Annotated in this window: 56 protein-coding genes (2 of these 56 cut by a window edge); 33 read left to right on the top strand and 23 right to left on the bottom strand. The window is 66.5% G+C overall.

Translation table 11 applies throughout. The features are described from left to right. From panC to AB0E56_RS01565, 4 genes are all read left to right on the top strand, one after another. On the top strand, positions 1–655 hold the 3' portion of the coding sequence (gene panC, locus AB0E56_RS01580) for a pantoate--beta-alanine ligase (protein WP_359796321.1). 242 nt of this gene lie to the left of the window's left edge; only the last 655 of its 897 coding nucleotides appear in the window; its start codon lies beyond the left edge, outside the window; it ends in the stop codon at positions 653–655. Then, entirely contained in the window at positions 655–1,047 is a 393-nt protein-coding gene (gene panD, locus AB0E56_RS01575; protein WP_359796320.1) for an aspartate 1-decarboxylase, read from the top strand. Before panC ends, panD begins: the two co-directional genes overlap by 1 nt. Then, positions 1,044–1,931, top strand: a complete 888-nt coding sequence (panB, locus tag AB0E56_RS01570; protein ID WP_359796319.1) for a 3-methyl-2-oxobutanoate hydroxymethyltransferase — start codon at positions 1,044–1,046, stop codon at positions 1,929–1,931. Before panD ends, panB begins: the two co-directional genes overlap by 4 nt. Before the next feature lie 123 nt (positions 1,932–2,054). Then, the gene (locus AB0E56_RS01565; protein ID WP_359796318.1) at positions 2,055–3,383 is read left to right on the top strand and encodes a DUF222 domain-containing protein; all 1,329 of its coding nucleotides are present in this window, start codon (positions 2,055–2,057) and stop codon (positions 3,381–3,383) included. Positions 3,384–3,510: 127 nt separating this feature from the next. Here AB0E56_RS01565 and AB0E56_RS01560 read toward each other — a convergent pair whose 3' ends face one another. From AB0E56_RS01560 to AB0E56_RS01550, 3 genes are all read right to left on the bottom strand, one after another. Further along, on the bottom strand, positions 3,511–3,744 hold the full coding sequence (locus AB0E56_RS01560; protein ID WP_359796317.1) for a helix-turn-helix transcriptional regulator: 234 nt from the start codon (positions 3,742–3,744) through the stop codon (positions 3,511–3,513). Continuing rightward, positions 3,744–4,232 (bottom strand): DUF2975 domain-containing protein, encoded by a 489-nt coding sequence (locus AB0E56_RS01555; RefSeq protein ID WP_359796316.1) that lies wholly within the window; start codon positions 4,230–4,232, stop codon positions 3,744–3,746. The genes AB0E56_RS01560 and AB0E56_RS01555 overlap by 1 nt, the downstream gene beginning before the upstream one ends. A 128-nt stretch (positions 4,233–4,360) precedes the next feature. Continuing rightward, positions 4,361–6,001, bottom strand: coding sequence for a glycosyltransferase (locus AB0E56_RS01550; RefSeq protein ID WP_359796315.1), 1,641 nt, complete (start codon positions 5,999–6,001; stop codon positions 4,361–4,363). A 129-nt stretch (positions 6,002–6,130) separates the two neighbouring features. Between AB0E56_RS01550 and AB0E56_RS01545 the strand changes: the two genes are divergently transcribed. The 3 genes from AB0E56_RS01545 to AB0E56_RS01535 are packed head-to-tail and all read left to right on the top strand — an operon-like array spanning position 6,131 to position 10,528. Further along, positions 6,131–6,763, top strand: a complete 633-nt coding sequence (locus AB0E56_RS01545; protein WP_359796314.1) for a PadR family transcriptional regulator — start codon at positions 6,131–6,133, stop codon at positions 6,761–6,763. 45 nt (positions 6,764–6,808) lie between these two features. Next, the gene (locus tag AB0E56_RS01540) at positions 6,809–8,509 is read left to right on the top strand and encodes an AarF/UbiB family protein (RefSeq protein WP_359796313.1); all 1,701 of its coding nucleotides are present in this window, start codon (positions 6,809–6,811) and stop codon (positions 8,507–8,509) included. A gap of 42 nt (positions 8,510–8,551) precedes the next feature. Then, positions 8,552–10,528, top strand: coding sequence for a BCCT family transporter (locus AB0E56_RS01535; protein WP_359796312.1), 1,977 nt, complete (start codon positions 8,552–8,554; stop codon positions 10,526–10,528). Positions 10,529–10,560: 32 nt separating this feature from the next. Here AB0E56_RS01535 and AB0E56_RS01530 read toward each other — a convergent pair whose 3' ends face one another. Beyond that, a complete protein-coding gene (locus AB0E56_RS01530; RefSeq protein ID WP_359796311.1) occupies positions 10,561–12,105 on the bottom strand; it encodes an SDR family oxidoreductase in 1,545 nt (514 codons plus the stop codon). 115 nt (positions 12,106–12,220) lie between these two features. Between AB0E56_RS01530 and AB0E56_RS01525 the strand changes: the two genes are divergently transcribed. The 3 genes from AB0E56_RS01525 (at position 12,221) to AB0E56_RS01515 (ending at position 14,476) form a co-directional block, all read left to right on the top strand. Beyond that, positions 12,221–13,441, top strand: a complete 1,221-nt coding sequence (locus tag AB0E56_RS01525; protein WP_359796310.1) for an MFS transporter — start codon at positions 12,221–12,223, stop codon at positions 13,439–13,441. A gap of 238 nt (positions 13,442–13,679) precedes the next feature. Continuing rightward, positions 13,680–14,162: an SRPBCC domain-containing protein gene (locus tag AB0E56_RS01520; protein ID WP_359796309.1), complete on the top strand. Its 483-nt coding sequence runs from the start codon at positions 13,680–13,682 to the stop codon at positions 14,160–14,162. Further along, positions 14,159–14,476: a metalloregulator ArsR/SmtB family transcription factor gene (locus AB0E56_RS01515; RefSeq protein ID WP_183151589.1), complete on the top strand. Its 318-nt coding sequence runs from the start codon at positions 14,159–14,161 to the stop codon at positions 14,474–14,476. The genes AB0E56_RS01520 and AB0E56_RS01515 overlap by 4 nt, the downstream gene beginning before the upstream one ends. Positions 14,477–14,487: 11 nt before the next feature. Here AB0E56_RS01515 and AB0E56_RS01510 read toward each other — a convergent pair whose 3' ends face one another. Both AB0E56_RS01510 and AB0E56_RS01505 read right to left on the bottom strand, forming a co-directional pair. Then, complete coding sequence (locus AB0E56_RS01510; RefSeq protein ID WP_359798249.1) at positions 14,488–15,042, bottom strand: MarR family transcriptional regulator; 555 nt, start codon at positions 15,040–15,042, stop codon at positions 14,488–14,490. Continuing rightward, entirely contained in the window at positions 15,042–15,281 is a 240-nt protein-coding gene (locus AB0E56_RS01505; protein ID WP_359796308.1) for a hypothetical protein, read from the bottom strand. Before AB0E56_RS01505 ends, AB0E56_RS01510 begins: the two co-directional genes overlap by 1 nt. A 129-nt stretch (positions 15,282–15,410) precedes the next feature. On the opposite strand from AB0E56_RS01505, the gene AB0E56_RS01500 reads away from it, so the two are divergent. After that, positions 15,411–15,872, top strand: coding sequence for a MarR family transcriptional regulator (locus AB0E56_RS01500; protein WP_359796307.1), 462 nt, complete (start codon positions 15,411–15,413; stop codon positions 15,870–15,872). A 53-nt stretch (positions 15,873–15,925) separates the two neighbouring features. After that, positions 15,926–16,249, top strand: coding sequence for a hypothetical protein (locus AB0E56_RS01495; RefSeq protein WP_359796306.1), 324 nt, complete (start codon positions 15,926–15,928; stop codon positions 16,247–16,249). A gap of 193 nt (positions 16,250–16,442) precedes the next feature. On the opposite strand, the gene AB0E56_RS01490 is transcribed toward AB0E56_RS01495, so the two are convergent. After that, positions 16,443–17,195, bottom strand: coding sequence for an SDR family NAD(P)-dependent oxidoreductase (locus AB0E56_RS01490; protein WP_183151594.1), 753 nt, complete (start codon positions 17,193–17,195; stop codon positions 16,443–16,445). Positions 17,196–17,502: 307 nt separating this feature from the next. Here AB0E56_RS01490 and AB0E56_RS01485 point away from each other — a divergent pair, with 307 nt between their 5' ends. The 7 genes from AB0E56_RS01485 to AB0E56_RS01455 are packed head-to-tail and all read left to right on the top strand — an operon-like array spanning position 17,503 to position 23,041. Further along, entirely contained in the window at positions 17,503–18,636 is a 1,134-nt protein-coding gene (locus AB0E56_RS01485; protein WP_359796305.1) for an NAD(P)/FAD-dependent oxidoreductase, read from the top strand. Next, a complete protein-coding gene (locus AB0E56_RS01480; protein ID WP_359796304.1) occupies positions 18,633–19,214 on the top strand; it encodes an amino acid synthesis family protein in 582 nt (193 codons plus the stop codon). Before AB0E56_RS01485 ends, AB0E56_RS01480 begins: the two co-directional genes overlap by 4 nt. Positions 19,215–19,255: 41 nt before the next feature. Beyond that, entirely contained in the window at positions 19,256–20,035 is a 780-nt protein-coding gene (locus AB0E56_RS01475) for a class II aldolase/adducin family protein (RefSeq protein WP_359796303.1), read from the top strand. A 29-nt stretch (positions 20,036–20,064) separates the two neighbouring features. Beyond that, positions 20,065–21,000, top strand: coding sequence for a 3-hydroxyacyl-CoA dehydrogenase NAD-binding domain-containing protein (locus tag AB0E56_RS01470; RefSeq protein ID WP_359796302.1), 936 nt, complete (start codon positions 20,065–20,067; stop codon positions 20,998–21,000). After that, entirely contained in the window at positions 21,000–21,839 is an 840-nt protein-coding gene (locus AB0E56_RS01465) for an alpha/beta hydrolase (RefSeq protein ID WP_359796301.1), read from the top strand. The genes AB0E56_RS01470 and AB0E56_RS01465 overlap by 1 nt, the downstream gene beginning before the upstream one ends. A gap of 13 nt (positions 21,840–21,852) precedes the next feature. Continuing rightward, positions 21,853–22,311, top strand: coding sequence for a YbhB/YbcL family Raf kinase inhibitor-like protein (locus AB0E56_RS01460; RefSeq protein ID WP_359796300.1), 459 nt, complete (start codon positions 21,853–21,855; stop codon positions 22,309–22,311). A gap of 10 nt (positions 22,312–22,321) precedes the next feature. Beyond that, complete coding sequence (locus AB0E56_RS01455) at positions 22,322–23,041, top strand: amidohydrolase family protein (RefSeq protein WP_359796299.1); 720 nt, start codon at positions 22,322–22,324, stop codon at positions 23,039–23,041. A gap of 69 nt (positions 23,042–23,110) precedes the next feature. Here AB0E56_RS01455 and AB0E56_RS01450 read toward each other — a convergent pair whose 3' ends face one another. The 4 genes from AB0E56_RS01450 to AB0E56_RS01435 form a co-directional block, all read right to left on the bottom strand. Then, a complete protein-coding gene (locus AB0E56_RS01450; protein ID WP_359796298.1) occupies positions 23,111–24,655 on the bottom strand; it encodes a GMC family oxidoreductase N-terminal domain-containing protein in 1,545 nt (514 codons plus the stop codon). Between the two features lie 4 nt (positions 24,656–24,659). Continuing rightward, entirely contained in the window at positions 24,660–25,394 is a 735-nt protein-coding gene (locus tag AB0E56_RS01445) for an SDR family oxidoreductase (RefSeq protein WP_359796297.1), read from the bottom strand. Positions 25,395–25,461: 67 nt separating this feature from the next. Further along, positions 25,462–26,220: an N-acyl homoserine lactonase family protein gene (locus tag AB0E56_RS01440; RefSeq protein ID WP_359796296.1), complete on the bottom strand. Its 759-nt coding sequence runs from the start codon at positions 26,218–26,220 to the stop codon at positions 25,462–25,464. Between the two features lie 128 nt (positions 26,221–26,348). Next, positions 26,349–26,744, bottom strand: a complete 396-nt coding sequence (locus AB0E56_RS01435) for a hypothetical protein (RefSeq protein ID WP_359796295.1) — start codon at positions 26,742–26,744, stop codon at positions 26,349–26,351. A gap of 179 nt (positions 26,745–26,923) precedes the next feature. Here AB0E56_RS01435 and AB0E56_RS01430 point away from each other — a divergent pair, with 179 nt between their 5' ends. The 6 genes from AB0E56_RS01430 to AB0E56_RS01405 all read left to right on the top strand — a co-directional run bounded on the left by AB0E56_RS01430 (position 26,924) and on the right by AB0E56_RS01405 (position 33,837). Beyond that, a complete protein-coding gene (locus AB0E56_RS01430; RefSeq protein WP_183151605.1) occupies positions 26,924–28,015 on the top strand; it encodes a BMP family ABC transporter substrate-binding protein in 1,092 nt (363 codons plus the stop codon). Positions 28,016–28,097: 82 nt separating this feature from the next. Continuing rightward, a complete protein-coding gene (locus tag AB0E56_RS01425; protein ID WP_359796294.1) occupies positions 28,098–29,693 on the top strand; it encodes an ABC transporter ATP-binding protein in 1,596 nt (531 codons plus the stop codon). Then, positions 29,690–30,844 carry an ABC transporter permease gene (locus AB0E56_RS01420; RefSeq protein ID WP_359796293.1) on the top strand — a complete coding sequence of 385 codons (1,155 nt, stop codon included), beginning with the start codon at positions 29,690–29,692 and terminating at the stop codon, positions 30,842–30,844. Before AB0E56_RS01425 ends, AB0E56_RS01420 begins: the two co-directional genes overlap by 4 nt. Continuing rightward, positions 30,841–31,776 (top strand): ABC transporter permease, encoded by a 936-nt coding sequence (locus tag AB0E56_RS01415; protein WP_359796292.1) that lies wholly within the window; start codon positions 30,841–30,843, stop codon positions 31,774–31,776. Before AB0E56_RS01420 ends, AB0E56_RS01415 begins: the two co-directional genes overlap by 4 nt. A gap of 32 nt (positions 31,777–31,808) precedes the next feature. After that, complete coding sequence (locus AB0E56_RS01410) at positions 31,809–32,969, top strand: alanine--glyoxylate aminotransferase family protein (RefSeq protein ID WP_183151609.1); 1,161 nt, start codon at positions 31,809–31,811, stop codon at positions 32,967–32,969. 52 nt (positions 32,970–33,021) lie between these two features. After that, a complete protein-coding gene (locus tag AB0E56_RS01405) occupies positions 33,022–33,837 on the top strand; it encodes an IclR family transcriptional regulator (protein WP_359796291.1) in 816 nt (271 codons plus the stop codon). A gap of 49 nt (positions 33,838–33,886) precedes the next feature. Here the strand turns inward: AB0E56_RS01405 and AB0E56_RS01400 are convergent, their stop codons facing one another. Beyond that, complete coding sequence (locus AB0E56_RS01400) at positions 33,887–34,684, bottom strand: NAD(P)H-dependent oxidoreductase (protein WP_359796290.1); 798 nt, start codon at positions 34,682–34,684, stop codon at positions 33,887–33,889. A 102-nt stretch (positions 34,685–34,786) separates the two neighbouring features. On the opposite strand from AB0E56_RS01400, the gene AB0E56_RS01395 reads away from it, so the two are divergent. Continuing rightward, positions 34,787–35,377 (top strand): helix-turn-helix domain-containing protein, encoded by a 591-nt coding sequence (locus AB0E56_RS01395; protein WP_359796289.1) that lies wholly within the window; start codon positions 34,787–34,789, stop codon positions 35,375–35,377. Positions 35,378–35,596: 219 nt separating this feature from the next. Here the strand turns inward: AB0E56_RS01395 and AB0E56_RS01390 are convergent, their stop codons facing one another. Together AB0E56_RS01390 and AB0E56_RS01385 are read right to left on the bottom strand one after the other, a co-directional pair. Then, a complete protein-coding gene (locus AB0E56_RS01390; RefSeq protein ID WP_359796288.1) occupies positions 35,597–36,316 on the bottom strand; it encodes an RES domain-containing protein in 720 nt (239 codons plus the stop codon). Further along, positions 36,232–37,077, bottom strand: coding sequence for a hypothetical protein (locus AB0E56_RS01385; protein WP_359796287.1), 846 nt, complete (start codon positions 37,075–37,077; stop codon positions 36,232–36,234). Before AB0E56_RS01385 ends, AB0E56_RS01390 begins: the two co-directional genes overlap by 85 nt. 245 nt (positions 37,078–37,322) lie before the next feature. Between AB0E56_RS01385 and AB0E56_RS01380 the strand changes: the two genes are divergently transcribed. Next, positions 37,323–41,024, top strand: coding sequence for a hypothetical protein (locus AB0E56_RS01380; protein WP_183151615.1), 3,702 nt, complete (start codon positions 37,323–37,325; stop codon positions 41,022–41,024). Between the two features lie 51 nt (positions 41,025–41,075). Here AB0E56_RS01380 and AB0E56_RS01375 read toward each other — a convergent pair whose 3' ends face one another. Beyond that, on the bottom strand, positions 41,076–41,726 hold the full coding sequence (locus AB0E56_RS01375; RefSeq protein ID WP_183151616.1) for a hypothetical protein: 651 nt from the start codon (positions 41,724–41,726) through the stop codon (positions 41,076–41,078). A 280-nt stretch (positions 41,727–42,006) separates the two neighbouring features. On the opposite strand from AB0E56_RS01375, the gene AB0E56_RS01370 reads away from it, so the two are divergent. The 3 genes from AB0E56_RS01370 (at position 42,007) to AB0E56_RS01360 (ending at position 46,086) form a co-directional block, all read left to right on the top strand. Beyond that, positions 42,007–44,739: a hypothetical protein gene (locus AB0E56_RS01370; RefSeq protein ID WP_183151617.1), complete on the top strand. Its 2,733-nt coding sequence runs from the start codon at positions 42,007–42,009 to the stop codon at positions 44,737–44,739. 76 nt (positions 44,740–44,815) lie between these two features. Next, positions 44,816–45,133, top strand: a complete 318-nt coding sequence (locus tag AB0E56_RS01365; protein WP_183151618.1) for a metalloregulator ArsR/SmtB family transcription factor — start codon at positions 44,816–44,818, stop codon at positions 45,131–45,133. Continuing rightward, positions 45,130–46,086: an arsenate reductase ArsC gene (locus AB0E56_RS01360; RefSeq protein ID WP_183151619.1), complete on the top strand. Its 957-nt coding sequence runs from the start codon at positions 45,130–45,132 to the stop codon at positions 46,084–46,086. Before AB0E56_RS01365 ends, AB0E56_RS01360 begins: the two co-directional genes overlap by 4 nt. Here AB0E56_RS01360 and AB0E56_RS01355 read toward each other — a convergent pair. The 7 genes from AB0E56_RS01355 to AB0E56_RS01325 form a co-directional block, all read right to left on the bottom strand. After that, a complete protein-coding gene (locus tag AB0E56_RS01355) occupies positions 46,068–46,646 on the bottom strand; it encodes a winged helix-turn-helix domain-containing protein (protein WP_017201971.1) in 579 nt (192 codons plus the stop codon). The two genes, AB0E56_RS01360 and AB0E56_RS01355, sit on opposite strands and share 19 nt — an antisense overlap. Positions 46,647–46,750: 104 nt before the next feature. Further along, on the bottom strand, positions 46,751–47,629 hold the full coding sequence (pstB, locus tag AB0E56_RS01350; RefSeq protein ID WP_345941141.1) for a phosphate ABC transporter ATP-binding protein PstB: 879 nt from the start codon (positions 47,627–47,629) through the stop codon (positions 46,751–46,753). Between the two features lie 4 nt (positions 47,630–47,633). After that, complete coding sequence (gene pstA, locus AB0E56_RS01345; protein WP_183151621.1) at positions 47,634–48,548, bottom strand: phosphate ABC transporter permease PstA; 915 nt, start codon at positions 48,546–48,548, stop codon at positions 47,634–47,636. Continuing rightward, positions 48,548–49,504 carry a phosphate ABC transporter permease subunit PstC gene (gene pstC, locus AB0E56_RS01340; protein WP_183151622.1) on the bottom strand — a complete coding sequence of 319 codons (957 nt, stop codon included), beginning with the start codon at positions 49,502–49,504 and terminating at the stop codon, positions 48,548–48,550. Before pstC ends, pstA begins: the two co-directional genes overlap by 1 nt. Positions 49,505–49,527: 23 nt before the next feature. Then, positions 49,528–50,490, bottom strand: coding sequence for a PstS family phosphate ABC transporter substrate-binding protein (locus AB0E56_RS01335; protein WP_359796286.1), 963 nt, complete (start codon positions 50,488–50,490; stop codon positions 49,528–49,530). Positions 50,491–50,651: 161 nt separating this feature from the next. Next, positions 50,652–51,827 (bottom strand): MFS transporter, encoded by a 1,176-nt coding sequence (locus tag AB0E56_RS01330; protein WP_244632318.1) that lies wholly within the window; start codon positions 51,825–51,827, stop codon positions 50,652–50,654. After that, positions 51,824–52,105 carry a metalloregulator ArsR/SmtB family transcription factor gene (locus AB0E56_RS01325; RefSeq protein WP_202045501.1) on the bottom strand — a complete coding sequence of 94 codons (282 nt, stop codon included), beginning with the start codon at positions 52,103–52,105 and terminating at the stop codon, positions 51,824–51,826. Before AB0E56_RS01325 ends, AB0E56_RS01330 begins: the two co-directional genes overlap by 4 nt. A gap of 143 nt (positions 52,106–52,248) precedes the next feature. Here AB0E56_RS01325 and AB0E56_RS01320 point away from each other — a divergent pair, with 143 nt between their 5' ends. Then, entirely contained in the window at positions 52,249–53,550 is a 1,302-nt protein-coding gene (locus AB0E56_RS01320) for an NAD(P)-binding domain-containing protein (protein ID WP_220173863.1), read from the top strand. Positions 53,551–53,601: 51 nt separating this feature from the next. Here the strand turns inward: AB0E56_RS01320 and AB0E56_RS01315 are convergent, their stop codons facing one another. Beyond that, positions 53,602–54,003: a low molecular weight phosphatase family protein gene (locus AB0E56_RS01315; protein ID WP_183151625.1), complete on the bottom strand. Its 402-nt coding sequence runs from the start codon at positions 54,001–54,003 to the stop codon at positions 53,602–53,604. Between the two features lie 126 nt (positions 54,004–54,129). On the opposite strand from AB0E56_RS01315, the gene trxB reads away from it, so the two are divergent. Together trxB and trxA are read left to right on the top strand one after the other, a co-directional pair. Then, a complete protein-coding gene (gene trxB / locus AB0E56_RS01310; RefSeq protein ID WP_359796285.1) occupies positions 54,130–55,107 on the top strand; it encodes a thioredoxin-disulfide reductase in 978 nt (325 codons plus the stop codon). Further along, positions 55,104–55,265, top strand: partial view of a thioredoxin gene (trxA, locus tag AB0E56_RS01305; protein WP_183151627.1) — the 5' portion only. The gene runs 165 nt beyond the window's last position; the window shows 162 of its 327 coding nt (coding positions 1–162); the start codon lies at positions 55,104–55,106; its stop codon lies beyond the right edge, outside the window. Before trxB ends, trxA begins: the two co-directional genes overlap by 4 nt.

Here is a 55,265-nt window from a genome sequence, read left to right as displayed (position 1 = left end):
CGCCGAGGCCGCGGGCGTCGACATCCTCTTCGCGCCCACGGCATCCGAGATCTACCCCGACGGGTTCGCCACCACGATCCACGTCGCGGGGCTCACCGACGTGCTCGACGGCGCGAGCCGCGGTGCGCACCACTTCGACGGGGTCGCCACGGTCGTCACGAAGCTGTTCGGGATCGTCCGGCCGGATGCGGCGTACTTCGGGCAGAAGGATGCGCAGCAGGTGCTCGTCGTCCGCCGCGTCGTGCGCGACCTCGACCTCGACGTGCGGATCGTCGCGTGTCCCATCGTGCGCGAGACCGACGGGCTCGCCATGAGTTCGCGGAACGTCTATCTCGACCAGGAGGCACGCGCACAGGCGACCGCCCTCAACCGCGCGCTCGACACCGCCGCGGACGTGTTCGCGGCAGGCGCGCGGGATGCCGGCAGCATCCTCTCGGCCGCTCGTCGGGCGCTCGGAGAGGCGGGGATCGACCCCGAGTACCTCGAGCTGCGGGATGCCGAGACGCTGCGGCCACTGGCCCGTGTCGACCGTGATGCCCTGCTCGCCGTCGCGGCGCACGTCGGCGCTGCGCGTCTGATCGACAACCACCTCCTCTCCCTGACCGACACAGCCACCGCCGGCCCGAGCGCCACCGACCCGAAGGGCGACGCCTGATGCGACGCACCATGCTCAAGTCGAAGATCCACCGCGCGACCATCACCGCGAGCGACCTGAACTACGTCGGCTCGATCACGATCGACCCCATCCTGCTCGAGGCCGCCGACATCCTCCCGCACGAGCAGGTGCACGTCGTCGACGTCGACAACGGTGCCCGCTTCGAGACCTACACTCTCGTCGGCGAGCGGGGCTCCGGTGTCATCCAGGTCAACGGCGCCGCCGCGCGCCTCGTCCACACCGGAGACACGATCATCGTCATCTCGTACGCCGACTATTCGCGCGACGACCTCGCGAGCTACGAGCCTGTCGTCGTGCACGTCGACCGCGGCAACGCGATCATCCAGGTCGACGACGCCGTCGATCTCCTGTTGACGGAGGCACGCGCATGAGTGCCCACGCCGCCCCGGCGAAGCGTGTGACGCTCGCCGCGCTCGCCGCGAAGAAGGACGCCGGCGAGCCCATCGTCATGGTCACCGCGTACGATCACCCCGGCGCGCAGATCGTCGAGGCGGCGGGCGTCGACGTCGTGCTGGTGGGCGACTCTGCCGCCATGACCGTCCTGGGCTACGACAGCACAGTCCCGGTCACGATCGACGAGATGCTCATGCTCACCAAGGCGGTGCGGCGCGGGCTGACGAGGCCGCTGCTCGTCGGCGACCTGCCGTTCGGATCATATGAGGCGTCGGACGAGCTGGCCATCGCGACGGCACAGCGCTTCGTCAAGGAGGCGGGCTGCGACCTCGTGAAGATCGAGCGTGGCGGAACGACCGTCGACCGGGCGCGCGCTCTGGTGCAGGCCGGCATCCCCGTGGTCGGACACGTGGGGCTCACGCCGCAGACGGCCACCGCGCTCGGCGGCTACCGTGCGCAGGGCCGCACCGCCGACGCCGCGCTCGCCGTGATCGACGACGCCGTCGCCCTGCAGGAGGCCGGGTGCTCGATGCTCGTCGTCGAGGCGATCCCCTCCGAAGTGACGGAGGTCCTGGTGTCGCGCCTCGACATCCCGGTGATCGGCATCGGCGCTGGAGCGGATGCCGACGGGCAGGTGCTCGTGTTCCACGACCTGCTCGGGCTCTACGACGGGGGAGCGGCCAAGTTCGTGAAGCGCTACGCCGAACTGCGCGTGGCAGCGGTCGCGGGCGTCGAAGCGTATGCGACCGAGGTCCGTGAAGGCGTGTACCCGGCGCCTGAGCACGGCTACGCGATGGCGGCAGGGGAGTCTGACCGGCTGCAGGAGCTGCTGTCCGCCGGTGATTCCATACATCGTGCATAACTTCGAATCTGAGTGAAAGTTGTGCAGGAAGTGTTCCCGGGTGGCGGGGCTGTTCGTGCGGAATCTCGGTATATGATTCGAACAAACCTTCTAGACTGAGGTGCTCCCGCGATACCATGAAGCATGTCCACATTGACCGGGTTGCACGAGGCGATGGCTCACCTCGACGCGGCCTGGGCCGGAGCCGATGAGGCGACCGATCTCTCTCGCGGGCAGCTGATCGCCGTCAACGACGCGATCGGCGCGCTGCAGCGCCGGCTCGATGCCGTGCACGTCGATGTGGCCGCTGGCATCACCCGCGAATCGCGCCCCGAGCTCGGGCCGGAGAGTCTGGCCAAGCAGCAGGGGTTCCGCACTCCCGCCAAGCTCATCGCCGCGACGACCGGAGTGTCGACCGGCGACGCTCTCCGCCTGGTGAAGGTGGGCGAGGCCACGGCCCCGCGCACCGACCTGATTGGATCGCGCCTTCCTGCGCGCTACCCCGTGGTTCGAGAGGCCCTCGGCACGGGTGCGCTCAGCGCACAGGCGGCTGCCCTCATCATCGCTCTCCTCGAGAGGTGTCGAGTCGCGGCCGGTGCCGATCGCATCGCCGCGGGGGAACGGATGCTCACCGAGGCTGCGGAGGGGTTGGCGCTCGACGACGTCCGCAAGCTCATCGTCCGCGCCGAGGCGTGGCTCGACCCGGACGGTGTCGAGCCACGCTCGGAAGAGCAGCGCGCACGCCGTTCCCTCACGATCTTCGAACGCGACGGGATGGTGCACCTGAACGCGCAGCTCGACGCAGAGACCGCAGCGCCGATCGTGACCGCGATCCGCGGATACGTCACGGCGGCCTTCGCCGCGCGCCAGGACGCCCCCGCTGGGACGTCACCGGATGCCGACCGGCGCTCCGTGCCCATGATCCAGGCGGATGCGCTGGCCGTCTTCTGTGGGCATGTGCTCGGCTGCGAGCAGCGGGTGCCTCTGGCCGGCGCGACGGTGGTCGTGCGGATCGGGGTGGAGGAGCTGGAGTCCGGCAGCGGGTCGGCCACGGTCGACGGTCTCGACCAGCCGGTCAGCGTGGGAGCGGCACGACGGATGGCCGCGGGCGGCGGGGTGATCCCGTGCGTGTTGGGCGCCGGGAGTGAAGTGCTCGACTGGGGTCGGGAGAAACGGCTCTTCACTCGGGCGCAACGCCTCGCTCTGGTCGAGCGAGACGGCGGGTGCGCCATGTGCGGTCTGCCGCCCGAGATGTCGAAAGCGCACCACATCCGCTGGTGGAGACGAGATCACGGACCGACCGATCTCTCCAACGGAGTGCTTCTCTGCGAGACCTGTCATCACCGGATCCACGACAACGGGTGGGAGATCCGGATCGAAGGGCCGCGGGTATGGTTCGTGCCGCCGGGATATGTCGACCCCGCGCGGAAGCCGCGTCTTGGCGGGCGGGCTCGCTTCGACATCGCCGCCTGATAGCCGGGGCCAGGATCGGGTGTCGGGTGTTGGGGTCGGTGTCGGTGTCGGTGTCGGTGTCGGTGTCGGTGTCGGTGTCGGTGTCGGTGTCGGTGTCGGTGTCGGGTGTCGGGTGTCGGTCCGGCGATCAGGTATTCGGGGATCGGGTGGCGGCGGCGTCGGGTACCCAGCGCAACAGGTCACCCGGTTGGCACTCCAGCACGGTGCACAGCGCGTCGAGAGTCGTGAACCGCACCGCCTTCGCTCGGCCGTTCTTCAGCACGGCGAGGTTGGTCGGCGTGATGCCGATCCGGTCGGCCAGCTCGCCGACGCTCATCTTCCTCCGCGCCATCATCACGTCGATGTCGACCACGACCGGCATCAGATCACCTCGTCGTCGAGCTCGGAGCGAAGCGACCGTGCTTCGGCATCGCGGTCGATCGCCTGACGCAACAGTGCCTTCATCACGACGACGAGCAGCGCCACGCCGGCGAGCACGACCCCCGCGCCGCCGATCAATGCGATGAGGCCCGGCGCGACCGATCCCGGTGCGAGCAGCGCTGCGAGGATCCAGGTGAGCGCGGCCGCCACGAGGATCGCCCCGATGATCACATCGACGTAGCGGAACGACGACTCCGAGAAGATCGATCCCCGCCGCACCTTCGTAAGCAGCAGCCACACGCAGACCCCGAACACCTGCAGCGTGCCGACCCCGAGCACGACGATCGACACCAGCAAGATCCGGCCCCACAGCTCCTCCTGTGCAAGGTCCAGCCACAGCAGCGGCACGATGACCGTCTGCACCACCAGCGACCCCAGCAGCGCGACCGCGATCACGACCCGCAGCACCACGATCGTCACTCTGCTCATGAGCCTGCCTCTCGTCGAAGAACAGCAGGAATCTATCGTTAATCGTTCGATCAGGCAAGCGGAGCGAGCACGTGCTCGACGCCGAGGAGGTGCCGGGAAACGCCGAGAGTGCCGAGAAGACGCCGCGCTCAGCCCCGGCGGACGGCCTTGCGCAGTCGACGGATGGCACGGCCGGCAGCATCCTTCATCCGACCACCGGGCCACTCTCGGCGCAGTTCCACGACGCCATCCCCCGTCGCCACGAGCGTGCACGGGCGCCCGGCCAGCATCGGAGAGCGACCGAGACGCGCGAGAGTCGCGGGCTCGGCATGGAGCGGAACCTCGAACGTCCAGCCCGCTCGACGCACTTTCACGATGAGGCGACCGCCGCGGGAGTCGTCCTGCGCGTCGAACACCTTTAGCGGGTCGATCGAAACGGCCACCGTGGCGAGGTCGCGAGGTCGACGGCCGGCGAGATGACGATCATCGCCGGTCTCCTCTCGGAGGAACACATCGACGCGGTCGTTGCGAAGCTCGCGATCGACGACCAGGAGGTCTGGGGGCAGGCCGTCGACCGACGACAGCGGCAGCGACGTGAGGCGGGTCGACTTCTTCTGCCCGCTCGCGCTCGAATCGGTATCCGACGCGTCCGTGGCAACCGTCTCGAACACCAGGGCGTCCCGACCGTCGTTCGTGATGTCGACCCGCAGCGTCAGATACAGGCCTCCGCCCCGCGACCAACGCGCCGCCGTCACCACGGCCCGACAGGTCAGCCCCGCCTCGAACCCCGCCAGGGACACGAGATCCGCTCGACGATCCGCACGGAGCAGCGCGGCACGGATCCGGTTCGGGAAACCGAGCCCGCTGTCGACCCCGGGCCCGAAGCGCTTCTGCACCAGCGGCGTGACCACGTCGAGCAGTCGTTCCCGATAGTCGTCGGGGTACTTCACCATCCGCCGACCCGCGACCCGCTTCAAGATCTTCCCGCGGAACCAGTGTCGGAGGAGGCGATCGCGCAGCCGCCCAGGCTCCGTGTGCGCCTCGACGACATCGAGCACCGTCTCGAGGTGCGGGAAGTACGTCTCGGGATCGATGCGCGCAGAGCTCGCGCTCCCCGGCTCCTTGACCCACGCGTAGCAGGGCACGCTCGCGAGAACCGAGATCGTCGACGCCGCGAAGTACGCCCGCATCACGAACAGGTGATCCTCGAGCCGTACCCGCCCCTCCGGGAAGCGGATCCCGTTCTCGCGGAGGAACGCTGTGCGGAACAGCTTGTGCGGCGTGAGCATCTCGAGAAGCGGATCGGTGCCGAGCTTCGCATCGGGGATGTCGCGGCGGAAGATGCGGCTCGGCAGGGGTCGGCCGATCCCGACCTCCTTGCCGACCACCACATCGGACACGTTCGCATCCGCGTAGTCGCACAGCTTCTCGAGCGCGGTGTCGAACAGGTAGTCGTCCTGATCGACGAATTGCACGTACGTGCCGCGAGCGGCGTCGACGCCGTGGTTGCGGGGCATCCCGGGCCACCCGGAATGCGGAAGCGACAGCACGCGCACGTGCGGACGGGTGCGGGCGACCTCGGCCAGACGCGCACCCGTCGGCTCGCCCGATCCGTCATCGCACAGCAGCACCTCGAACGCGGTCGGCGCCAGGCTCTGACGGTCGAGCGACGCGATGAGATCGTCGAATGACGGTCCTGGCCGGAAGACCGGGACGACGACACTCACTCGGATGCCGGACTGACCGCTGCCGCGCTCCGACTGCGCGCTGTTCTCCCCCGTGGCTGACACCCTCAGAGTGGAACACGACTTCCTGTGCGCGTCATCAGGCTTGCATTGCGCCCGGGCGTGTGAAACTCCCACCCCACCCTCAGGGTTAACGATATATCGTTGAGTATCGTTCACGACTGGGAGGTCATCATGAACAACGCATTCCCCTCCAACCCGTTCGGCGGCAACAGCGGCTCCGGGAGCAACGGCGGCTCCGGCGGCCTCTTCGGCGGATCCGGGTTCGGCAGCGGCCCCGGCGGTCCGGCATCCGCGATCTTCGAGGCCATGGACCAGCTGCGCAAGTCGTTCGAATCGCGCCCCTCCGGCGGATCGCGCATGGCCCGCGGCGACGTCCGCACGGCCGTGTTGTCGCTCCTCGCCGAGAAGCCGATGCACGGCTACCAGATCATCAACGAGATCGCCGAGCGCAGTGGCGGCACGTGGAAGCCGAGCGCCGGCTCCGTGTACCCGACGCTGCAGCTGCTCGCCGACGAAGGCCTCATCGAGGCCGAGGAGCAGAACGGCCGCAAGACCTACTCGCTCACCGAGGCCGGACGCGCGGTCGCTGACGAGACCACCGAGGCGCCCGCGCCCTGGGAGTCGTCCGGTAAAGACGGCAACCGCGACAACGCCCGCTTCAGCGCCCTCCCCAAGGCCGGCGTCGACCTCGCGGCCGCAGCGGCCCAGGTCGGACGGAGCGGTTCGCCCGAGCAGGTGCAGCAGACCATCGAGGTCCTCGACGAGGCCCGCCGTAGGCTGTACTCGATCCTCGCGCAGGACTGACCGCGCAGTGCGGCATCGGATGGGGGTCTGCGAGAGGACCACGCGATGACGGATGCCGCGGCACAGGGCGTGCACCGCGCCAGGTACCGCCGCATCCTGTCGTTCGCGGGGCGTGAGTTCGTCAAGATCTGGTGGTTCGAACTCGTCCTCCCGCGCTTCGGGATGAGCGGGATCTCCGAGCGCACGCGAGGGCCGCGGATGCAGAGGTTCGCGCGTCGATTCCACCTCCTCGCCGTCGAGCTCGGCGGTCTCATGATCAAGGTCGGACAGTTCATGTCGTCGCGCCTCGACGTGCTGCCGCCCGAGATCACGAAGGAACTCGAGGGGCTTCAGGACGAGGTCCCCGCCGTGCCGACCCCGGCGATCCGCGCGCTCGCCGAAGCCGAACTCGGCATCCCGCTCGAACGCGCGTACGCCTGGTTCGACGACACTCCGGTCGCGGCCGCGTCGCTCGGCCAGGTGCACCGGGCCAGGCTCTCCGAACTGGACGCCGCAGACACCGGCCTGGACGAGGTCGTGGTGAAGGTGCAGCGTCCGGGGATCGACGAGATCGTGGCGGTCGACCTCGCGGCGCTCCGCCGGGTCGCCCGGTGGCTGACGCGCGTGCGCATCGTCGCCGACCGCGTGGATGCTCCCGCGCTCGTCGAGGAGTTCGCCGCGACCAGCCTCGAGGAGATCGACTACCTGCATGAGGCCGCGAGCGCGGAGCGGTTCCGCGAGAACTTCGCCGACGACCCCCGCGTCGACACCCCGGAGATCGTGTGGGAGCGCTCGACCCGCCGGGTGCTCACGCTGTCGGACGTCACCGCCATCAAGATCAACGACACCGAGGCGCTGCGGGCGGCGGGCATCGATCCGTCCGAGGTCGCCGCGGTGTTCGCCGAGGTCATGTTCGACCAGGTGTTCACGCACAGCTTCGTGCACGCCGACCCGCACCCCGGGAACATCTTCGTGACGCCGGTGCCCTCGGTCGCGGGCGGGGGAGGACGGAACTTCCGCCTCACGTTCATCGACTTCGGCATGATGGCCGAGATCCCCGTCAGCCTGCGCGGCGGACTGCGCACCCTCCTGATCGCAGTGGCCGGCCGCGACAGCCGAGGCCTCGTCGCGGCCGCGCAGGAGATCGGGGTGCTGCTGCCCTCCGCCGACACGGCCGAGCTCGAACGCGCGCTGACGACGCTGTTCGCCCGGTTCGGCGGCATGGGCTTCGCCGAGCTCAGCAAGGTCGACCCCCGCGAGTTCCGCGACTTCGCGGAGGAGTTCGGCGACATGGTGCGCTCGCTCCCGCTGCAGCTGCCCGAGAACATGCTGCTGCTCATCCGGGCGGTGTCGCTGACGTCGGGCATGTGCAGCGGACTCGACCCCTCCTTCAACGTGTGGGATGCCGCCGAGCCGTACGCCGGCCGCCTGCTGCGTGACGAGAGCGGCAACGTGCTGCAGGCGTTCGCGAGCCAGGCCATGGGCACCATGAAAACGACCTGGCGCCTGCCCGGTCGCATCGACGACATCATCACGCGCATCGACGACGGGAACGTCTCGTTCGACACCTCGCGTCTGGAGCGCCGCCTCGACCGGCTCGAGGGCATCGCCCGCCGCATCGCCTCGGGGGTGCTGTTCGCCGCGATGCTCATCGGCGGAGCGCTGCTCGTCCCCTCGGTGCCGCCACTGGGCATCACCCTGATCTGCGTGTCGGTGCTCCCCCTGCTGCACTCCCTGTTCGCGGGGGTCGGCCGCCGCCCGCGCTAGTCACGGCACGCTGCGGCATATCGCGTGACAGGATGGTTTCCCATGGAGACCCCTGACGAGAAGCCCGACGCACGCTCCGCAGGAAAGACCCCCCAGCGCCCGCGGACGGATGCCGTCGGCACAGGCACCAACCGCGTTCCGACCAAAGCGGGCGAGACGGCCCGCAAGATCGTCCGTGAGATGGTCGCGGTCCCACCGCGCAGCGTGCATCCGGCGCTCGTGCCGGGCGTCTCGGTCGAAGAGACCGGCCGCACGTACCGCACCGACCCGCTCGTGTTCGGCATCGCGCTCACCCTCGTCGTGGCCTTCATCGCGTGGGGAGTCCTCGCCGGCGACAACCTGTCGGGCACCACGTCTGCCGTCCTCGGCTGGGTCGTCGAGTACTTCGGGTTCTTCTTCACGACGATCGCCACGATCGTGCTGGTGTTCATGCTCTTCGTCGGCTTCAGCCGGTACGGCCGCATCCCCCTCGGTCGCGACGATGAAGAGCCGCAGTTCTCGATGTTCTCCTGGATCTCGATGCTCTTCGCCGCCGGGATGGGGATCGGACTCGTGTTCTGGGGCGCTGCCGAACCGCTGACGTTCTTCGAGACCCCGCCGCCCGGCACGGTCGAGGCGAACACCCTCGAAGCCATGCACACGGCTCAGGCGCAGGTGCTCTATCACTGGGGCCCGCAGGCGTGGTCGTTCTACGCGCTGGTCGGCGGTGCGATCGCATACGGTGCCTTCCGCCGAGGACGCACCCCGTTGATCTCGTCGATCTTCGCGCCCCTGCTCGGCGAGGGTCGCACCGCCGGACCGCTCGGCCGCACGATCGACGTCTTCGCGATCATCGTCACCCTCTTCGGCACAGCCGCGTCGCTCGGGCTGGGTGCTCTGCAGATCGGGCATGGCGTCGAGCTCGTCAGCGGCATCGGCGAACTCGGCAACGGGGTCCTGATCGCGGTCATCGCCGTCCTCACCGCGTGCTTCATCGCCTCCGCGGTCTCCGGTGTCTCGAAGGGCATCCGCGCGCTGTCGAACATCAACGCCGTCATGGCTCTGGTGCTCGCCTTCTTCGTCTTCTTCGTCGGGCCGACGATGCTGATCCTCAACGTGATCCCGTCCGTCGCGGTGCAGTTCGTGGGCGATCTGCCGCAGATGGTCGCGCGCTCCGCCTCGCAGGGCGACGAGGCTCAGGCCTTCCTGTCCGGCTGGACGATCTTCTACTGGGCGTGGTGGATCTCGTGGTCGCCGTTCGTGGGGATGTTCATCGCGAAGATCTCGCGGGGCCGCACCCTCCGCCAGTTCGTGTCGGTCGTGATCCTCGTCCCGTCGGCCATCTCGCTCGTCTGGTTCGCGATCTTCGGATCCACTGCGATCCAGCAGCAGATGGACGGTGCCGGACTCATCGTCGACCCGCCGGAGGAGGTGCTGTTCGGGGTCCTCGACAACCTCCCGTTCCCGCTCGTCACCAGCATCCTGCTCATCCTGCTGATCTCGATCTTCTTCATCACCGGCGCCGACTCGTCATCGCTCGTGATGGGCACCCTGTCGCAGCAGGGGCGCCCCGAGCCCACCCGGTGGGTGACGATCGTCTGGGGGTCGCTCGTCGGCGTGATCGCCGCCGTGCTGCTCGTGAGCGGGGAAGAGGGGAGCGGGCTGAAATCGCTGCAGAACGTGACGATCATCGCCGCGCTGCCGTTCGCCGTGATCATGGCGTTCATGATGATCGCGTTCATGAAGGACCTGCGGCGCGACCCGATGATCCTGCGCGACCGCTACGCGCGAGCGGCCGTCCGGCACAGCGTCATGTCGGGGCTCGAGGAGTACGGCGACGACTTCGCGCTCGTGCCCGTCGAGTACGACCACTCGGAGGACGACCTGGCCTGGATCGACGAGTCGACCGTCGACGACAGTCTCGCCGAGGTGTACGAGGCTGCGACCGAGGCGATCGACATCATCCCTCCGGCCGAGGTGGACGCGGTGGTCGATGCGGCCCTCGACGATGGTCAGGCGGAGCGACCCCGGGCGGACTGAGTCCGCGTCGTTGCCTCCGCGAAATCAGGCAATCACGCCAAATCAGGATGCTCGGCAGCCGCGGTGATGCGGGCAGCCATGCCGGCGAAGATCGCGCCGTGGAACGGCAGCACGGCGAGCCAGTACAGGCGGCCGGTCAGTCCGCGAGGGAAGAAGATCGCGCGCTGCTCGTAGCGGGCGCCCTTGTCGTCTGGCACCGCGCGCAGCTCGAGCCAGGCCTCGCCGGGCACCTTCATCTCGGCGCGCAGGCGCAGCAACGATCCGGCATCCGTCGTCTCGACCGCCTCGACGCGCCAGAAGTCGATCGCGTCCCCCACGCGCGCGGCGGTGCGGCTGCGGCGTCCCCGGCTGAGGCCGACCCCGCCGACGATGCGGTCCATGAACCCGCGCACCGCCCACAGCAGCGGTGACGAGTACCAGCCGTTCTCGCCGCCGATGCCGAGGATCACCCGCCACAGCTCCGCCACCGAGGCGGTCGTGGCGACGGAGCGGGAGTCGGTGAACACGGTGCGTCCGGCCCAGTCGGGGTCGCTCGGCAGCGGGTCGCTCGGGGCACCGGAGACCTCGGCATCCTGCCAGCTGGTCTCGACGGTGTCGGCATCCACTCGCCCGAGCGCGAGATCGACGGCCCTGCGGTAGGAGGTGAGGCCGCCGTCAGGGCGGGGGATGAGCTCGTCGACCGCATGATCCTTCATGACGCACTCGTTCTGCAGCGACGCCACGAGCGGGCGGGCGATGGACCGCGGCACCGGCGTCACGAGGTTGACCCAGTGCGAGGCGAGCCCCGGCGTGAGCACGGGCAGTGCGGCGATCGCCCGCTGCGGCAGCCCCGCCTCGACCGCGTAGCCGTTCATCATCTGGCCGTAGCGGAGGACGTCGGGGCCGCCGACGTCGACCGCGCGGTTCACGTCGGCGTCGATCCGGGCAGCGCCGAGCAGGTAGTGCAGCACGTCGCGCACGGCGATCGCCTGGATGCGGTTGCGCACCCACTTCGGCGCCGGCATGTAGGGCAGCACGTCGGTGAGGTGGCGGATCATCTCGAACGACGCCGACCCCGATCCGATGACGACCCCCGCCTGCAGCACGAGCGTCGGCACCCCCGATTCCAGGAAGATCTGCCCCACCCGTACCCGTGAGCGCAGGTGCGGCGACAGCGTGACATCGTCGGGATGCAGGCCGCCGAGGTAGACGATGCGCCGCACCCCCGCCGCGGATGCGGCCTCCGCCACGGTGGTCGCCGCACGCTCGTCGCTCTCCTCGAACCCTTTCCCAGCGGACATGGAGTGGATCAGGTAGTAGACCACGTCGACGTCGTCCACGGCCGCGGCCACGGCATCCGCGTCGTCGGCCGAGCCCTCGACGATCTCGCAGTCGTCTCCCCACGGGAACGATTCCGCACGCGCCGCGTCCCGTGCGAGCACGCGCACCCGGTAGCCGGCGTTCAACAGGCGCGGGGTCAGGCGCCCGCCGATGTAGCCGGTCGCCCCGAGTACGAGCGCGCGAGGCTGCGAGCCGTCGTCGCGGGGGACCGCACGCAGGGCCTGTTCACGGCCGGTGGGCTGGGTGAGTTCGGGCATGCCCCGAGCGTAAGCCGCGCGGATGAGGCGAAGAACGGGGTTGCAGAGAGCCGCCTCGGTGAGTAGCGCCTGGCATGGTCGACGCATCGGCGCGCGGCCCGGTACGATCGAACGCATGCCCTCCATCGAATCGATTCGATCCCTGCCGGATCAGGCTTCGCGACGCGCCCGGATCGCTGTCTCCGCTCTCTTCCTGACCAACGGCGCCCTGTTCGCGAACATCCTGCCGCGGTACCCGGAGATCAAGGCGGGGCTCGGGCTCGACAACCTCGGCTACGGCATCGCGATCGCCGCCTTCCCCGCCGGCGCGATCGCCGCGGGACTCCTCGCCGCGGTGCTGATCCGCCGGTTCGGATCGGCGCGCATCGCCGTGATCGGCACCGTGCTCACGAGTCTCGGCCTGCTGTCGGCCGCGCTGGCGCCGACGGGCGTGCTCTTCGCGGTCGCGCTGTTCCTCGGCGGCGCGTCGGATGCCATCACCGATGTGGCGCAGAACGCGCACGGACTCCGCGTGCAGCGCCGGTTCGGTCGCTCGATCATCAATGGGTTCCACGCGATCTGGTCGATCGGCGCCGTGCTCGGCGGCGCGATGGCCGCGGTCGCGATCGCGCTGCAGCTGCCCCTCGGCGTTCACCTGGGCATCTCGACGGCCGTCTTCGCGACGGTCGCGCTCGTCGCCCTGCGGTTCTGCCTCCCCGGCCGCGACGACGAGACCGAGACGGAGGCCGCAGCCGAACCGGCCGACCTCGCCGACACCGTGCGCCGCGGAGTGACGCCCCGGACGGTGATCGCGATCATCGCCCTGACGCTCATCGCGATGGCGGGCGCCGTCGCCGAAGACGCCGGGAACTCCTGGGCGACCCTGTACCTCGCCGACTCGCTCGGGGCTGCGGCCGCCGTCGCACCGCTCGGCTTCATCGCCCTGGTCGGTGCGCAGTTCGTCGGCCGCATGATCGGCGACCCCCTCACCGATCGCTTCGGGCAGCGCTGGGTGGCGCGGGTCGGCGGCATCATCGCGGCCGTCGGCATGACGCTCGCTCTGGCGTTCCCCAGCGTTCCGGGGACGATCCTCGGGTTCGCGGCGGTCGGCTTCGGCATCGCGACGCTGATCCCCGCTGCCATGCACGCGGCAGACGAGCTGCCGGGTCTGCGGGCGGGGGTCGGACTCACGGTCGTGTCGTGGCTGCTGCGTCTCGGCTTCCTCCTCTCGCCGCCGTTCGTCGGGTACATCGCCGAGAACGAGAGCCTGCGAGCCGGACTCTTCGTCGCTCCGGTCGCTGCCCTCGTCGCGGTGCTCCTCGCCGGGTTCCTCGAGAAGCGCCGCACGCGCGCCTAGCCCGGCCCGTCCCCGTCCCCCACCGGTACGGATGTCGGACGGATGCGCGGATGCAGGAGCTCCTCGCGGCGTTTCGTCGTGCATCCGTGAATCCGCCCGACAAGTGAACCGCTGCCGGGGACCATCGGCGGTGATTCTGCAACTCGGAGGTTGCATCAGGGCCCAACATGTGCAACCCTGGAGTTGCAGTTGATCGATCGATCGACGAGAAGTGCACGAAACCCCGAAAGGACCCATCATGGTGAACATGACCCGCAACCAGGCATCCGTCGTCGACGAGGAGACGTTCTCGGTGCGGCGCAGCATCCAGATCGCGGCGCCCGTCGACAAGGTCTGGCGCGCCGTGGCCGAGCCGGAGCACGTCTCGCGCTGGTTCGGACACACAGTGCTCGACGGCGCGGGTGTCGGCGCCACCGGGACGATGACGTTCCCCGACTACGACGTGATCCCGCTCCGCGTCGAGGAGTATGACGAGCCGCGCCGCATCACGTACCGGTGGAACAACGACGACGCCCTCGGGAAGCTCCCCGACAGCATCGACGAGTCGACCTCGACCGTCTTCACCTTCACGCTCGAAGAGGCGGACGGCGGCACACGGCTCACGGTCGTGGAGAGCGGATTCGAGCGCACCTCCGACCCCCGAGCCAACCTCGAGTCGCACCGCACCGGCTGGGACCTGGAGCTCGACAAGATGGTCGCACTGGTGGAAGGCGAAGCATGACCGCAGGAACCCTGACGCCCATGTTCGCGGCACTCGCTGACGAGACGCGCTGGAGCATCCTGGCGGCTCTCGGCGAGGGGGATGCTTCGGCGTCCGCCCTCGCCGGGCGCCTTCCGGTGAGCAGGCAGGCGATCGCGAAGCACCTCGCCGTGCTGCAGGAGGTCGGACTCGTCGAGCCCGTCCGGGCCGGCCGCGAGCTGCGCTTCCGTGTCGTCGGTGCGGAGCTGTCGGCCACCGCGCAGAAGCTCGACGCGATCGGCCGCGAGTGGGACCGTCGTCTGGCTGCGATCAAGGAGATCGCCGAAGGACTCTGAGGTCCCGGGGGTCACTCCGACGTCTCGGGGCCTCCGTGGTCGCGGATCACGTCGCGCAGCTCCTGATCGAGGTCGGAGGCCTCTTCGATCGCCGCCGTCATCCCCGCGAGGAAGCGCGTCACGACGGCACGCTCCTGGTCGGAGAGCTCGTCGACGAGGGTGAGCATCCTGCGATGCATCGCCCCCAGGGTGGCGCGCACCTCCTCGTCGCTGCTGACGCTCGGCACGATCACTCCGGCGCGCCGGTCCGTCGGGTGCGCTTCGCGGCGTACATGGCCGCCCTTCTCGAGGCGGTCGATGAGCGTCGTCGTCGATGCCGTGGAGATGTCGAGCATCCGGGCGATGTCGATCGGGCGCACGATCCGTCCCGCTCGCTGCTCGCGGAGCAGGAAGCGCAGGGCCATGAGGTCGGTCTCGTTCATCCCCATGGAGGCGCGGGTGCGCGCCCGCATCGCGGTCTCGGCGGATCGATAGCGCCGCAGCATGTTGAGCACGTCGACCGTGCTGACGCTCTCGCCGTCGGGGTACCAATAGCCCGAGCGTGCGTAGTCCTGGGACTCGGACATCATGCCACCTCGCCGTCTTCGCTCGCGGCCATCGACTCGCGCTCCAGCATCTCGACCGCGCCGGTCGCGACCTCCGCCGGGACGATGCGGAGGAACCCGCCCGTGATCGCGTCGTTCTCCGCGACGATGATGCTCTCGATCCGATGCCGGGGAACCGCAGGGAACTGTTCCTGGAGATGGTCGAGCAGCTCGGAGTAGTCGATGTACCTCGCGTCTTCGAGGTTGACTCGCTCGAACATGGCTTCCTTTCGCCGCGGATTCCCATCCTCTCATCCCGCAGACGACCTGATCTCTCGGCATTTTGCTAGACGGCCCAGTAACCAGCTGAGCGAGGTACCATGGGGCCGGCGGGTATGGGGAGAGGTGACATGGGGAAGACCCTGGAGACCGCGACGTCGGAGCTCGTGCGGAGTGTGGATGAACTGCGTCGCATCGACGCGCAGCTGACGCGGCGTCTCGTGGCGCAGCGGCAGCCGAACGAGACCGATCGTGCAGCCATGCGCTGCATCGCGGCCGCACCGTCGGATCAGCCAGTGACTCCCGGCGACCTCGCGACGCACCTCGGCGTGAGCACGGCAGCCGTCACCTCCGTCATCCGCCGCCTGGCCGACCGCGGCATGATTGTCGTCGCCCCACATCCCGGCGATGCGCGATCCAAGGTCGTGCGACCGTCGCTGCGTGACCTGCACTCTCCGGCGGACGACATCTCCCGACGCATTGAACGACTCGAGAGCGAGTTCTCGCCGGAGCAGGTGCGGGTCATCTCCCGGTTCCTTCGGCGCCTGACCGAGGAGCTCTCCGACGCGCGGAATGAGCCGACTTCCATTTAGCTAGCTAAACTAGTAATCTATCTTCCATAACATCTCTTTCACGAGGAGGGGTCATGGGAAAGCTCAGCTACGCAGGTGAGGCGCAACGGTTCGAACTCGACGACGAAGTGCTCGCGCATCTCCGGTTGGTCACCGTCACGAAGCTGCGCCGAGGGGAGTCGTTCCCGCTCACCGTTCCGACGAACGGCGAGACATCCGAGACGCTGTGGATCCACGCCTCGATCCCGATCCGCTTCGAGGTCCGCGATGACATCGAGCTCAAGCGTCCGCTGCTGGTCAAGATGATGGCGGCGGCGAGCTCGTCGCACGGTCTTGATCTCACCGACATGGAGCTCGCTCCATCGATCATGGCGCCGCGGATACCCGCGGTCGCGTGAAGGCCCGCCTCCCCGTCGGTCGCGCTCTCGGGCAAAGCAGTGCGACCACGCGGCGAGGCGAACGGTGACGCACCCGGGGGGGGGGGGGGGGTGATCGCGTCACCGCACACGACATCCGGCCATCGGGATTCGGGTTCCCGCTGGCCGGATGTCTGTGAACACCGGATGCCTGTGAGCTCCGGGTGCTTCCGGGTCAGAGAGCCGTGTAGCCGCCGTCGACCAGGTGGTAGCTGCCGGTGATGAAGCTGGCCGCATCGCTGGCGAGGAACGCGACGAGGTTCGCGACCTCGTCGGCCTGACCCAGGCGTCCGATCGGGTGCTTCGACACGAGGAAGTCCTTGGCCGCGGCGTCCATGCTCGCCAGCAGCGGGGTGTCGATGAAGCCGGGGCCGACCGAGTTGACCCGCACGCCCTGTGCCGAATACTCGAGAGCGGCCGACTTCGTCATGCCGACGACGCCGTGCTTGGCGGTGACATACGCGGGGGAACCGGCGAAGCCGACGCTGCCCAGGATCGAGGCGATGTTGACGACCGACCCGCCCCCGTTCGCGAGGATCGAGGGGATCTGCGCCTTCATGTTGCGGAACACCGCGTTGAGGTTGATCGCGATGACCTTGTCCCACGCGTCGTCCTCGTACTCCGCCGTCGGAGCGGTGGCGCCGCCGATGCCGGCGTTGTTGACGCCGATGCGCAGCGGCGCGAGCGTGTTGGCGAGTTCGACCGACGACGCGATCCACGCCGCGTCCGTCGCATCGCCGACCGACGCTTCGGCGGTGCCGCCGGCCGCGCGGATCTCCTCGACGACAGCGTTCGCATGCTCGGCGTTCAGGTCGTTGACCACGACGGATGCGCCGTTCTTCGCCAGCAGGAGGGCGGTCGAGCGCCCGATCCCGCTGCCTGCTCCCGTCACGATCGCCGAGCGGTTCGAGACGTCGTACTGAGCCACGAGAGACTCCACTTCCGGGCGGGCGCGGTGCCGGGAGATCTTCTCGGACGGTCCGTCCTTCCTTCCACCCTACGCCCGATTCGAGGGGGTGGATTCACGTGAATGGATATCGCGCGTCGACGTTCCGGCCACCGCGTTACGGCTGCGTAAATCGTTCGGCTCCTCCCGAGGGTACTCTTGCGCGAAAGAGGATCCACAGGGCAGAATCTCTACCATTGCGAGAATCACCGTTCAGAATGTAATAATTCTACGACTGGTGATCCGCTGTCACGGCGCCGACGCGCGACCGACAGGAAGAGAGATCGACATGACCGAACGTCCACGCCACGCCGAGGTTTCGGGCGGCGGCTTCGCGGGTCTCACCGCAGCCACCGCCCTCGCACAGATGGGGTGGAGTGTGCGACTGCACGAGCGTCGCCCTGAGCTGAGCTCGGAGGGCGCGGGCATCGTGCTGTGGAACAACAGTCTTCAGGTGCTCGACAAGATCAAGGCCGGCCCCGACCTGATGTCGAACTCCATGACGCCGCCGGCGTACGAGACGCGCATGAACAACGTCATCCAGTCGCAGGAAGAACTCCCCGGCATCCGTTGGCGCACGCTGACCCGTCCGCACCTTCACCAGACGCTCCTGTTCGCCGCCCGTGAGGCCGGAGTGGAGATCCTGGCCGGATCCGAGGTGACCGGGGCCACCGCGGACGGCACGATCTCGTTCGCGAACGGCGAGACGGCCGAGGCCGACCTCATCGTCGGAGCCGATGGTGTGGGATCGGCCGTTCGCGACTCGCTCGGCATCCCTCTCAAGCGCGAACGGTCGCGCGACGGGATCACACGGTTCCTCGTCCCGCGCCGCAAAGAAGAACTGCAGGCACTCGAGCCCGATACGGAGTGGGACAACGTCATCGACTTCTGGAATCTCGAACCGCGGGTGCTGCGGGTCCTCTACACGCCTGCGAACGACCGGGAGCTCTACATTGCCCTCATGGCCCCCGCCGCGGACTCGCAGGGTTCGCGTGTGCCTATCGATCTCGAACTGTGGACGTCGGTGTTTCCGCAACTGGCGCCCGTGCTCGCGGACGCGGCGAAGATCCCCGGGCGCTACTACGGGTACCAGACCACACGCCTGGATCATTGGACCGAAGGAAAGGTCGCCCTGATCGGCGACGCCGCACACGCCATGTGCCCCGCGCTCGCACAGGGCGCCGGGTGCGCGATGCAGAACGCGTGGACACTCGCCGCCGCAGCGACCGACGGAGCATCGATCCCCGAGGCGCTGCAGGAGTGGGAGCGGCTCGAGCGTCCGCTGACGGACCTCGCCCAGGATCGCTCGCAGTGGTACGCCGACACCCGTGAGATGGCCAAGGGCAATCAGTTCCAGGGTGACTCCGTGACCACCGCCCTGTACAACCCCACCGATCCGCACCGACACGAGGTCCCCGCATGAGCATCGATCCGCACTACCAGGTCCGCGCCTTCCACTCCTTCGTGCAGGAGACGCTGCACGATGTCGGACCGGCACCCGCCCAGCCACTCGTCAAGGCCGCGGTCGCCGTCGTCATCAAGAACCCGTTTGCCGGACGGTGGGTCGAAGATCTCACCCCGCTCATCGATCACAGTGCGAGCCTCGGCACCGAGCTCGGGGCCCGTGCGCTCGCCCTCCTCGGCGGCCGACCAGCCGAGAGCTACGGCAAGGGCGGGATCGCCGGACTCGACGGGGAGCAGGAGCACGTCGTGGCGTGCGTCACCACCGTGTTCGGGAACGCATTCCGAGACGCGATCGGAGGGGGAGAGGCCTGGATCTCCTCCGCCACCAAGTCGGCTGCGGCAGGAAGCTCGATCGACATCCCCCTCGCGTACAAGGATGAGGTCTACGTGCGGTCGCACTACGACGCGATCACGCTGACGCTCCCCGATGCGCCCCGGCCCGATGAGCTCGTCATCATCGCAGCGGTCGCAACCGGGGGGCGCCCGAACGCCCGCGTCGGAGGCATCACCGTCGCCGAAGTCCTTGCCCGACACTGAGAACAGCGCCCGCACGGGCACCCCTATCCCGAGGAGACAGCGTGACGTACACGCATTCGCAGTATTACGAGGACCAGTCCATCGCCAGCGTGCTCGCGGATGTCGCGCGCGCCCACCGCATCCTCGAACTGGAGGGTCACGGCGACATGTCGATGGGACACCTCTCGTTCCGAGACCCGTTCGGGCGAGGATTGTGGCTCAAGCGCGGCAATCTCGCGTTGAGCGAAGTCGAGGGAGACGACTTCATCCTGATCGACTTCGACGGTGCGGTGCTCGAGGGGACCGGCCTCCGGCACCTGGAATGGCCGCTGCATGCGGAGATCATGAAGGCGCGACCCGACGTCAACTTCGTTGGCCACTCTCATGCCCACTTCTCCACGCTGCTCGGCGCCTCGCAGGAGCAGCTCAAGCCCTACAACAACCACGGCGTGTGGTTCGCGTACGAAGGCGTGCCCCGCTTCGCCGAGACGAGCCACATCATCACCACGGTCCCGCTCGGCGTGGCAGCCGCCGCGGCGCTCGGTGACGCCCAGGCGCTGCTCCTCGCCAACCACGGCATCGCGTTCGTCGGATCGACGGTCGCCGAGGTCACGCTCACGGGGATCTTCCTCGAGAAGGCGGCGCGCTTCCAGGTCGACCTCGGCGCAGCCGGCTTCACCCCGATCGAGCCCACTCCGGAAGAGACGAAGGAGAAGTTCGACCGGATCTACCCCGCGAAGGCCCAGCACAACTTCTGGACCTATTTCAATCGCCGCCTCGATCGGGTCGAAGCCGCCTACGGCATCGGAATCTCCCCCATCGCCCTCCCGCCCGCCATCTGACCCGCACCAACCGAAAGAGAGCAACGATCATGAGCAGCCTTCCCCGCATCGCCACCGTCGTGGGTTCCGGAACCATGGGTCCCGGCATCGCCGCCACTCTCGCCCGCGCGGGCGTGACCGTGCGCCTGTATGACATCTCCACTGAGGCCATCGAGCGGGCCGAAGCAGCCTACGGCGTCGTGCAGGGCGTTCTCGCGGCCGTCGACTCCCCATCCGCGCCCGGCGGGTCCGTCGCGTTCGGTACCGACCTCGACGTCGCGCTCGAAGGGACGGAGCTGATCATCGAGGCCGTGCCCGAGCGCCTCGATCTCAAGCAGAAGGTCCTCGCCGACCTCGAGGCGCGCATCGGCGACGACGTCATCATCGCCACCAACACCTCCGGCATCCCGATCACCACGATGGGCAAGACCATGACCCGTCCTGGTCGGCTGATCGGAATGCACTGGTCGAACCCGCCGCACCTGATCCCGATGATCGAGGTCATTCCCGGCGAGGACACCGACTCCGCACTCGTCGACGAACTCATCGGGATCGTCAAGGCGTTCGACTACGTGCCCGTCCTCGAGAAGGAGATCCCCGGATTCGTCGAGAACCGCGTCCTGTACGCGATCCTCCGCGAATGCATGGCGCTGTTGGACGAAGGCGTCGTGACCCCCGAGGGGCTGGACGCGTGCGTCAAGTGGGGTATCGGCTACAAGCTGTCGGTCGTCGGCCCCACCCGCCTGCTCGACATGGCAGGACTTGACATCTACCAGGCGGTCTCCGGCTACCTCAACAAGGAGCTCGATGCGAGCACCGAGACGCCGAAGCTGATCCTCGACAAGATCGCCGAAGGGAAGCTCGGCTTCAAGTCCGGCAGCGGGATGTACGAGTACGGCCCCGGCGACGTCGACGCCAAGCGCAAGGAGATCATCACGGGCCTCATCGCGGCGCGCAAGACGCTGTCGTCCATCCCTGAGGTGTGATGACAGCCACGGCAGCCGTCGAGCGCATCGAGGACGGACTCTTCCGCACGCGGGGCGCCGATGTCGACATCGCGTTCCGCGTGCGGGGGGAGGGGCCCGCCGTCGTGCTCCTGCACGGCACATCGGCGAACCATGCCGTGTGGGAACCGGTCGGCGACGCCCTCGCCGACCGGGCGACGGTGATCGCCCTCGATCAGCGCGGGCACGGACGCAGCGACAAGCCGGTCGCCGGCTACGCCGCCCTCGACTTCGCGGACGACGTGATCACGGTGCTCGACGCCCTGGGCGTCGCGGATGCCGTGATCGCCGGGCACTCCCTCGGCGGGCGCAACGCGTGGGTCGCCGCTGCCCGGCATCCGGATCGGGTGTCGGGAGCCGTCGTGGTCGACTACACGCCCTACGTCGAGGCCGCGGTCCTCGACGAGCTCGACATCCGGGTCGCGGCCGGCTTCCGTTCGTTCGACGGCGTCCTCGAGATCGAGGACTACCTCCGTGGGCGATACCCCGCGATACTGCCGGGCGCGATCGAACGTCGCGCGCGGTGGGGATACCTGCGAGCGGCCGATGGCCGCTGGATCCCCCGCGCGGACGAGCGGGCCATGAGGCAGCTCATCGAGGGCTTCCGCACCCCGTGGGACGCCGAATTCCGTGCGGTGCCGACGACCATGACGCACCTGCGCGGTGTCGACAGCAGCATCGTGAGCGAGGCCGCGTGGCGTCGCGCGATCGTCGACCGTCCGGATGACCGCTGGGTCGTCGTCGACGATGCAGACCACTACATCCCCGAGGAGCATCCGCTCCTCGTCGCCGCCGAGATCGCCCGCGTTCTCGGTTTCTGACCGAAAGGAAGCCATGCCTCTCTTCATCGACAAGCTCTCCATCTCCAGCTCGGACTTCGACGGCCTCGGTCGGATCCCCGACCGGCTCACCGCTGACGCAGGCAACGAACTGCCGACGCTGACGCTCTCCGGAGTGCCCGAGGGGACCGTCGAACTGGCTGTGATCGTGCACGACCCCGATGCACCGCTCGCACAGGGATTCACGCACTGGGTGGTCTACGGAATCCCCGCCGACGCCGAGACGCTCGACCTCGCTGCCGATGGCGTACGTGAAGCGCCCAACAGCACGACGCAGACCGCGTGGTCGGGGCCGCAGCCGCCCGTCGGCCACGGCGTGCATCACTACTACTTCTGGGTCTATGCGCTGAGCACGAAGGTCGAGGGCACGCCGACGCGCGAGGAGTTCCTCGACTCGTACGCCGACTCGATCATCGAGCAGGCCCGCTACGTCGGCACGTTCTCCCGCGACTGAGGATCCGGTCATGCCGATCACCGACGCCCACATGCACGTCGGGGACTTCCCGACGTTCGGCGTGAGGCTCGACGAGGACCACCTCGCCGAGTATCTGGAGAAGAACGACATCGACACGGGGCTGGTGTTCCACCAGGACAACGCGATGGTGCGCCGGGTCATCCAGGACATCCCCGGCGCGTACGGCCTCTACTGGGCCAACCCCAAGCTGGGGGACCCGATCCCCGAGCTCAAGGACTACCTCGACGATCCGAAGTTCCGCGGCGTGAAGCTGCACCCCTTGATGGACGGCTTCCATCCGGACGACCCCATGGTCTGGCCGATCATCGAACTGCTGATCGAGCGCGACCTGCCGGCGCTGATCCACTGCGGCCACCCGATCTTCTCGTTGCCCTGGAGCATCGAGGAACTCATCGCCCGTTACGAGGACGCGAAGATCATCCTCGGTCACATGGGTCACGGCAACATCATCTACATCGACGCGTCGATCGGCGTCGCCCAGAGGCATCCGAACGTCTGGCTCGAGACCAGTGGGATGCCGATGAGCGTCAAGATCCTCGAAGCCGTGCAGAAGGTCGGGTCCGACAGGGTCATGTACGGTTCCGACGGTCCGTGGCATGAGCCGAAGGTCGAGCAGCTGAAGGTGCAGCTCGCGGGTCTCGACGCCGACGACCTCGAAGACGTCATGCACCGGACGGCACAACGCCTGTTCCTCGGTGTCGACGTCTGAACGGCATCCGAGAGGAGAGAGCCCGGACGCGACCAGATGGTCGGGTCCGGGCTCTCTCGTCGCGTCCGGCTATGCCGGGTAGGCGTCGGCGAACGACTCTGCGATCGCCAGCACGGCCGCGTGCACAGGTCCGGCGGTGATCGAGGGGATCACGGAGGCATCGACGACGTGCACGCCTTCCAGTCCGCGCAGACGCAGGTCGGGAGTGACGGGAGCGTGGTCTTCCGAACCCATGCGGAGGGTGCCGACGGGGTGATGGTGGGTGATCGCCGCCCGTGCGATGAAGGCATCGGCCTCCGTGTCGCTCATCGCGTCGCCCCCCGGGAGCAATTCCTCGTCTCGCCATCCGCCGAGCTCGGCGGACGCGCCGACGAGCCGGGCGTGCGCGAGCGCTGCACGGAAAGCGGCTCTGTCATGCGCGGTGTCGAGGTACCGGGGGTCGATCACGGGGGCGTCGTCGATGTCCGGGCCGGAGATGCGCAGAGAACCGCGACTGGTGGGGTTCGTCACCCCGAACAGGAGCGTGTAGGCCTCGCCGGGCACGGCACGCGCGCGTTCCGATGGGGGGAACGCGTCCGAGATGCTCGGTCCGACCACGCACCCCACGACGATGTCAGCGGCACCCTCGGTCTGAGACAGCCCCGCCAGCGACAAGTAGGTCATCGATTCCGAGAGCTGCAGGCGCGTCGGCGGCACGGCACGTCGCGACCGGTAGACGTTGCCCGCCCCGAGCAGGTGATCGTGCAGGTTCGACCCCACTTCGCGGGACTCGATCTCGGTGGCGACTCCGGCCGCCGCGAGCACGTCGGGGTCGCCGACGCCGGAGCGCATGAGCAGCAGCGGGTCGCCGATGGAACCTCCGGCGAGTATGACCTCGTCGGCCTCGATCACGTCGTCGTGCCCGTCGCGGGTCACCTGTGCACCGGTGACCCGACCGTGATCGATCACGAGTCGGTGCACGGTCGTTCCCACGAGGACGTGCAGGTTCGAGCGCTCGAGGACCGGGTCGAGGTAGACATCCGAGACCGTGACGCGTTCGCCGTCGCGGACGGTGAGGGAGTTCGGGGTGGCGCCGAGCATCTCGCCGCGGTTGTGGTCGGCGATGCGCGGAACGTCGAGTGCCTCCCATGCCGAGAGGTAGTCCGTCACGAGAGGGCTGGAGAGGTCGGGCCCGGGGAGGAGGACGGGCAGGGGGCCGGTGTCGCCGTGCACATCGTCCGCGCCACCGGAGAAGGTCTCCATCCGGCGGAAGAAGGGAAGGAGCGAATCCCACGACCACCGGTCGTCGCCGGTCGCCTCGACCCATCTGTCGTAATCCGCGCGGCACCCTCGCATGTGGGCCATCGCGTGCACGAGGCTCGATCCGCCGAGACCCTTGCCCCGCGCCCAGTCGAGGCGGCGGCCGCCGAGACCCGGCTGGGGCGTCGTCCGGTAGTCCCAGTCGTACGAGCGTCCGTGGATGAACGGCCACAGCTCGGGACGGCGCATGTCGGGGTCGTCGACGCGCCCGCCGGCCTCGAGCACGACGACCTGGCGCGACGGGTCGGCGCTCAGACGGTTCGCCAGAACACTGCCCGCCGAGCCGGCTCCGATGATGAGGATGTCGGCGTGCATGGACTCAGTTGCGTGTGTGCCCGGCATCGACCACGAGCGTCTGGCCCGTGATCCAGCCCGCTTTCTCGGACGCCAGGAACGCGACAGCCGGTGCGACGTCCTGGGGAAGCCCTCGACGGTCGAACGCCTGCATCGGCACGACGAAGTCGAATCCGTTCACATGCGGTCCGGCGAGCACGCCCTCGCTCGCGATGATGCCGGGGGCCACCGCGTTGATGGTGATCCCGTTCTTGCCGAGTTCGCCGGCCAACCCGCGCACCAGGCCGATCGAGGCGCCCTTCGTGGCGACGTAGTGCGCGCAGTTCGGGGTGCCGGCGACGAAGGTGTTCGAGGCGATGTTGACGATGCGGCCGTAGCCTGCGCGTCCCATGACCTCGGTGACGGCATGGGTGATGAGGTACACGCCGTCGAGGTTCACCGACATGACGCGGCGCCATTCCTCGAACGTGATGTCCTCCCACGCGGTGAGCGGCACGAGTGCGGCGTTGTTGACGAGGATGTCGATGCGACCGAGCTCGTCGGCGACTTCCGCGACCACGGCGGCCACAGCCTCGGGGTCGCTCACATCGAGGGCTTTCACCAGCCCTCCGATCCGGTCGGCGACCGCTTCAGCGCCTGCCGCATTGATGTCGGTGACGACGACCTTCACGCCGTCCGCGGCGAGTTCTTCGGCGATCGCCGCGCCGATGCCCTGTGCGGCTCCGGTGACGATCGCGACGCGCTGCTCTTTCTCGGCCATGTCGTGTTGCTCCTTCTGTTCCTGCTGTCGGGTGAGTCGGGGCGGCCGGTCGGCCGCGGGGTCGAGGTCAGTTGCCGCCGTAGTACTCGGGCGCGAGCTTCCAGGTCGAGAACGGTTCGAGTTCATGCGACGGGTACACATCGGCGTTCTTCGTGCGTGCGAGATAGTTCAGGCGGCGGATCGCTTCGACGGACTTGGTCGGATCGAGGTGGAATCCGGCGATCCACTCCTTCTCGAGCGTCGTGCGCGTGTAGGCCGCGTCGCCGCAGAACAGCATGCTCTTCTCGTTCTGGAGTTCCACGAGCAGGGAGTAGTGCCCGATCGTGTGACCGGGGGTCTCGAACAGCCAGACTCCCGGCACCACCTCGTAGTCGCCCGAGATGGGCTTGTACGTCACGGTCTCGTGATCGAATGAGAGGTCGGAGTAGCCGAGGCGCTCGAACGGCTCGGGGACCTTGGCGTGGCGGAGCTCCTCCTTGTGCACGAGTGTCGTCGCCTCGGTCAGGAATCGGTTCCCGCCGACGTGGTCGAAGTGGAAATGGGAGTTGACGACGATGTCCACGTCTTCCGGCGCGTATCCGATCTTCGCGAGCTGTGCCGGGATGGTCTGCTCCGCGGTCTGCTCCGGCAGTTCGAAGGGGAGGACGCGGTTGACATGGTCGAGATCGAAGCCGGTGTCATAGAGGATGAGGGCGTCGGGGTGCTCGATGAGCACGCTGTAGACCGGAAAGCGCACGGGGTTGCCGGCATTGATGTGCCAGTGCACGTCCGACTCGTCGATGACGAGGGTTCCCCCGTCGAGGAGATAGACCTTCGGGTCCGTCATCGCTGACCTCACCTTCGATAGATTCTCATATTGCGGTAATTGACGTTCAAGCTATGAGAACAATGGAAAGGTGTCAAGAGGTTCAGGGCGAGATTCACACGGTCGAAACACCGGTGCGCTCTCGTCGTTCAGCCGGTGCTCACACCCGGGTGGTCTTCGAAGACCTCGGCGAAGTCGTAGTGGGTCCAGCGATAGCAATGGTCGAGCATGGGGTCGCTCGCGAAGTCCCCGATGCAGGTGGTGTCCTGGTAGCGATCGCCCGTCGGTGACGTGTAATGCACACGGCAGAGCACCCGCCAGGCGGTGTCGGAGTCGACGCCCTCCTCCAGGGCGTGCGCGGAAGGAAGCCAGCACTCGGTGCCTGTCGTCGCCTCGGCGGCCACGCCCGAAGTGGGTCCTGCGATCGCATCCAGTTGCGCGAGGGCGGCGGCGTCGCGCTCGGAGAGCGCGGGCTGTGCTGCACAACCGGACAACGCGAGAATGAAAGCCAGCGCGATGCACGCGCTCGGGGTCTTCCTGGTCATGGGGGTAACCTCCACCCTCATCATCGAGGGTTCGTGTTTCTGCGGTGTAAATCCTGGATCTCACCGTTGACGCGCCGCTGCGTTTCTCATACTGTATCGCTATCCCGACACATTGTGAGAAAGATTGCCCTGGCACGGTGACGAGGATCGGGACTTTCCGACTGAGAGGATCTTCGGCAATGCCTTATACCCTGAGCGGCCCACAGCGCCGCAGTGCACGTACAGCCACCGCCGCGACGATCGCGATCATCGCGCTCGGTCTCGCCGCCTGCTCGGGCGGCCGAGGAGGAGACGCATCCACGAGCGAACCGAGCGGCGAAGCGGGAGCGACCGTCGAGCAGTTCGCGCTCGTCGCCCCCGAGAACGAGTCGGACTTCGGATGGAACCAAGCGGGTCTCGACGGCGCGACCGCCGCCTCGGAGTCGCTCGGCATCGAGGTCACGCTCGTCCCCGACGCCGGCTGGGACAACACCGAGACCGTTCTCGGGCAGGTGGCCGACAGCGGAGCGCAGTTCATCATCGCCCATGCCTCCGGTTACGGAGTCGCAGCCACCAGCGTCGCCCAGGCCAAGGACGTGCCGATCCTGATCCAGGACGCCGGTGAGAACATCCCGGGCAAGATCGCCGTCACCAAGACCGAGGCCCAGGAAGGCGGCTACCTCGCGGGCATCGCCGCCGCCATGTCGACCACCAGCAAGACCGTCGGCATCGTCGTCTCGGCCGACGACCTCAACTGGTTCAAGATGTCATCCGGATTCGCCCAGGGGGTGTACAGCGTCGACCCGACGATCTCCGTGCTGTACACCTCCGTCGGCCCGGCGGCATACGCGGATGCCGCCGGAGGGAAGACCGCCGCCGAGCAGCTGATCGCCTCTGGGGCGGATGTCATCTTCGGAATGGGAGACGGGGCGACGCACGGCTACCTCCAGGCCGTCGAGGCGGCAGACGGCGTCAAGTACATCGCCGACATCGGCGACGTGACCGCCGGCCTGAGCAACACCGACGTTCTGCTCACCTCGGTGCTGTGGAACTACGCATCCACGTACGAGCAGGCCATCGAAGACGTCGAGGCCGGGACCTTCGGAGAGCAGGGATACGCGCTCACCGTCGACAACGGCGGACTCTCGCTGCAGGAGACCGACAACCTGACGGCGGAGATCCAGGCCGCCATCGAGACCGCGAAGGCGGGCATCGCCGACGGATCGATCGTTCCCACTGCGGCGGAGAACGCCGCTCAGGTGAACGAGGTCATCGCCGCCAAGGGGGACTGACCTCCCGTTGCAACCATCGGTGCCGGGGCGCGGGTTCCGGCACCGATGCCCCGGCGTACACACCCACCGCAAGGAGACGCACGTGACATCACCCACAGAGCCGAGCGTGATCTCGCTCCATGAGATCACCAAGGCTTTCCCCGGGGTCGTGGCGAACGACCGGATCTCGCTCGACATCGTGAGTGGTCAGGTCCATTGCCTTCTCGGCGAGAACGGCGCAGGCAAGTCCACGCTCATCAGCATCCTGGCAGGAATGCAGCAGCCGGACTCCGGAACGATCTCGATCGACGGCGTGCTCACGCCGATCAACTCGCCGCGGGCGGCGGTCGAACACGGGATCGGGGTCGTGCACCAGCACTCGACGTTGGTGCCGGCGTTCACGGTGCTGGAGAACCTGATGCTGGGCGAGAACGGCTTCCTCCTCGACCGGGCGTCCGCGCTCCAGCGCCTGGAGGAGCTGTCCGAACTGCTCGGCGCGCGCATCGAGCCGCACGCGCTCGCCGCCGATCTCGGACTCGGGCAGCAGCAGCAGGTCGAGATCGCGAAGGCGATGTGGAAGGGCAGCCGCCTGCTCATCCTCGACGAACCGACGTCGATGCTCACGCCGCAGGCGATCGATCACCTCGGGGAGAGCATCGAGCGGGTCAAGGCGCAGGGGCTGGCGGTCGTCTTCATCACTCACAAGCTGCGAGAGGCGTACGCGATGGGAGACTGCGTCACGGTTCTTCGCGGGGGACGCAACGTCGGACACATCTCGGTCGACGAACTCGCCGTCTTCTCCGAGACCCAGGCGCAGGACGCGATCCTGCATGCGATGTTCGGCGACGACCTCGCGAAGGTGGACGACGCGGCCGAGCTCGCCGGGGCGACCGAGACCACCAGGGAGACGGCTCGGATCGATCGGCGCGAGAGCCCGGTGCGCCTGTCGCTCGTCGGCGTGTCCAGCCACGGCATCGGCCGCGACGTCGAAGTCGAGGATGCCGCGCTTCAGGTGCATGAGGGCGAGATCCTCGGCATCGCGGGAATCGACGGGCACGGGCAGGGAGCGCTCGCCGAGGTCGTCGCCGGGCAGCGTCCGGCCTCGCAGGGCACCGTGGTCTTCGACGGCCAGGACGTCACGCGACTCGGCGTGCGAGGACGCCAGCAGCTGGGCCTTCGCTACGTGACGGACGATCGACTGCACGAGGGGACGGTCGGTTCGATGGCGGTCTCGCTCAACCTCGTGATCAAGCGCATCGGACAGCGTCCGTTCTGGAAGTGGGGGCAGATCCAGGACAAGGTCGTGGAAGCCGAGGCCGAGCGCCTGATCGAGGAGTACGGCATCCGCACCCCCTCGCCGTCCACGCGCGCCGGCACGCTCTCGGGCGGCAACATCCAGAAGATCCTGCTCGCCCGCGAACTCACGCACGGCGCGCGGCTCGTGATCGTGAACAAGCCCACGTACGGACTCGATCTCAAGACCGTGCGGCTCGTGCGCGAGCTCCTGATCGACTTCGCCGCGAACGGAGGATCGGTGCTGCTCCTCTCCACGGATCTCGACGAACTCGTCGAACTCTCCCACCGCATCGAAGTGATCTCGCGCGGCCGTCTCGTCGGCAGCGTCGTCAACGACGGACCAGGCACAGCCGAGAAAGTGGGTCAGTACATGACCGGTGCGATCGAGGGAGTGAGCGCATGACGACCACTGCTCCCGGACCGACGACCACAGCAACGATGGCGGTCGTGCCTCCGAGCCGTGCGCGACGCATCGGAGGAGACCTCGCCCGCTCCGTGCTGCCGGTGGTGCTCGCCCTCCTCACGTCGGGGTTGATCATGCTCGCCATGGGCACCAGCCCCGTCGACTTCTTCGTCGGGGTGTGGACCTATGGCATCACGGGCGACAACTGGCAACGCAGCCTCGTGCTGATGGCGCCGCTGCTCATCGTCGCGCTCGGTCTGATCGTCGCTTTCCGCGGGCAGCTGTGGAACCTCGGCTACAACGGGCAGTACCTCCTCGGAGCCCTGGTCGCCTCAGGCAGCGGCCCCGTGCTGTTCGCCGTCATGCCCGCATGGCTCGCGACGCTCATCATCTTCGTCGCCGCCGTCGCACTGGGAGCGGTGTGGTCGCTGATCCCCGCGATCCTGAAGGCGCGTTATGGGACGAACGAGATCATCACCTCGCTCGTGATGTCGTTCATCGCGATCGGCGTCGTCAACCTGGCGATCAAGGGCCCGCTCAAGGATCCGAATACGCCGATGCCGCAGACCCGGGTGATCCCGGACGATCAACTGCTTCCGTACATCCCGGGAACCGAGATACATGTCGGGTTCATCATCGCCCTGCTGCTGGCCGTGCTGGCTCAATTCGTCCTGAGTCGCACGTCGTTCGGGCTGCGCCTCGACGTCTTCGGCGCCAGCCCCAAGGCGGCCCGCCACGTGGGCATCAACTCCACGTGGATGGTCATCCTCATCTTCGCGCTCTCGAGCGGCATCATCGCCTTCGCCGGGGCCATCGACATCCTGGGGCAGTACAGCTATCAGCGCGCGAACTGGAACCCGGCCTACGGCGCCGCGATCCTCCCGTTCGTGTTCCTCGCTCGTCTGAGCCCGGTGGGGTCGATCCCGCTGGTGGCGTTCTATGCGGTCCTCGCGACGGGTGGCACGCTGGCGACCCAGCAGGCCGGACTCAACGTCGACTTCCTGCTCGTGATCGTCGGACTCATCCTGATCTTCATGACCATCACCGAGTACATCGGCGACCGACGCCGTCTCGGTCAGAGCTACCTGCCGGCCGGGTTGCGCCGCACCCTCACGCGCCCGTTCACCCGCGACGGAAGGACGACCTCATGACCGACCTGGTCTCTGCGACGTTCGTGACGGTGTTCCTCGTCACCGTCCTCGCCCAGGCGATGCCTCTGATCCTCGCCGCCACCGGTGAGACCATCGGCGAGCAGGCGGGCGTGCTCAACCTCGGCATCGAGGGCGTGATGCTGATCGGGGCATACTCCGGATTCGTGGCGACCCTCGTCACAGGCAACTTCTGGCTCGGTATGCTCGCCGGCGCAGTGGGCGGAGTCGTCGCGAACCTGGCGATGCTGATCCTGAACGTCTGGCTCGGGCTCAATCAGATCGTGATCGGCCTCGCGGTGACGCTGGTGGGCGAGGGCCTCACGAGCGTGCTGTATCTCCAGAACTACGCCAAGACCACGACGGGTCTGGGCAAGCCCCCGGCTCTCGCGATCCCGGGACTGTCGGAGATCCCGGTGATCGGTCCTGCGGTGTTCCGGCAGTCGGAGATCTTCTGGATCATGCTGCTCCTGGTGATCGCGATGGGCTTCCTGCTCACGCGCACGAACTGGGGTCTGTCGACGCGGGCGGCGGGGCAGAAACCCTCCTCTCTCGACGCCGCGGGCGGCAGCGTCATGAAGACCAGGTCGCAGGCGGTGATCCTCAACGGGGTGTTCGTCGGCCTGGGCGGCGCCTATCTCGCGATCCTCACCACCTCGACCTTCACCCCCATGATCACGAACGGCCTGGGCTTCATCGCGATCGTGATCACGATGCTCTCGCGGGGCCGGATGTCGCTCGTGATCATCACCTCGTTGATCTACGGTCTCGCCGTCGCGATCGGTCCCGCCCTGCAGGTCATCGGGTTCAACGTCCCCGCGGACTTCATCAAGATGCTCCCGTTCGTGGTCGTCATGATCACGCTGATCGTCTTCGCCCGCAGCTCGGTCGTCCCCCCTGCGCTGGGCGCCGCCTACACACGCGGCGCGCGCTGACGCGCGTCGTCCACTCCGAGAGGAACCCTTCCATGGCACTTCCCGATTTCACGCTCTCCGCAGGGCCGGTCACGGTCACCCCGCGGACCCAGGCGGCGCTCGGCCGCCCGATCCTGTACCACTACGACCCCGAATTCCAGGCGGGCTTCCGCCGGACGGAGCAGAAGGTCGGCGAGATCTTCCGCACCCGCAACGACATCATCCTGATGCAGGGTGAGGCGATCGTCGCCCTCGAAGGGGCCCTGCGGTCGCTCATCACGCCGGGGATGCACGTGCTGAATCTGGTGCAGGGAGTGTTCGGCAAGGGGACGGGCTATTGGATCACCGGCTTCGGCGCCGTTCTCCACGAGATCCAGGTGGGCTATGACGACGCCGTCGACCCTGCCCGCGTCGAGGAGTACCTGGATGCGCATCCCGAGATCCAGATGGTCTGCCTCGTCGCCTCCGAGACGCCGTCGGGGACCGTCACCGACGTCGCGGCGATCGGACCGATGTGCCGGGACCGCGGCATCCTCACCTACATCGACACGGTCTCCGGTGTGCTGGGGATGCCATGGGAGACGGACGCGTGGGGATTGGACATCTGTGTGGCCGGCGGGCAGAAGTGCCTGGGCGGGCCCGCAGGAGTCGCCCTCGTCTCGGTGAGCGCGCGGGCGTGGGAGAGCATCTATGCCAACCCCGCGGCTCCGCGTGATTCCTACCTGTCGCTGATCGACTGGAAGGAGAAGTGGCTCGGAGACGGCCGGTTCCCCTATACACCTTCGGTGAGCGACATGTACGGACTCGAGTCCGCGCTCGACCAGGCGCTGGAGGAGGGGATCGACGCGGTGGTCGGCCGCCACGAAGCTGCAGCCCAGGTCACGCGCGCGGGTGCGCGGGCGATGGGCCTCGAGTTCTGGGCCGTCCGCGAGGAGATCATGTCGGCGTGCGTCACGTCGATCCGACTGCCCGATTCGATCGACAACGCGGTCGTCCGCGACCACGCACGGGACGTGTATGGTGTGATGTTGTCGCACGGCCAGGGGGCGGGCAACCTCGTGCGTCTCTCCCACATGGGGCCCACGGCGGGAGGTCTCCACTCCCTCATCGGACTGGCCGCGCTGGGCCGGACGCTCGCGGATCTCGGGGTTCCGGTGGACATCGGAGACGGCATGGATGCCGCACTCGCCGTGTTGAGCGCACGCCGGGTCTGACATGCGGCGATGATGATCATCAGCCGTGACGAGAGCGACGGAAAGGCTTCCGATGGTGAATGAGGCACAGGGACCTGCGGAGCGAGCGGGCGGCGAGAAGCCCGCCGACGCGCACCCGCAGCGCACGAAGGGCGTCGACAGCGCCCGCCGTGCGCTGCAGATCCTGCTGCAGTTCACGGAGTCCGCGCCTGAGCTGACGCTCGAGAACCTGCTCGAGGATCACGACATCTCCGTGCCGAGCGCCTATCGCTACATCTCGCTCCTGCGCGAGATGGACTTGATCGAGGAACGCGAGAAAGGGCGGTTCGTGCTTTCGCCGCAGGTCCTGCGTCTCGCGCGCGCGGCTGAGGCGACCTTCGACTATCGGGCTCAGGCGCAGCCGATCCTGAACCGGCTGGCCGCGACCACCGGGGAGACGGCGTTGTACCTGCGGCGCGTCAACGACTCCGCGGTGTGCCTCGCGATCGCCGAGTCTGACCACCCGATCTCGATCTCATTCCAGCCCGGGCACCTCATGCCCCTGCACAGCGGTGCCGCCGCAAAGCTGCTGGTCAGTTCGCTCCCGCCCGCGAAGCTCAAGCAGTATCTGCAGCGTGTCGGCTCCACGCTGACCAAGCCGGTGCGGCAGCGACTGGAGCGCGAGCTCGACGAGATCCGCGCGTCCGGGTACGCCGAGAGCGCCGGCGAAGTCGATCAGGGTGTCTGGGCCAGTGCCGCCGGCATCCACTCCGAGGGCTCGGTGATCGGAGCGATCACGGTGGTCGCGCCCGCGTATCGACTGTCGGAGGAGCATCGGGCGGAGATCACCGAAGCGGTCCGTGCCGCAGCGACCGAGCTGGAGAGCTCGCTCGCCGCGCGATTCGGGTGAATCCCCCTGTCGAGACCCGGGAGGTGAGCGGCAGTACGTCCAACACCGACTAGCGGGAGCCGTTCACCACACCGATGCGGTGGATGTCGAGATCGGTTCGTCCGGGAAGGATGTCGGCACGCAGCGCCCGTGTGCCCCGGTACTCGCCGTCGCGCAGAGCGCGGTACGGCTGAGACGGCGCCTCCTCGTGAATGCCCGCGAGCCTCGTGGTGAGCCGGTCGCGCTCCGAAGCGACGGCTGCGGCATCGAGGGCGTCGGCATCGTGGATGACGTGGAGATCGAGGGATTCGATCCCCGTGTACCAGAGCGTGCCGTGCGTGATGGGGAACAGCAGTGAATCGAGGTCTCCGCTGACGCCCCGGGAACCGATGCTCCGCGCATCCTCGCCCGCCGTCACGATGATGAGTGCGCGCTTGCCCTTCAGGCCGCCCTCGCCGTAGCGGAGCGGCAGCCCTGTCTCGTCGTCGACGCCGCCGTATGCGAATCCGTTCGTGAACACCCGGTCGAACCACCCTTTGAGGATCGCCGGTGCGCCGTACCACCACAGCGGGAACTGGAAGACGAGCAGCTCGGCGGCCTCCAGTTTTCGCTGCTCGACGCGCACGTCGTCGGGAACGAGCCCGCTCTCGTGGACCTCGCCCATCAGGTCGACGATGTTCCCCTCGCGCCCGCCGATGTCGTGCTGCGCCAGCACCGGGTCGAAGCCCTGGGCATACAGATCCGAGGTCTGCACGTCGTAACGCGGCGTGAGTGCCTCGATCCCCGCGTGGAACAGTTGGCGGTTCAGGGAACCCGACTGCGGATGCGCGTAGATCCAGTGCGCGGTGGGCCGGAGGTCGGCGGTCATGTCTCTCCTCGGATCGTGGATGCAGCGGTAGTGCTCGGGATAGTATTGGAACCTACCAACCGTAACTTACTAACAGTAGCTTTGGGTCGCAAGGGGGGTGGGATGACGAAGGCGAGAGAGGGCGCGCGACCGCGACTGTCGAGGGCCGACCGTCGTGCGCAGCTGCTGAGCGTCGCGCGGGAGATGATCCGCGCGGAGGGGGCAGACGCACTGACCCTCGGCGCGCTCGCCGACCGGGCCGGGATCACGAAGCCCGTCGCCTACGAGCACTTCGGTGACCGACCGGGGCTCTTCGCCGCGTTGTACCGTCAGTTCGACGAGCGCCAGGATGCGTCCCTCGAGGCCGCACTGGCGAGCGCCCGGCCCGACGCCGAGGGGGTCATCGACGTCATCGCGGCGAGCTATATCGCCTGCGCCCGCGCGGAAGGCGTGGAGATGGCGGGAGTAGTCGCCGCTCTCCAGGGCACGCCGGTGCTCGCGCGGATGCGTCACGAGTCGGTGGCGTCATATGCGGAGCGCTGTCGCGCCGCGCTCGCCCGCGTCGTCGGCGCCGAGAACATCGATCCGATCGTCCTGGAGGCGGCGTTCGCATCGGCAGACGTGCTCGCCGGCGCAGTGCTCGCCTCGCGCATCGACGAGGCCGACGCGCACGACACGCTCGTGCGGATTCTTCTCGCCTCGATCGGGAAGTAGCCGAGGCGAGGCGGACTGGCTCATCGCCTGCGGGTCGCCTCAGCGTTGCCGGTCCCCAGCGGAAGATAGTCGTGTCAGAATCGCGATGAAATCGGACTAAGTCCGGTGTAAAGCGGGTTCGCGACTTCTCTGCATTCGAGAACTTCCGCTGAAGAGATCATACGGATAGGGTCCGACAGTCGCCGGGGACGGCGCCCCCTCGAGACCGACGGTTGGCGCCTACTTCTCGACGCGGTAGCCGAGTTTCTTCACGGCTTTCGCTAGGTAAACGTTCGCACTGGATGAGTCCAGGCGGGTGTGCACCGACGGCAGCTGCGGGAACGAGTCCTCGGCGGGCGAGAACAGTGTCACCATCGGGCCGAAGTCGATCGACGACACATGGTAGAGCCCGTCGATGCTCGACCCAAGCTGGTCATGAATCGCATTCGCCCAGTTCCGGGTGTATCGCTTGGGCCCCATCTGAATCGAAGAGGTCGTGCCGTTGATCACAGGCCAGTTGCTGGTGAGGTCCAGCAACTGAAGCTCCCGCGTCGGACGCCAGGCCGCGAGGGTGTTTCCGCGAGCGCGCCGATTGATTAGCCGGCCCTTCTGAAACACCTCGCCGAGAGCTGTTGCAGATCCAGCAGCTGCGTACATCACGCCACAGTCGGGATGATGCTGCTGCGGCTCGGGATGCGGGTCAAAGCGCATGGTTCTGATCGGCCCGAAGTGCCGCAACTCATTCCACGCCTGTGGGTGAGCACCCCTTGTAGCGAAGACCCGCCAGAGCAGCCCATCGTAGGGTCTCAGGTGCTCGCCGGCGTCGAATGTGAGCGGCGCCGGGGGCGTTGCGGGGACCTTCGCGTTCGACGGGCTCACGTGATGTCGGCGTCTTCGAGGATGTCCACTACGAGTGCAGGGTCCTTCGCGGCAGCCAGCCACTCGATCGGCGTCATCCATTCCTTGGGGTCGACAGACTCATCGGTCGACCGCAAGTCGTCTTGAGGTGTCGTCATGAAGCCTTCGACGTCGGCCGGATCCCAGTCGGATGGGATCGCTCGGACGAGCAGGGGGAGGTGGGGGATCGTCGAGACTTTGGCGCCGGGAATGAACTGCCATCGAGGGTAGAGGCGGATCCTTCCGGCCCGGAAGCTGTACAGGGTGTTCTTGCTCTGGCGGTGACGCACACTGGAGGCATCGATGCCGAGTAGCGCTGCGACTTCGGATGCAGTGTACGTGTTGGTTAGGGCTCGCACGTGGGTCTCGCGCTCGAGCTTGGCGAGCCCACCGCTGGTGACGAATGCGGCTGCCTCGGCGAGCTCCTCCGGAGTGAAATCGCCGGACTCGATCAGGAAGTTGGCTTCCTGCTCTGTGAGGCCCAGTTCGGTCGATTGACGGTCGGTCATCGCATCGGCGAGCTCGTCGATGAGTGCGTTGAACACGGACACGTCGACGTTTGACGTCTTCGCCACCTGCGCAAGGCGCTCGACACCGGCTTGTACGTCGGTCTTTGCTGGGGCCTTGGTCGCCCCGACGAGCTTTGGTTTCCCGTCGAGGAATCGACCTGTCACAGTGCCGCGGCTCACAGCGATCTCGTGACCGGCGACGCGAGCCGAGGCGGCACGGGTGCGACTTTTCTTCACGGCCATCTGGCCTCCTCGCGTCGTCATCTGGTTAGCGCGTACACGCATTATCTTACGCGCGCTTTTGCGTGTATGCATCCGAGGAAGGTGTCAAGGTGCGGACGGTCAAGCGCTCCCTGGCGCGGGAGCGGTGGCGCTGAAGGAGGCATATCGTCCGCGCATTCAAGGCGGCACCCCACCCGTTGGCCACCTTCCTCCCCTGCGGGCAACGTCTTCAACGCGCAGCAATCAGCGAGGATGTCGTTGGCCTACGCTTGAATGCTTGCGTGGGGAAGAGCAAAAATTCTCGTAGAAACAAGCGGCCTCGATCTCAACCGCGCGCGGTGAGCGCCACGCAACGGGAGCCAGACGCACTCGAACAGGCCTTTTCAGCGTACGAGCCGGACGAGCTCTGGACGTTGATATTCGCCGCCGCCACTTCCCCGGGCAACAGGCATCGATCGGTGACTTTGGGAAGCAGCTTCGCGGCAGCACTACGAGCCTCCGCCGCTCCGGCATCAGACGATTACCACCCGTTGCCGTCGATCCAAGCACTGTCCGATCTAGCGGCTACCACCTATGGGATCGGCCCGGCGCGTGAGGACTTCATCCCGACCGACCCGACCCGAACAGCCTTCCTCGCAGTCGGCTCGGAGTCGCTGCGTGCAGTTCCTGGCCTCACCGAACGGCCGGTAGCCGACCTCACGCGTGCGCTCAGAATGGCGGAAGCGGTAGACGGTCGGCTCCGCAGGCGATTTCGATTCGGTATTGCGAACGTGGTGAACGTGGCGATGAGGTACGGCGACTACTGCGTCCGCCACCTTGCGGACGCGTGGGTGCCAGCCCCGGATCTCGAGCTCAACGATGAGGTTTCATTGCCGGACGTTGAGTTCGAAGCGACGCGGGCCTTCCTCAATCTGGGCCCTCTCGACCACATCGAACTCGGTGAGGCTGACAAGCGAGCGTTGGAATGGATGACGATCTCCGCAAGTGAGGCCGCATTCGATGCTGAGAGTCCGTCCAGTCCGTTCGGGAGGTTCCTTCGCTTTGCTGACTCAGCGGGCGGATTCCGATGGGTGCCGCCACTCTTCATCCCAGAGATCATGGCTCATGCCGTACAAGAACTGGCATCCGCGCTCGATCGAGACGGGCATGCGCGACGAGCCCTCAGGGTTTCTTGTCTGAACCAGATCCGCCGGGCCCTATGGCGCTTTTCCAACAGCTTGATCGAATCCCCTCCCAGCAGCGAAAGTGTCGATTCCCCGCTTCGAGGGATCGACGTTCAGTGGCTGGTGCCGGTGAACCCATCCACATGCATAGCTGTCTCGGTCATTTATGTTCCCGACCTGGGGTCCACCCCACCGCCGCGCATCGGCTCAGTGGAGCTGGCGAAACAGATGAGGTCGCACGCCGGTCCACTGTCGGTGCGCATGGCGGGCGGACGACAAGGAACCATCAGGCCGGGCGCGGAGGTCATTCCGCTGACGGTTTTCGCCGCGGCCGGTCACATCGCTGTGCCGCAAGCTTTCGGCGAAGCAAACCTCGCGCTCGAAGACCTGACTTGGATCTCAGAAACGGCCACGTCCCGCGATGATCTCTACGCATTCGCGCGGGATCTGAGCGCTCCCGATTTCCCCGAGAGTTTCGGGTGGGAGGCGATCAACTACTGGGAGCCATGGAAGGCCAATGGCAAGTCGTTCTTCAAGGGTGGCATGGTACCCACCGCCATCTACTTTGAAGCCCACGCGGGCGAGGCCGAGTGGGATCGCGCGGTAGAGCTATCGGATCTCGAAGCGTCGCTCCTCAGAGTCGGGCTCCCTCCGCTTCGTGACCTGCGAGCAGCGGAGGTTGCTCCGGGGCCGGTCGCCAATGTCGCGGCGCTCGAAGGTGACGCCACCTACGACGTCGACCGCGGCGTCAATACCGCGCCGGATGTCGTCGGTTGGTCCCTCGCGCTTACCGAACCCCCCGTCGCTGTGGCACGGGCGAGCTCGGAGGACCTGTCCGCCGACTACCGACGGTTCGTCTTTGACTTGTGCGGCGGGCTGATCTACGGCTTTGCTGCGCTTGGTGATCGATGGCGTTCCGCGCACCAGGCGATCGATGTGCCCGGATACGTCCTCTATCTCCACACATCGGAAGCGGTCTCGGGTGAATCATCCGGCGTGGTCACGCCGTATCTCGACCCGCACGCGCGTGCCGTCGATGAACCAGTCAACTTTTTGTGGCGCATCGATGTCGAGGGATTCGCAGATTCGGCGAATGGAGATCCGTACGCGGCGAATCTCCTAACAGGGGACGCAGTGTTCGATCTGCTCCGCGCGGGAGGCGTGGATGTCGAAGCGGCGGCGGCGCTCCGCGACCAGTGGCGCACAGCGAAGCCCTTTCTCATCTTGGAGATGAAGCAGGCGCGGACCACTCTCAATCACCTGCCTGATCCGTGGCGTCTACGACCCTCTGACGAGAGCCGCATGGTTGCGGCTTTGGGGCGACGACTCCACGGTGCCGGCGTCGAACCGGGAGAGTACCGAGCGGACGACGCGAATCGACTTATCCGCGAGCATCTTGCGCCGGTTGCTCTCGAAACTCTGATGGAAGGAATCAAGAGACACGACGTGAGCGAGGTGGTGTTGACGGGGATGGAGCAGCTGGCGAGAGTGATGGACAGCGCTATTCATCAGCAAGACGATCTGTCCCGAGTCGCCGCGAACTTCTCTACCGAATGGGACCCGCTCACCCGCACCGCCGAGCTCTCGGCGGAGACACTTCAGCTTCGTCAATGTAACGAGATCGTGGTGGAAGCTGCCTTACGCATCCTGGACAAGCCGACGGAAGCGAAGCCGATCACTCCTCAGGCGTGGAGCGGTCTTCTTGCCGCCGCAGATGCGTACCTCACCGCGACCACACTGAGCGAGCGGATGTATCACCAAGTCGCGCCCGCAGTCATCAGCCTCAGCCCAATGTACGAGCTCGCCGTCGACGAAGATCCGCATCCCGACGCATCGGCGTGGGGCCTGCGAAACGACGAACTGAGCCGCGCGGCTGCAAGCGTTCGGCTGCATGGCACTCAAGATGACGACTCGCTGCAACAGGCGAACGAAGGAGACGACGTCGAGGGCGCGTTCCAGCAGGCATGGGGAGCGACGTCGCAGGACATGCTCTCCACCCTCGCCGCACTCGCAAAGTGGGAGACCTTCGAGCCGGGCAGGACGACCGCGCACGTCACCGTGGCCGAGGCAACAGCATGGGTCTGTGATGCGCTGGGCCAGGGCGCGGATGAGTCGCAGAGAACGCGTGTCGAAGCCGCTATCCGGATGCTCACCAGCACGCCCGTCCAGATACAAGCCGTGGAGTGGAAGCCCTGGCAAACGCGCACACGGCGTCACCGGCTCCTCGTGCAACCGCTGGTGCAAGACTCGGACGGACGACTTATTGTCAGCCCCCAGTATCTACTGACGTCCTTTCAGGTCTACTACCGCCACCTCCTCCAAGGAGTTCTTCCCTGGGCGGGGGACGTTCCTCAGCCTGTCAGCAACGCGCTTGCGGGCCGCCGTGCGCGCCGCAACATTCGGTTCGAAAGGTTCCTTCAAGATCGGCTAGAGGAACTCGGATACACCACGGTCGCCCGCGTGAAACCCAACGACCAAGCGCGACTCGGGGTGCCGACTCTCACAACCGAAGTTGACCTCGTGTGCGGACGCCCTGGCGATAGCACCGTGTGGCTGATTGAGGCGAAAGACCCCGCATCGGTTCACGGATTCGCCGAGACGGCGCGCCAACTGCGCGCCTTCTTCCGGGACCAGGTAGGAGACCGCGGGACCAAGCCCTGCTACGCCACGCAGCTAGCCCGCAAGGAGAGCGAACTAGCGCTCCACGTCGCGAGCATTGCGACGCGCCTCGGACTCGGGGACCCGCCTGAAGGCGAGCAGTTTCGCCTGAGCACGCTCTTCGTAACCCGAAATCTCACTCCGGCAAACTACGTCGACGAGCGGTATCGGGTTGAGACGGCGACGGAGTTTCTCGCAGCTCGAGGCCAAACGCCGTAGGCGACATGCGAGAGCGGCGGCGCGCATGAATTCGCGTCCCCAGCAGGAGCTCTATCGCCACTTCTGGGCCTCGATGATCCGAGCCAGGGTCTCCGCGTCGCCGCCGCGCCTGAACCATTCCACAGGGCTCTGCTGCCCGTCGGTGACCATGATCGACTGGGGCGTCGCCATGAGAGCCGATACCGACACCCATCCTTTGTCTTTCACAATGTCGATGATCTCGGTCAGGTGCGGCAGGATTTTTCCTGGCGACGAGAGACTGAACTGCCACGACGGAAACCGTCTGGAGTGGGCAACATCGACGGCGTACAACTCGCCACGATCGGCGGCGGCGAAGAGCGAGTCCTCGTCCATACTCAAGAAGGCAGCGGCTGCGGACGCGGACATGGTTTGAAGCACGCCCGTCAGAAGGGTGCTCGCTTCGCTCGCCAGAAGACCGCCGCGAGCAACCCGAGTCGATGTCTTCTCGAACGACTCGGGCGTGAAGGCCTTGGACCGGGTGAGATAGCTGATCTCCTGCGGCGTCAGCTCTTCTTGGTCCGCGATCGGTCGCTCTGCGAGCAGCTGGTCAGTCAGCGCTCGAACGATGAAGTCCCCGTCGGCGTTCAATCGAGCGACGGCGTCAGTGAACGCCGCGATCACATCGGTGGATGGCTGTGCTTGCCAAGGGCGGGGCCGTGGCTGGCCATCGGTTTCATCCATGTGCGACAGCGTAGATGAGCCTTCACCGGAAGGGGAGGTTTCCCTGGGCATTGACGTCGAGGATCCGATCGGTTCAATGGCAGGCGGGCGGAGCTCAGGCCTCGCCCTACTCGGCTCAAATGTGCGCGCTGGTGATCGGATTGGGATCGTTTCTCGTCGCCGGGAGAACCCCGTACGGTCGAACGCGTTCGCTCGCCGGTTCAGCCGGATAGGCAGCAGCACTGGTACAGAATGTCTCTAATGCGCCTCATAGGCGTCGACGTTGACCCGGAGGGACTCTATGGGCCACTACAACCTCAACCGAATGGGCTGGCAGCAGTTCGAGCACATGCTCCAGGCGCTCGCGAAGGCTGAGCTGGGGAATGGCGTCAGACCGTTTGGATCAGGTCGCGACGCACAGCGCGACGCAACCTTCGACGGCCGAGTCGACTTCCCGATTGGCGCGGGCGCGAAGTGGGACGGTTACGGCGTCATTCAAATGAAGTACAACGAAAAGCCGGTCTCGACGACAGCTGACTGGCGGTGGTTTCTTGATGAGGTTCGCTCAGAGTTGCGTGGCTGGCTCGTAAAAAGGAGAGTCGGTGAGAAGACCCCGGAGTACCTGTTGTTCGCCACGAACGTCGTGCTGACCGGGACCAAAGGCGTTGGCGGTCGTGATCAGTTTGATGAGCTCCTCGCGGCCAACGCAGAAGACTTGGGTCTGCGTGGCTGGTACGTCTGGGACTACGACGAGATTCGCGTACTGCTCGACACCCATACCTCTATTCGGCAGCGGTACTTGGAGCAGATCGTTACCGGAGACTTTCTTGCGCAAGTCGCCGAGCTGCTCCCCGAGAAGACGGCGCTGGAGGTAGATCGCCTTGCTGGGCACGCAGTTGCCGAGCTGATCAACAGGCAATGGGTTCGAACGGGCGATGCGGGGTACAACGATGCGTCGAAGGTGCGGCTCGCGGACATCGCTATTGATCTGCCGTTCACTGCCGGGGCGACCGCGGGCGGGGAGGGCCAGCGGCGGATGATGACTGCGGCAGAGACGGTGCAGATCGGTGACCTCCCCTTGTCGACCGTCGCCGGGCGGGGACCCCGTGGAGTGGTCATCGTCGGGGGCCCAGGCCAGGGCAAGAGCACGATCGCCCAGGTGATCGCCCACACGTATCGTGTCGCCTTCCTCGCCGACACGAATATCGGGGCTTACGGCGAGAGAGCACAATCCGCCTTCGATGGCCTCAACTCACGGCTCAGAAAGGCTGGTATCCCGAACCCGCAGAAACGTCGATGGCCGTTTGTGATCGAGCTGGCGAAGGCGGGGGCCGCGATCGCATCCTCCCCGTCGACGTTTTCGTTGCTGACCTACATCGCAGACTCCATCCTGATTCGGGGGAAAAAGTCAGACCCAGGTGCGCTGCTGGATTGGTTTCGCACCTGGCCGTCATGCCTCGTGCTCGACGGCCTTGATGAGGTGCCTGACGCGAAGATCCGCAGCCGGCTAATCGAGGCGGTCACAGCGCTGGTGAGCGAGCTCAGCTCTGAAAAGGCGGACGTGCTCTTCGTCGCCACAACACGTCCACAGGGATATCGACGGGAGTTCGACGATGCGTTTCCCTGCACGCAGATCGCCCTGTCGGAACTCACCGAAACGGAAGCGATCAGCTACTCGGAAGCACTCACCGCGTTGCGGGCAGTCGACGATCCGGACCTCGCCGAGCAGGTTGCACAAAGGCTCATCACGGCGGTCCACGAACGAGTCACGCAACGACTGATGACAACTCCCTTGCAGGTGACGATCATGACTGCTCTCGCCGAAGAAGCAGTCGATCTGCCGACCGATCGATTCGAGTTGTTCGATCGGTACTATCGCGTCGTCTACGACCGGGAACTGGCGAAAAGTGAAGCGTTCACGGAGCTCAAGTCGCTGCGTCCGCACATCGATCATCTTCACGAGCAGGCTGGGCTCAAGTTGCAGGCGCGTACTGAGAGACCAGGGAACTCGGATGCCATCCTCACGAAGTCCGAGATCTCCCGCATCCTTCGCCGTCGGCTCAGCTCGGCTGGATTTGAGGAGAGCGAATCGGAGTCGATCGCGACGACCCTTCTGAAGCTTTCGACGGAGCGACTGGTCATGCTCGTCTCTCCGAAGGCATCGAAGTACGAGTTCGAAGTTCGATCGTTGCAGGAGTACATGGCGGCACGCGCGATCACCGATGGCGACGAACAGGTTGTCTTGCAGAACCTACGCGAACTCGTGCCATCGAGTCACTGGCGCAACACGTGGCTGCTCGCGGCGGGCCGTCTGCTGAAGCGTCGCGAGCACCTCATCGATGACCTCATCGACATCGTCGTTCAGTACGACACCCAATGTGCCGAGTCACCGATTACCGCCCTCGGCGCGAGCCTCGCCGGCGACCTCTACCTCGACAACTTCGGGATCGAGTTCCCGGCGACACGACGCAAACTCCTCAGCGCTGCTGTGAGCCAGTTCGCAGATCTCGCCGATGGCATGCCGGCCAACGTTGCCAGTCTTCTGGCCACTGGTTTGGAGCAAGGCGGTCGCGAGCAAGCCCTCGTTCTTGAGGCACTGCACGAGCTCAGCCGCGAGAATCAATCGAATCTCGCCACCCGCGCATTGAGCGACAATAGCGCGGGTATGTCTCATCTTGCTAAGCAGGCACGAACGACGTTGACCGAGGGACGGAAATACATAAGGCCCGAACCCGGACCGATTCACGCCGACGCGGCGATCCTCGCACATGCACTAGCCCGGGCCTCCAGCCCGGCGGCGGAGGTCCTACTCCTTGTGGAGCAACTGCAGACACCTGGTGCTGTCTGGCGAGGACGTTCCCTCGGAGTCTCGGTCGACATGCTGATCGCTCTCGACCGAAACGCCGCTCGTCCCGCCCTCGCAGTTGCCGCGAAGAGCTTGTCTCAAAGCAGCCCGGCAAGCGCGGCTCTCAGCATAGAGCTCCTCCGTTTGCACGCCGCATCGAAGCTTCGCGGCGACATGTTTGCGAAGTAGTCACGCCCCAGTCCCGCACGTTTCGAGCACCGGCACGTCTGAGGGGCTCGCAAGGTTCGGCAACTAGAATCCTCGCATGACCGCTCAGCCCGCACCGAAGCCTCGGGTCGGAGCTGCGCTCAATCGTGGTGCTGCTGAGGAGCTGGCGCGGACGTTGAGGGCGGTCGCTGATCCGACTCGGTTGCAGATCTTGAGCATCATTCTGGGTTCGGCTGACGAGCGAGCGACAGTTGGCCAACTAGCGGAGGCGTTGGGGTTGCGTCAGCCGACAGTGACCCATCACGTCCGCATTCTGTTGGACGACGGATTCCTGGCACGCGAGCAGGACGGCAAGCTCGGCTGGCTCTCCGTGCACCCGACGCGCCGTAGCGCCGTCGAGGACTTCCTCCGATGAACGAGGAGCCGCCGCACCGAGTGGGGAGCCCCCTCGGGGAGCAGGCTGCCCGGGAACGGGCCGGTCAAGTGTCAGTTCTCGGCAACCCCGATACGCTCCGGGTTCTCAGTGCGCTTGCCTCCGGAATCAAGGCCACGGAGATAGCTGTTGTTCTGAACGCCGATCTATCGGTCGTCGAGCAGGCAATTCACTCGCTGGAGCTCGTTGATCTCATCCGTAGCGATGGCGATGTCTGGGTGCCGACAGCCGACGCCTGGGTCCGGTTCGGGAGATTGCTGTCGAGTGAGTCGATTGAGCCGACAACCCCCGAGGCTTCCGTCACGGCTCTGCCGCGCGCTGTGTCCACCATCGTTGACGACCTCTCGTACCGATTCAGCTCGACGTTCAGCCGCGAGACAGTGGCGGGTTATGTCGCTCAGAGTTACCTCCTTCTGAGCCAGCGGACGCGAGTGCGCGAGCACCTGTTGACTATGACCGCCCGGTACGCGGCCGACCGCCTGGATGCGCTGGCAACGAGTCAGGGTTTGGTTTTGCGTGATACTCCTGAGGTCCTGTTTGTGTGCGTGCAGAATGCGGGGAGGTCGCAGATGGCTGGAGCCTTACTCCGCCATCTGTCTGGCGGCCGGGTGCACGTGCGCACGGCTGGATCCTCACCGGCGGAGGGCGCACACCCTCGTGTTGCCGCGGCACTGGAGGAAGTGGGCGTGGAGCTCTGGGGCGAGTTCCCGAAACCGCTGACCGACGAAGTGGTGCGTGCCGCCGACTACGTCATCACGATGGGGTGTGGGGATGCGTGCCCCGTCTTCCCTGGGCGCCGTTACATGGAGTGGGATCTGCCGGATCCGTTGGAACTCGATGAAGACGGTCTTCGTGGCGTTAGAGACGACATTCGCGCCCGGGTGCTTCAGCTCCTGGTCGAGCTCAAAGTGGAGCCTCAGGACGCGAGTCGGTAGCCGGCCACTCGCACCGTCTCGATGAGGGCTTGTGCGGGGGCAAAAGTCGCCAGCCGGGCCCGCAGTTTTGTCATGGCGACGCGAACAGAAGCGTGCGGATCCTCGAGATCGGAGCCGAACGCGAGGGCGAGTGTGTCAATGCTCACGCTCTCCGGGTACGCGCGCATGATCTGATGCAGAAGTTCGAATTCGCGCGGGGGAAGCAACAGCGCATGCTTCTGCCAGCGGAGGCTGCGGTGCGTGATGTCGAGGGTCAGTTCCCCGAATCGGAGGGTGCGGTCAAGCGGGCCTGTCCGTGGGTGGAGGCGCGCCAATTCACGCAATCGGTCGGGGGTGATGGGGAGGCGGATGGTGCCACGCATTCCTGCTCGCATCGCAGCTTCGATCATCGACGTCTCCGTGTCTTCGCTCACCCCGAAGAAGATCGGTCCTCCGCACACCGGCTCGGCGATCTGCACGATGGCCGCGAGCCGGTCGACCGACTCCCCGCCGGCGAGGACGAGCGAGGCCTCGTAGTCGTGGGCCAAGTCTGCCAGCGCATCGACGATCTCAGCGTGCACCGTTATCGGGACGCCTGCATGTCTGAACTCGGCGAAGCTCCCACGAAGGATCTCCGAACTGCGCCCGTGCAGAACGAACCGCGGATCACCACCAGACAGGGAGGTCATCCGAATCGTCCGCTGATGTAGTCCTCCGTGCGCTGGTCCTGCGGCTGCTCGAAGATGTTCTTGGTGAGGTCGTATTCCACCAGGACTCCTGTGCGGTCTCCGGTGGTCTCGTCGGCCAGGGCGGTGAAGAATGCCGTGCGGTCGGCGACTCGTGCAGCCTGCTGCATGTTGTGGGTGACGATGATGATTGTGTAGTCCTGGCGCAGCTCGTGCATGAGGTCTTCGATCCGCGAGGTGGCGATGGGATCGAGGGCCGAGCACGGCTCATCCATCAGGATCACGTCGGGCTGCACCGCGATGGTGCGCGCGATGCATAGGCGCTGCTGCTGGCCGCCGGAGAGTCCGAACGCGGACTGCTTGAGCTTGTCTTTCACCTCGCCCCAGAGTGCTGAGCGTGTGAGTGCCTCCTCGACGAGGTCGTCCATGTTGTCGACCTTCATCCCTGTGACGCGAGGGCCGTAGGCGATGTTGTCGTAGATCGACTTCGGGAACGGGTTCGGCTTTTGGAAGACCATCCCGATGCGTCGTCGGACCTCGATGGGGTCGACGCCCTTCGCGTAGATGTCTTCCTCTTGAAAGATGACGTTTCCTTCGACGCGGGCACCGTCGACGAGGTCGTTCATGCGGTTCAGGGAGCGCAGGAGCGTGGATTTGCCGCAACCGGAGGGGCCGATGAGCGCGGTGATCTCGTTGCGTCCGAACTCGAGGTTGACGCCTGTGACGGCCCGGAAGTCCCCGTAGTACACATTGACGTCTTCGCAACGGATGAGTCCGCTGGGGGTTTCGGCAACCCGCCGTGAGTCTGCGGCCTGGAAGTGGGTGTGTGCCGCCGTCGGCGCCGCTGCGCTCGTCGAGGTGCTCGTGGAGGTGCTCATGGGTTTACCACCGTTTCTGGAACTTGTTGCGGATGAAGATGGCGAGGGCGTTCATCAGGATGAGAACGGCGAGCAGGAGGAGGCTTGTGGCGCCGGCGAGCTCGTGGAATCCCTCCTGCGGGCGCCCGGTCCAGTTGAAAATCTGGATGGGGAGCGTGGTGTAGCCGCTGAGCAGACCGTTCGGATCGAACGTGATGTAGACGAGTGCACCGAGGACGAGCAGTGGGGCTGCTTCGCCGAGAGCTCGGGACAGCGCGAGGATCGAGCCTGTCGCGATACCGGGGACCGACGCGGGAAGCACCTGCCTCCACGTCGTCTGCCATTGGGTGGCCCCCAGCGCGAGCGAGCCGTCGCGGATCTCCCGGGGTACGGCGCGCAGCGCCTCCCTGGTGGCGATGATGATGACCGGGAGGATGAGGAGCGTCAGCGCGAATGCTCCACCGATGACGATGTTCTTGTTGGTGACTCCGAGCATCGACAGGAAGGCGAGAGCGAGGAGACCGTAGACGATTGAGGGGACAGCGGCAAGGTTCTGGACGTTGAGCTCGACGAACCGGTTGAACCAGCGCTTCCGGTCGGCGAACTCCTCGAGGTGCACGGCAGCGGCGATTCCGAGGGGGAGGGTCATCACGGCGGTGGCACCAATTGCCCAGACCGATCCGAGGATGGCTGGACGAGCTCCGGCTTCCTCCGGGTCTGCGGAGGGGAAGTTCGTCACCAGGTTCCAGGTGAGCTTGTTCTGCCCGGTGATGAAGATCGTGATCAGCAGAGTGACGAGCACAGCGAACGCGACGAAGAGCGACAGCCACAGAAGTACGAGGAAGATCAGCGCAGTGGGACGCAGTTCGCCGTTTCGGCCGGTATTCAGCGGCCGGGTCGCGTTAAGCACACGGGACTCGGGAATGGCGGGCGCGGACATCAGTAGGCCTCCCGGAATCGGCGAACGAAGCGGATGCTGATGAAGTTGATGAGCAGCGTGATGAGGAACAACAGCAATCCGACAGCGAAGAGAGTGTTGTACTCGAGGCTTCCGACGCGGGAGTCCCCGAGAGCGGCGTTCGCGATGAAGCCGGTCATCGTCTGCCCCTGCTGCAGCGGATTGCTCACGAGCTGCGCCTGACTACCCGCAGCGATTGCGACAATCATCGTTTCTCCGACTGCTCGGGAGATTCCGAGAACGACGGCGGCGACGATGCCAGACAGCGCGGCCGGAAAGACCACGCGGAGAGTGGTCTGCATCCGGTTTGCGCCAAGAGCGGCACTTCCCTGACGGAGCGCGCTGGGGACAGCAGACATCGCGTCCTCGGCGATGGATGCGATGGTCGGGATGATCATGACTCCCATGACGAGGCCGGCGGCGAGAACGCTGAACGCCCCGGTGGGGAGCTGCAGCCAATCGCGGAGGACGGTGCCCTGAACGAACTGGAGCGCGAAGAACCCGTAGACCACAGTCGGGATACCCGCGAGGATCTCCAGCAGGGGCTTAAGTACCTTCCGCACTCGCGGTTTCGCATACTCCGCGAGGAGGATCGCCGCACCGAGGCCGAAAGGAACGGCAACGAGGAGCGCGATGACCGTGGTCCACAGGGTGGCGGTGACCAGGGGGAGGACGCCGAAGGAGGCGTCCGCGAATCGTGGGGCCCAGCGTGTCCCGAAGAGGAACTCGAACGGTGAGACCTCTGCGAAGAAGCTCAGGGACGGGACCAGGAGCGCGATGACGATGCCCACGGTCGTGATGACCGTGATGGCTGCGGCAAGGCGCAGGCAGAGTTTGATGAGGAACTCACCGGGCCGGCGGCGGCCTGCGAAAGAGGAGGAGGGGGCGGGGGCCCGGCCGGTAGCCGGGCCCCCGGGCCGCTCAGTGACGGTGGTCATGGGTGGCGTCCTGAGCGACGGGTTCAGCCGAGGGACGCGAGCTCGTCCGAGGCAGTGGTGACCTGCTCCTCGGTGAGCGGCACGAACAGGGCGCGCTCGGCGATGTCGAGCGAGTTGGCAACGTAGAAGTCGACGAACGCCTTCACCGGCTCCTTGTCGACGTACGAGGCGTTGTTCACGTAGATGAACAGGGGGCGCCCGAGCGGAGTGTAGGTGCCGTCCTGGACGGTCTCGGTGCTCGGCATGACGCCGTCGACCGCGACAGCCTTGATGACGCCCTCGTTCTCTTCGACGTAGCTGAGCCCGAGGAACCCGATGGCACCGACGTCACCTGCGACCCCCTGGATGGTGATGTTGTCGTCTTCCGAAGGGCTGTAGTCGGTGCGAATCGCGCCCTCCTCACCGTTGATGGCGTCGGTGAAGTAGTCGAACGTTCCCGAGTCGGTGCCTGCACCGAACAGCGTGATCGCCTGGTCGGGGAAGCTCGAGTCCACCTGGTTCCAGTTCGTGATCTCGCCCTCGGCCTCGGGACCCCAGATCTTGTTCAGCTGCTCGACCGTGAGGTCTTCAGCCCAGTCGTTCTCGGGATTGACGACGACGGACAGGCCGTCGTTGGCCGCGATGATCTCGGTGTACTCGATGCCGGCGGCCTCGCACTCGGCGGCTTCTTCGTCCTTGATGGCGCGGGAGGCGTTGGAGATGTCCGTCTCGCCCGCGCAGAAGGTCTTGAAGCCGCCACCGGTGCCCGAGGTGGCGACGGAGACGTTCACTCCGGACTCCTCATCGCGGAACAAGTCGGCTGCGGCTTCCGTGAGAGGGGCGACTGTCGACGACCCATCGGTGTTCACCGAACCGGTCAGTCCGCCCGATCCTTCACCGGAGCCGGCGGATTCGCCTGCGCTCGGCTGCCCACCACAGGCGCTCAGCGCAAGAACGCCGATGACCAATGCTGTGGAGGCGAAGATCTTTGCTGTGGTCTTTCGCACGATTGCTTCCTTCATCTCAGACTCGTGACAGGCGGCCGATAGACCGCCTCGAATAGATGGTGATCTATTCGACGTATTGATAGAAGGTCATCTATGTGAACGTGAGGTTAACGGACTCGGAAGAACTCCCGCGGGTCGCAGGCAATCGCTCGGTTGACCGCCTAGGAGAACCGAGCGAAGGCGAGCGAGATCGCCGCGAGCCCGACGGCGATGAGGGCCATGGCGGAGTACGAACCGGTGGCTACTGCGAGAAGCGGACCGAGTGCCGGGCCGAACGCCCCGACGAGCGTGATCGGAGCAGCGAAGATCCCGTTGATGGCGCCGTAGTTCTGGGTGCCCCAGCGATCCGCGACGGCGGAACCCTGGACAAGTGTCTGAGCGCCTCGCACGGCACCCGCAGCGATACCTATGGAGATCAGGAGCCACGGAGGCCCGGGAATCAGGGACAGCAAGGTGAGAGAGATGACGCTGAGGCCGGCGGTCACCGTGAGGGGAACCCATGGTGGGGCAGTGTGCGGGACGGCGACGTAGAGGAGTCGCCCGATCACCTGACCGGCGCCGAGGAGTCCGAGGGCCCACGCGGCGAGTTCATAGCTCATGCCCTTCTCGGTGAAGAGCGGGATGAGCGCGAGGGTCACGCTGAAGAGCGCAGCGGCGAGGGCGAACATGGAAAGCTCGAGCATCCAGAATCGTCGGGTGCGCACGACCGTGCTCACCGTGTGAACCTCTGCGGCGTCGTCGTGGCGAACGGGTGACCAGGTGCGCTCCAGGCTGAACCAGTGCAGCGGCGCGGTGGTGAGAAGCAGGAAGCCGGCGAGTATCAGGAACATGGTCCGCCAGTCGGTTATCCCCAGGAGTCCGGCGACAATCGGGGCGAAGATCGTCGATGCGAGCCCGCCGGCCAAGGTCAAGATCGTCATCGCCCCGCGGCGTCGAGCGCCGTACCGGCGAGCGATGACAGTGAACGCCGCTTGGTAGAGCACTGCCGATTGTGCGAGTCCCGCGATGACCCACCCCACGGTGAAGACTGCAAGGTTCGGTGCGAGAGCGACGAGCACGACGCCGAGCGGGCCGACGACGCTGCCAACAGTCATGATGAGGCGCGGCCCCCGCTCGTCGAGCCACTTTCCGACGAATACGCCGGCGACGGCGGAGGCGACCAGGCCCGACGAGAACGACAGCGTGACCAGGGCCACCGGCCACCCGGTGTCATCCGCGACCGCGGGAGAGGCGACGATCAGTGCATAGAACAGGATTCCCCAACTGATGACCTGCCCCGCCGACAGCGCGGCTAGCCGGCCGCCCAGGTGTGGCGGAGGGGCACTCGCTGAGGTCACACCGCGCGGAGAGAGTCGGCAGCGGCATCCATCGCGTCGCTGTTGAGAGCGAAGTACGCCCACTTGCCGCGCTGTTCACGCGTGACGAGGCCGGCGTCGGCGAGGAGCTTCATGTGGTGCGACACCGTGCCCTGCGAAAGCCCCACGGGCTCGGTCAGATCGCAAATGCACGCCTCACCGCCAGCCCCGGCGGCGATGAGAGACAGCAGCCTCACCCGCGTTGGATCGCCAAGCGCCTTGAACACGCGTGCAACCCGCTCGGCATCCGCGACGGTCATGGAGGGGGTGATTGGCGGGACGCAGCAGCTGGTCGATTCGATTGTCGTTGGCAAGCTCACCGGACTAGTCTGGCACGTATTGACAATCTTCGATAGATAGACGACAGTCTTCATATTGAAGTTTTTCGATTTGAGGAGATGTGATGTCTGAGCTTCCTGTCGTCGTCATCGGAGCAGGGCCGCAGGGCCTCGCCGCAGCGGCGCATTTGGTCGAGCGCGACGAGAATGTCCTCGTCGTCGAGCGCGGGCACGGCCCTGCAGCTGCAGTCTCCGAGTGGGGACACGTGCGCTTGTTCTCGGCGTGGCCAGAACTTACGGACGCCGCGGCGCGCCGCCTGCTCGAGCCCACGGGGTGGAGCGCACCCGCCTCGGGGTATCCGACCGGCGCGCAGTGGGTCAGCGACTACCTGACGCCACTCGCGGATGTCCTGGGCGACCGGATCCGCTACGCGACGACCGTCACCGGAGTCGCCCGCCAGGGCCGCGACAAAGTCGTCGACGCAGGCCGCCGGAGCCAGCCGTTCGTCGTCCACACCGTCGATGCCGCGGGCAACGAATCCCGCCTCCTCGCCCGCGCGGTCATCGATGCCAGCGGCACCTGGGGCCTCCCGAATCCCGCTGGGGCGGATGGGTTCCCGGCCCTCGGCGAAGCCGCCGCGTCCGATCTGATTTCGTACCGCATCCCTTCCGATGTGTCGGACCTCGCCGGTTCGCACGTCGTAGTGGTCGGTGCGGGGCACTCAGCCACGCATGCCGTGCTGCGTCTGAGTGAGTTGGCCCGCCGGTCGCCGGGAACGCGCGTGACGTGGCTGCTACGCCGAGGGAGCGCCGCCAACGTCTTCGGCGGCGGAATCGGGGACGAGCTGCCGGAGCGTGCCGCGCTTGGTTCCCGCGCCCGCAAGGTGATCGACGAGGGGGTCGTCGACCTCGTGACAGGCTTCCGCGTCGCCGAGTTCCAGCACGGAGGCGATGGTCTGACACTCGTCGCCGAAGATGGGCGCGAGGTGACGAATGTCGGGCGCGTATTCGCACTCACGGGCTTCCGCCCTGACACCGGGATGCTGCGAGAGCTCAGGATCGACCTCGATCCCACTCTCGAGGCGGTCGCAGGCATTGCCTCCGAGATTGACCCGAACATCCACTCCTGCGGGTCGGTGTCGGCGACGGGAGCGAGAGAACTGGCGCAGCCGGAGCAAGGGTTCTTCATCGTCGGAGTGAAGTCCTACGGGCGAGCCCCAACGTTCCTCGCGTTGACTGGCTTCGAGCAGGTCCGTAGTGTCGCAGCTCACCTCGCTGGCGACCACGAGGCGGCCGCACGCAACGAACTCTCTCTCCCTGACACTGGTGTGTGCGGTGGATCCGGTGCCTTCGATGACAATGTAGGTAGCTGCTGCGCAGCTCCCCAGACCCTGCAGATCGGCGCGCGGCCTGTCACTGTCGGCTGATTGCAACTCATGAGGGGTGGGGCTCCCGAACCGAGCCCCACCTCTCAGCACTTAGCTGACGAGCCGAGCCGCCAAACCACGCACCTTCGCGTCGATGGCGTCGCGGAGTTCGCGGACGCCGTCGGCCTCCCAGTTCGAGGGATCCGGAAATGACCACTCGACCAGCTCTCCGCGCACCGCGCCCGGCAGCGGGAGGCCCGGTTTCATCAAGACCACGACATCGGACGCGTTGAGATCATCCACTGTCACGGCCCGAGGCCTCGCCGCTGACGTGTCGATTCCGAGCTCGTGCAGCGATGCGGCGACGGCCGGGTTGATCGTCTCGGCTGGAGTGATTCCCGCACTCGTCGCGACAAGTCGCCCATCGCCGATGTGTCCGAGAAGATGAGCGCCCAGTTGGGAGCGCCCCGCATTGTGCTTGCATATGAACAGAACCGTCTTGGGGTGGGTCATCTGTGGTCCTCTGATCTCTTGACTGTCTCGAATGCTCCACCTGCATGATCTGTTCGCCAGGTGAAGAGCAAGTGAACTCCGGCAATAACAGTTGCATTCGGTATCGACAGATGTCAATATAGACACATGTCGATTCAAGAGGTTGAGCTGGTCATCATCGGGTCCGGGCCTGCGGGCTACACCGCCGCGGTCTACGCCGCGCGTGCAGGCCTTGCTCCTGTGGTCCTCGCCGGTTCTGTGACGGCGGGCGGCGCGCTGATGACCACGACCGAGGTCGAGAACTTCCCCGGTTTCGTCGACGGCGTGCAGGGGCCCGACCTGATGGAGTCGATGCGCGCTCAGGCTGAGCGCTTCGGTGCCCGAATCCTCCTTGACGACGCCGTCCGCGTCGACCTCGACGGGACCATCAAAACGGTCGAGACCGGAGCAGGGGAGACCTTCCTCGCCCGTGCCGTCATCCTCACAATGGGCTCTGCCTATCGCAAACTCGGCTTGCCGGACGAGGATCGACTCACCGGTCACGGCGTCTCCTGGTGCGCCACCTGTGACGGCTTCTTCTTCCGTGAGCAGGAGATCGTCGTCGTCGGCGGCGGAGACTCCGCGATGGAAGAAGCACTGTTCCTCACCCGCTTCGCGTCGAAGGTCACCGTCGTGCACCGCCGCGACGAGTTCCGGGCCTCGAAGATCATGGCGCAGCGCGTGCTCGACCATCCCAAGATCGAGGTCGCCTGGAACAGCGAGGTCGCCGGCCTCGTGGGCGCCGAGAAGGTCGAAGCCGTAACGCTCCGCGATACCGTCACAGGTGCCGAGCGGACGATCTCGGCCACGGGAGTCTTCGTCGCCATCGGCCATGACCCGCGCTCCGAGATCGTCACCGGCCTCGTAGACACGGATGCTGACGGCTATGTGCTCGTCGAGCACCCCTCCACCCGCACGAACCTCGCGGGAGTCTTCGCCGCGGGCGACCTGGTCGACCACACCTACCGTCAGGCGATCACCGCCGCAGGCACCGGATGCGCCGCAACACAAGACGCCCAGCACTACCTCGCGGCGCTGGACGAGACCGCATCGGTACCGACCGAGACCGAGGAGGTCTTCGCATGAGCGCGCCCATCACCGTCACCGATGCCACCTTCCAGGCCGAGGTCATCGACTCCGAGATCCCCGTCGTCGTCGACATCTGGGCCACCTGGTGCGGGCCGTGCAAGCAGGTCGCACCCCTCTTGGATCAGCTCGCCGCCGAGTACGACGGCCGTGTGAAG

The sequence above is a fragment of the Microbacterium sp. NPDC028030 genome, from assembly GCF_040637855.1.
Taxonomy (GTDB): Bacteria; Actinomycetota; Actinomycetes; order Actinomycetales; family Microbacteriaceae; genus Microbacterium.
The sequence above is the reverse complement of the archived record's forward strand: the minus strand, read 5'-3'. Positions and strand labels throughout refer to the sequence as shown.

Excerpts from the sequence above, each read along its gene's own strand:
- AB0E56_RS01315 (WP_183151625.1), bottom strand. The coding sequence starts at position 54,003 with ATGACCCACCCCAAGACGGTTCTGTTCATATGCAAGCACAATGCGGGG.
- AB0E56_RS01525 (WP_359796310.1), top strand. The coding sequence starts at position 12,221 with ATGCCCTCCATCGAATCGATTCGATCCCTGCCGGATCAGGCTTCGCGA.
- AB0E56_RS01555 (WP_359796316.1), bottom strand. The coding sequence starts at position 4,232 with ATGAGCAGAGTGACGATCGTGGTGCTGCGGGTCGTGATCGCGGTCGCG.
- AB0E56_RS01440 (WP_359796296.1), bottom strand. The coding sequence starts at position 26,220 with ATGACGGACCCGAAGGTCTATCTCCTCGACGGGGGAACCCTCGTCATC.
- AB0E56_RS01455 (WP_359796299.1), top strand. The coding sequence starts at position 22,322 with ATGCCGATCACCGACGCCCACATGCACGTCGGGGACTTCCCGACGTTC.
- AB0E56_RS01400 (WP_359796290.1), bottom strand. The coding sequence starts at position 34,684 with ATGACCGCCGACCTCCGGCCCACCGCGCACTGGATCTACGCGCATCCG.
- panD (WP_359796320.1), top strand. The coding sequence starts at position 655 with ATGCGACGCACCATGCTCAAGTCGAAGATCCACCGCGCGACCATCACC.
- AB0E56_RS01430 (WP_183151605.1), top strand. The coding sequence starts at position 26,924 with ATGCCTTATACCCTGAGCGGCCCACAGCGCCGCAGTGCACGTACAGCC.
- AB0E56_RS01320 (WP_220173863.1), top strand. The coding sequence starts at position 52,249 with ATGTCTGAGCTTCCTGTCGTCGTCATCGGAGCAGGGCCGCAGGGCCTC.
- AB0E56_RS01370 (WP_183151617.1), top strand. The coding sequence starts at position 42,007 with ATGGGCCACTACAACCTCAACCGAATGGGCTGGCAGCAGTTCGAGCAC.
- AB0E56_RS01390 (WP_359796288.1), bottom strand. The coding sequence starts at position 36,316 with ATGGATGACGCCGATCGAGTGGCTGGCTGCCGCGAAGGACCCTGCACT.
- AB0E56_RS01495 (WP_359796306.1), top strand. The coding sequence starts at position 15,926 with ATGGGAAAGCTCAGCTACGCAGGTGAGGCGCAACGGTTCGAACTCGAC.
- AB0E56_RS01485 (WP_359796305.1), top strand. The coding sequence starts at position 17,503 with ATGACCGAACGTCCACGCCACGCCGAGGTTTCGGGCGGCGGCTTCGCG.
- AB0E56_RS01470 (WP_359796302.1), top strand. The coding sequence starts at position 20,065 with ATGAGCAGCCTTCCCCGCATCGCCACCGTCGTGGGTTCCGGAACCATG.
- AB0E56_RS01375 (WP_183151616.1), bottom strand. The coding sequence starts at position 41,726 with ATGGATGAAACCGATGGCCAGCCACGGCCCCGCCCTTGGCAAGCACAG.
- AB0E56_RS01530 (WP_359796311.1), bottom strand. The coding sequence starts at position 12,105 with ATGCCCGAACTCACCCAGCCCACCGGCCGTGAACAGGCCCTGCGTGCG.
- AB0E56_RS01565 (WP_359796318.1), top strand. The coding sequence starts at position 2,055 with ATGTCCACATTGACCGGGTTGCACGAGGCGATGGCTCACCTCGACGCG.
- AB0E56_RS01360 (WP_183151619.1), top strand. The coding sequence starts at position 45,130 with ATGAACGAGGAGCCGCCGCACCGAGTGGGGAGCCCCCTCGGGGAGCAG.
- AB0E56_RS01520 (WP_359796309.1), top strand. The coding sequence starts at position 13,680 with ATGGTGAACATGACCCGCAACCAGGCATCCGTCGTCGACGAGGAGACG.
- AB0E56_RS01405 (WP_359796291.1), top strand. The coding sequence starts at position 33,022 with ATGGTGAATGAGGCACAGGGACCTGCGGAGCGAGCGGGCGGCGAGAAG.
- AB0E56_RS01410 (WP_183151609.1), top strand. The coding sequence starts at position 31,809 with ATGGCACTTCCCGATTTCACGCTCTCCGCAGGGCCGGTCACGGTCACC.
- AB0E56_RS01385 (WP_359796287.1), bottom strand. The coding sequence starts at position 37,077 with ATGCATACACGCAAAAGCGCGCGTAAGATAATGCGTGTACGCGCTAAC.
- AB0E56_RS01325 (WP_202045501.1), bottom strand. The coding sequence starts at position 52,105 with ATGACCGTCGCGGATGCCGAGCGGGTTGCACGCGTGTTCAAGGCGCTT.
- AB0E56_RS01510 (WP_359798249.1), bottom strand. The coding sequence starts at position 15,042 with ATGTCCGAGTCCCAGGACTACGCACGCTCGGGCTATTGGTACCCCGAC.
- AB0E56_RS01465 (WP_359796301.1), top strand. The coding sequence starts at position 21,000 with ATGACAGCCACGGCAGCCGTCGAGCGCATCGAGGACGGACTCTTCCGC.
- AB0E56_RS01415 (WP_359796292.1), top strand. The coding sequence starts at position 30,841 with ATGACCGACCTGGTCTCTGCGACGTTCGTGACGGTGTTCCTCGTCACC.
- pstA (WP_183151621.1), bottom strand. The coding sequence starts at position 48,548 with ATGTCCGCGCCCGCCATTCCCGAGTCCCGTGTGCTTAACGCGACCCGG.
- panB (WP_359796319.1), top strand. The coding sequence starts at position 1,044 with ATGAGTGCCCACGCCGCCCCGGCGAAGCGTGTGACGCTCGCCGCGCTC.
- AB0E56_RS01420 (WP_359796293.1), top strand. The coding sequence starts at position 29,690 with ATGACGACCACTGCTCCCGGACCGACGACCACAGCAACGATGGCGGTC.
- trxB (WP_359796285.1), top strand. The coding sequence starts at position 54,130 with ATGTCGATTCAAGAGGTTGAGCTGGTCATCATCGGGTCCGGGCCTGCG.
- AB0E56_RS01435 (WP_359796295.1), bottom strand. The coding sequence starts at position 26,744 with ATGACCAGGAAGACCCCGAGCGCGTGCATCGCGCTGGCTTTCATTCTC.
- AB0E56_RS01515 (WP_183151589.1), top strand. The coding sequence starts at position 14,159 with ATGACCGCAGGAACCCTGACGCCCATGTTCGCGGCACTCGCTGACGAG.
- AB0E56_RS01505 (WP_359796308.1), bottom strand. The coding sequence starts at position 15,281 with ATGTTCGAGCGAGTCAACCTCGAAGACGCGAGGTACATCGACTACTCC.
- AB0E56_RS01500 (WP_359796307.1), top strand. The coding sequence starts at position 15,411 with ATGGGGAAGACCCTGGAGACCGCGACGTCGGAGCTCGTGCGGAGTGTG.
- AB0E56_RS01445 (WP_359796297.1), bottom strand. The coding sequence starts at position 25,394 with ATGGCCGAGAAAGAGCAGCGCGTCGCGATCGTCACCGGAGCCGCACAG.
- AB0E56_RS01450 (WP_359796298.1), bottom strand. The coding sequence starts at position 24,655 with ATGCACGCCGACATCCTCATCATCGGAGCCGGCTCGGCGGGCAGTGTT.
- AB0E56_RS01535 (WP_359796312.1), top strand. The coding sequence starts at position 8,552 with ATGGAGACCCCTGACGAGAAGCCCGACGCACGCTCCGCAGGAAAGACC.
- AB0E56_RS01365 (WP_183151618.1), top strand. The coding sequence starts at position 44,816 with ATGACCGCTCAGCCCGCACCGAAGCCTCGGGTCGGAGCTGCGCTCAAT.
- AB0E56_RS01540 (WP_359796313.1), top strand. The coding sequence starts at position 6,809 with ATGACGGATGCCGCGGCACAGGGCGTGCACCGCGCCAGGTACCGCCGC.
- pstC (WP_183151622.1), bottom strand. The coding sequence starts at position 49,504 with ATGACCACCGTCACTGAGCGGCCCGGGGGCCCGGCTACCGGCCGGGCC.
- AB0E56_RS01480 (WP_359796304.1), top strand. The coding sequence starts at position 18,633 with ATGAGCATCGATCCGCACTACCAGGTCCGCGCCTTCCACTCCTTCGTG.
- AB0E56_RS01395 (WP_359796289.1), top strand. The coding sequence starts at position 34,787 with ATGACGAAGGCGAGAGAGGGCGCGCGACCGCGACTGTCGAGGGCCGAC.
- AB0E56_RS01460 (WP_359796300.1), top strand. The coding sequence starts at position 21,853 with ATGCCTCTCTTCATCGACAAGCTCTCCATCTCCAGCTCGGACTTCGAC.
- pstB (WP_345941141.1), bottom strand. The coding sequence starts at position 47,629 with ATGAGCACCTCCACGAGCACCTCGACGAGCGCAGCGGCGCCGACGGCG.
- AB0E56_RS01545 (WP_359796314.1), top strand. The coding sequence starts at position 6,131 with ATGAACAACGCATTCCCCTCCAACCCGTTCGGCGGCAACAGCGGCTCC.
- AB0E56_RS01560 (WP_359796317.1), bottom strand. The coding sequence starts at position 3,744 with ATGCCGGTCGTGGTCGACATCGACGTGATGATGGCGCGGAGGAAGATG.